General features: G+C 72.0%; 59 protein-coding genes (2 of these 59 cut by a window edge). 41 read left to right on the plus strand and 18 right to left on the minus strand.

Annotated features, from left to right (window positions below):
* Together JT1_RS00575 and JT1_RS00585 are read right to left on the minus strand one after the other, a co-directional pair.
* Positions 1–899, minus strand: partial view of an ISL3-like element ISTesp2 family transposase gene (locus JT1_RS00575; RefSeq protein ID WP_032491516.1) — the 5' portion only. 364 nt of this gene lie to the left of the window's left edge; 899 of the gene's 1,263 nt are visible here — the first part of the coding sequence; its start codon is at positions 897–899; its stop codon lies off the left edge, out of view.
* A 346-nt stretch (positions 900–1,245) separates the two neighbouring features.
* Positions 1,246–1,833 (minus strand): flavin reductase family protein, encoded by a 588-nt coding sequence (locus tag JT1_RS00585; RefSeq protein WP_068321403.1) that lies wholly within the window; start codon positions 1,831–1,833, stop codon positions 1,246–1,248.
* Positions 1,834–1,910: 77 nt separating this feature from the next.
* Between JT1_RS00585 and JT1_RS00590 the strand changes: the two genes are divergently transcribed.
* The 3 genes from JT1_RS00590 (at position 1,911) to JT1_RS00600 (ending at position 5,559) form a co-directional block, all read left to right on the plus strand.
* Positions 1,911–2,570, plus strand: a complete 660-nt coding sequence (locus tag JT1_RS00590) for a DUF4328 domain-containing protein (protein ID WP_169701782.1) — start codon at positions 1,911–1,913, stop codon at positions 2,568–2,570.
* Positions 2,567–2,878: an antibiotic biosynthesis monooxygenase family protein gene (locus JT1_RS00595; RefSeq protein ID WP_068321409.1), complete on the plus strand. Its 312-nt coding sequence runs from the start codon at positions 2,567–2,569 to the stop codon at positions 2,876–2,878. Before JT1_RS00590 ends, JT1_RS00595 begins: the two co-directional genes overlap by 4 nt.
* Positions 2,879–3,039: 161 nt before the next feature.
* The gene (locus tag JT1_RS00600) at positions 3,040–5,559 is read left to right on the plus strand and encodes an ATP-dependent Clp protease ATP-binding subunit (protein WP_068321411.1); all 2,520 of its coding nucleotides are present in this window, start codon (positions 3,040–3,042) and stop codon (positions 5,557–5,559) included.
* A 70-nt stretch (positions 5,560–5,629) separates the two neighbouring features.
* Here JT1_RS00600 and JT1_RS00605 read toward each other — a convergent pair whose 3' ends face one another.
* The 4 genes from JT1_RS00605 to JT1_RS00620 all read right to left on the minus strand — a co-directional run bounded on the left by JT1_RS00605 (position 5,630) and on the right by JT1_RS00620 (position 7,832).
* Entirely contained in the window at positions 5,630–6,211 is a 582-nt protein-coding gene (locus JT1_RS00605; RefSeq protein ID WP_082807376.1) for a TIGR03086 family metal-binding protein, read from the minus strand.
* On the minus strand, positions 6,208–6,720 hold the full coding sequence (locus JT1_RS00610; protein WP_068321413.1) for an SRPBCC family protein: 513 nt from the start codon (positions 6,718–6,720) through the stop codon (positions 6,208–6,210). Before JT1_RS00610 ends, JT1_RS00605 begins: the two co-directional genes overlap by 4 nt.
* Positions 6,721–6,731: 11 nt before the next feature.
* The gene (locus tag JT1_RS00615; RefSeq protein ID WP_068322428.1) at positions 6,732–7,094 is read right to left on the minus strand and encodes an ArsR/SmtB family transcription factor; all 363 of its coding nucleotides are present in this window, start codon (positions 7,092–7,094) and stop codon (positions 6,732–6,734) included.
* A 75-nt stretch (positions 7,095–7,169) separates the two neighbouring features.
* The gene (locus tag JT1_RS00620) at positions 7,170–7,832 is read right to left on the minus strand and encodes a DUF305 domain-containing protein (protein ID WP_068321417.1); all 663 of its coding nucleotides are present in this window, start codon (positions 7,830–7,832) and stop codon (positions 7,170–7,172) included.
* A gap of 183 nt (positions 7,833–8,015) precedes the next feature.
* On the opposite strand from JT1_RS00620, the gene JT1_RS00625 reads away from it, so the two are divergent.
* Both JT1_RS00625 and JT1_RS00630 read left to right on the plus strand, forming a co-directional pair.
* On the plus strand, positions 8,016–9,440 hold the full coding sequence (locus JT1_RS00625; RefSeq protein WP_068321420.1) for an LVIVD repeat-containing protein: 1,425 nt from the start codon (positions 8,016–8,018) through the stop codon (positions 9,438–9,440).
* A gap of 78 nt (positions 9,441–9,518) precedes the next feature.
* Positions 9,519–10,016, plus strand: a complete 498-nt coding sequence (locus JT1_RS00630) for an amino-acid N-acetyltransferase (protein ID WP_068321423.1) — start codon at positions 9,519–9,521, stop codon at positions 10,014–10,016.
* A 1-nt stretch (position 10,017) separates the two neighbouring features.
* Here the strand turns inward: JT1_RS00630 and JT1_RS00635 are convergent, their stop codons facing one another.
* The 5 genes from JT1_RS00635 to JT1_RS00655 are packed head-to-tail and all read right to left on the minus strand — an operon-like array spanning position 10,018 to position 15,704.
* Positions 10,018–10,914, minus strand: coding sequence for an iron-sulfur binding domain-containing protein (locus JT1_RS00635; protein WP_068321425.1), 897 nt, complete (start codon positions 10,912–10,914; stop codon positions 10,018–10,020).
* A 9-nt stretch (positions 10,915–10,923) separates the two neighbouring features.
* Complete coding sequence (gene disA / locus JT1_RS00640) at positions 10,924–12,000, minus strand: DNA integrity scanning diadenylate cyclase DisA (RefSeq protein WP_068321428.1); 1,077 nt, start codon at positions 11,998–12,000, stop codon at positions 10,924–10,926.
* 10 nt (positions 12,001–12,010) lie between these two features.
* Complete coding sequence (radA, locus tag JT1_RS00645) at positions 12,011–13,408, minus strand: DNA repair protein RadA (protein ID WP_068321431.1); 1,398 nt, start codon at positions 13,406–13,408, stop codon at positions 12,011–12,013.
* Positions 13,409–13,446: 38 nt separating this feature from the next.
* Positions 13,447–14,865 carry an FAD-binding oxidoreductase gene (locus tag JT1_RS00650; protein WP_068321434.1) on the minus strand — a complete coding sequence of 473 codons (1,419 nt, stop codon included), beginning with the start codon at positions 14,863–14,865 and terminating at the stop codon, positions 13,447–13,449.
* Positions 14,866–14,867: 2 nt separating this feature from the next.
* The gene (locus JT1_RS00655) at positions 14,868–15,704 is read right to left on the minus strand and encodes a DUF3109 family protein (RefSeq protein WP_068321436.1); all 837 of its coding nucleotides are present in this window, start codon (positions 15,702–15,704) and stop codon (positions 14,868–14,870) included.
* 61 nt (positions 15,705–15,765) lie between these two features.
* Here JT1_RS00655 and JT1_RS00660 point away from each other — a divergent pair, with 61 nt between their 5' ends.
* The 10 genes from JT1_RS00660 to JT1_RS00705 all read left to right on the plus strand — a co-directional run bounded on the left by JT1_RS00660 (position 15,766) and on the right by JT1_RS00705 (position 23,481).
* The gene (locus JT1_RS00660; RefSeq protein ID WP_068321439.1) at positions 15,766–16,692 is read left to right on the plus strand and encodes a Ppx/GppA family phosphatase; all 927 of its coding nucleotides are present in this window, start codon (positions 15,766–15,768) and stop codon (positions 16,690–16,692) included.
* Positions 16,693–16,719: 27 nt separating this feature from the next.
* Positions 16,720–17,550: a sugar phosphate isomerase/epimerase family protein gene (locus tag JT1_RS00665; RefSeq protein ID WP_068321443.1), complete on the plus strand. Its 831-nt coding sequence runs from the start codon at positions 16,720–16,722 to the stop codon at positions 17,548–17,550.
* Entirely contained in the window at positions 17,550–18,137 is a 588-nt protein-coding gene (locus JT1_RS00670) for a TetR/AcrR family transcriptional regulator (protein WP_068321446.1), read from the plus strand. Before JT1_RS00665 ends, JT1_RS00670 begins: the two co-directional genes overlap by 1 nt.
* A gap of 144 nt (positions 18,138–18,281) precedes the next feature.
* On the plus strand, positions 18,282–19,004 hold the full coding sequence (locus JT1_RS00675; protein WP_068321449.1) for an ABC transporter ATP-binding protein: 723 nt from the start codon (positions 18,282–18,284) through the stop codon (positions 19,002–19,004).
* Positions 19,001–19,735: an ABC transporter permease gene (locus tag JT1_RS00680; RefSeq protein WP_068321452.1), complete on the plus strand. Its 735-nt coding sequence runs from the start codon at positions 19,001–19,003 to the stop codon at positions 19,733–19,735. The genes JT1_RS00675 and JT1_RS00680 overlap by 4 nt, the downstream gene beginning before the upstream one ends.
* A gap of 27 nt (positions 19,736–19,762) precedes the next feature.
* The gene (locus JT1_RS00685) at positions 19,763–20,686 is read left to right on the plus strand and encodes a diacylglycerol/lipid kinase family protein (protein ID WP_218005542.1); all 924 of its coding nucleotides are present in this window, start codon (positions 19,763–19,765) and stop codon (positions 20,684–20,686) included.
* Positions 20,683–21,627: a proline dehydrogenase family protein gene (locus JT1_RS00690; RefSeq protein WP_068321455.1), complete on the plus strand. Its 945-nt coding sequence runs from the start codon at positions 20,683–20,685 to the stop codon at positions 21,625–21,627. Before JT1_RS00685 ends, JT1_RS00690 begins: the two co-directional genes overlap by 4 nt.
* A gap of 20 nt (positions 21,628–21,647) precedes the next feature.
* A complete protein-coding gene (proC, locus tag JT1_RS00695; RefSeq protein WP_068321459.1) occupies positions 21,648–22,427 on the plus strand; it encodes a pyrroline-5-carboxylate reductase in 780 nt (259 codons plus the stop codon).
* On the plus strand, positions 22,406–22,912 hold the full coding sequence (locus JT1_RS00700) for a GNAT family N-acetyltransferase (RefSeq protein WP_068321462.1): 507 nt from the start codon (positions 22,406–22,408) through the stop codon (positions 22,910–22,912). Before proC ends, JT1_RS00700 begins: the two co-directional genes overlap by 22 nt.
* Before the next feature lie 53 nt (positions 22,913–22,965).
* Complete coding sequence (locus JT1_RS00705) at positions 22,966–23,481, plus strand: GNAT family N-acetyltransferase (RefSeq protein WP_068321465.1); 516 nt, start codon at positions 22,966–22,968, stop codon at positions 23,479–23,481.
* Between the two features lie 4 nt (positions 23,482–23,485).
* On the opposite strand, the gene JT1_RS00710 is transcribed toward JT1_RS00705, so the two are convergent.
* Entirely contained in the window at positions 23,486–24,250 is a 765-nt protein-coding gene (locus tag JT1_RS00710) for an IclR family transcriptional regulator (RefSeq protein ID WP_068321468.1), read from the minus strand.
* A 160-nt stretch (positions 24,251–24,410) separates the two neighbouring features.
* Between JT1_RS00710 and JT1_RS00715 the strand changes: the two genes are divergently transcribed.
* Both JT1_RS00715 and JT1_RS00720 read left to right on the plus strand, forming a co-directional pair.
* Positions 24,411–25,202: a 1,6-dihydroxycyclohexa-2,4-diene-1-carboxylate dehydrogenase gene (locus JT1_RS00715; protein WP_068321471.1), complete on the plus strand. Its 792-nt coding sequence runs from the start codon at positions 24,411–24,413 to the stop codon at positions 25,200–25,202.
* A 65-nt stretch (positions 25,203–25,267) separates the two neighbouring features.
* Positions 25,268–26,305: a 2-keto-3-deoxygluconate permease gene (locus JT1_RS00720; RefSeq protein ID WP_068321474.1), complete on the plus strand. Its 1,038-nt coding sequence runs from the start codon at positions 25,268–25,270 to the stop codon at positions 26,303–26,305.
* Positions 26,306–26,402: 97 nt separating this feature from the next.
* Here JT1_RS00720 and JT1_RS00725 read toward each other — a convergent pair whose 3' ends face one another.
* Positions 26,403–27,071 (minus strand): potassium channel family protein, encoded by a 669-nt coding sequence (locus JT1_RS00725; RefSeq protein WP_255218216.1) that lies wholly within the window; start codon positions 27,069–27,071, stop codon positions 26,403–26,405.
* A gap of 63 nt (positions 27,072–27,134) precedes the next feature.
* Here JT1_RS00725 and JT1_RS00730 point away from each other — a divergent pair, with 63 nt between their 5' ends.
* From JT1_RS00730 to hemL, 13 genes are all read left to right on the plus strand, one after another.
* The gene (locus tag JT1_RS00730; RefSeq protein WP_068321480.1) at positions 27,135–28,325 is read left to right on the plus strand and encodes an acetoin utilization protein AcuC; all 1,191 of its coding nucleotides are present in this window, start codon (positions 27,135–27,137) and stop codon (positions 28,323–28,325) included.
* A gap of 167 nt (positions 28,326–28,492) precedes the next feature.
* Positions 28,493–28,690, plus strand: a complete 198-nt coding sequence (locus tag JT1_RS00735) for a helix-turn-helix domain-containing protein (RefSeq protein WP_068322435.1) — start codon at positions 28,493–28,495, stop codon at positions 28,688–28,690.
* 159 nt (positions 28,691–28,849) lie between these two features.
* The gene (locus JT1_RS17650) at positions 28,850–28,948 is read left to right on the plus strand and encodes a 30S ribosomal protein bS22 (protein WP_003792170.1); all 99 of its coding nucleotides are present in this window, start codon (positions 28,850–28,852) and stop codon (positions 28,946–28,948) included.
* A gap of 176 nt (positions 28,949–29,124) precedes the next feature.
* Positions 29,125–30,177 carry an NAD-dependent epimerase/dehydratase family protein gene (locus JT1_RS00740; RefSeq protein ID WP_169701783.1) on the plus strand — a complete coding sequence of 351 codons (1,053 nt, stop codon included), beginning with the start codon at positions 29,125–29,127 and terminating at the stop codon, positions 30,175–30,177.
* Positions 30,177–31,622, plus strand: coding sequence for a lysophospholipid acyltransferase family protein (locus tag JT1_RS17655; protein WP_082807379.1), 1,446 nt, complete (start codon positions 30,177–30,179; stop codon positions 31,620–31,622). Before JT1_RS00740 ends, JT1_RS17655 begins: the two co-directional genes overlap by 1 nt.
* 8 nt (positions 31,623–31,630) lie before the next feature.
* Complete coding sequence (locus tag JT1_RS00750) at positions 31,631–31,879, plus strand: glutaredoxin family protein (protein ID WP_068321483.1); 249 nt, start codon at positions 31,631–31,633, stop codon at positions 31,877–31,879.
* A gap of 131 nt (positions 31,880–32,010) precedes the next feature.
* Positions 32,011–32,694, plus strand: a complete 684-nt coding sequence (locus JT1_RS00755) for a redox-sensing transcriptional repressor Rex (RefSeq protein ID WP_068321486.1) — start codon at positions 32,011–32,013, stop codon at positions 32,692–32,694.
* Entirely contained in the window at positions 32,691–33,965 is a 1,275-nt protein-coding gene (locus JT1_RS00760) for a glutamyl-tRNA reductase (protein WP_068321489.1), read from the plus strand. The genes JT1_RS00755 and JT1_RS00760 overlap by 4 nt, the downstream gene beginning before the upstream one ends.
* A complete protein-coding gene (hemC, locus tag JT1_RS00765) occupies positions 33,962–34,921 on the plus strand; it encodes a hydroxymethylbilane synthase (RefSeq protein WP_068321492.1) in 960 nt (319 codons plus the stop codon). Before JT1_RS00760 ends, hemC begins: the two co-directional genes overlap by 4 nt.
* Positions 34,918–36,561: a bifunctional uroporphyrinogen-III C-methyltransferase/uroporphyrinogen-III synthase gene (locus tag JT1_RS00770; RefSeq protein ID WP_068321495.1), complete on the plus strand. Its 1,644-nt coding sequence runs from the start codon at positions 34,918–34,920 to the stop codon at positions 36,559–36,561. The genes hemC and JT1_RS00770 overlap by 4 nt, the downstream gene beginning before the upstream one ends.
* A gap of 2 nt (positions 36,562–36,563) precedes the next feature.
* Positions 36,564–37,562, plus strand: a complete 999-nt coding sequence (gene hemB / locus JT1_RS00775) for a porphobilinogen synthase (RefSeq protein WP_068321498.1) — start codon at positions 36,564–36,566, stop codon at positions 37,560–37,562.
* Positions 37,559–38,038, plus strand: coding sequence for a MarR family winged helix-turn-helix transcriptional regulator (locus JT1_RS00780; RefSeq protein ID WP_068321501.1), 480 nt, complete (start codon positions 37,559–37,561; stop codon positions 38,036–38,038). Before hemB ends, JT1_RS00780 begins: the two co-directional genes overlap by 4 nt.
* 76 nt (positions 38,039–38,114) lie before the next feature.
* Positions 38,115–39,446 carry a glutamate-1-semialdehyde 2,1-aminomutase gene (hemL, locus tag JT1_RS00785; RefSeq protein ID WP_068321505.1) on the plus strand — a complete coding sequence of 444 codons (1,332 nt, stop codon included), beginning with the start codon at positions 38,115–38,117 and terminating at the stop codon, positions 39,444–39,446.
* A gap of 18 nt (positions 39,447–39,464) precedes the next feature.
* Here the strand turns inward: hemL and JT1_RS00790 are convergent, their stop codons facing one another.
* Positions 39,465–40,157 (minus strand): spermine/spermidine synthase domain-containing protein, encoded by a 693-nt coding sequence (locus JT1_RS00790; RefSeq protein ID WP_068321508.1) that lies wholly within the window; start codon positions 40,155–40,157, stop codon positions 39,465–39,467.
* 141 nt (positions 40,158–40,298) lie between these two features.
* Here JT1_RS00790 and JT1_RS00795 point away from each other — a divergent pair, with 141 nt between their 5' ends.
* The 4 genes from JT1_RS00795 to JT1_RS00810 are packed head-to-tail and all read left to right on the plus strand — an operon-like array spanning position 40,299 to position 44,698.
* A complete protein-coding gene (locus JT1_RS00795; RefSeq protein ID WP_068321510.1) occupies positions 40,299–41,012 on the plus strand; it encodes a succinate dehydrogenase cytochrome b subunit in 714 nt (237 codons plus the stop codon).
* 17 nt (positions 41,013–41,029) lie between these two features.
* Entirely contained in the window at positions 41,030–43,018 is a 1,989-nt protein-coding gene (locus JT1_RS00800) for a fumarate reductase/succinate dehydrogenase flavoprotein subunit (protein WP_068321513.1), read from the plus strand.
* Between the two features lie 2 nt (positions 43,019–43,020).
* Positions 43,021–43,764 (plus strand): succinate dehydrogenase/fumarate reductase iron-sulfur subunit, encoded by a 744-nt coding sequence (locus tag JT1_RS00805; protein WP_068321515.1) that lies wholly within the window; start codon positions 43,021–43,023, stop codon positions 43,762–43,764.
* A 31-nt stretch (positions 43,765–43,795) separates the two neighbouring features.
* Positions 43,796–44,698, plus strand: a complete 903-nt coding sequence (locus JT1_RS00810; protein WP_068321518.1) for a hypothetical protein — start codon at positions 43,796–43,798, stop codon at positions 44,696–44,698.
* Here the strand turns inward: JT1_RS00810 and JT1_RS00815 are convergent.
* Both JT1_RS00815 and JT1_RS00820 read right to left on the minus strand, forming a co-directional pair.
* Positions 44,689–45,465, minus strand: coding sequence for a CPBP family intramembrane glutamic endopeptidase (locus JT1_RS00815; protein WP_068321521.1), 777 nt, complete (start codon positions 45,463–45,465; stop codon positions 44,689–44,691). The genes JT1_RS00810 and JT1_RS00815 overlap by 10 nt on opposite strands.
* Positions 45,466–45,500: 35 nt before the next feature.
* Positions 45,501–46,094, minus strand: coding sequence for a DUF4126 domain-containing protein (locus JT1_RS00820; protein ID WP_068321524.1), 594 nt, complete (start codon positions 46,092–46,094; stop codon positions 45,501–45,503).
* A gap of 96 nt (positions 46,095–46,190) precedes the next feature.
* On the opposite strand from JT1_RS00820, the gene metG reads away from it, so the two are divergent.
* From metG to JT1_RS00850, 6 genes are all read left to right on the plus strand, one after another.
* Positions 46,191–47,987 carry a methionine--tRNA ligase gene (gene metG / locus JT1_RS00825; protein ID WP_082807381.1) on the plus strand — a complete coding sequence of 599 codons (1,797 nt, stop codon included), beginning with the start codon at positions 46,191–46,193 and terminating at the stop codon, positions 47,985–47,987.
* A complete protein-coding gene (locus JT1_RS00830) occupies positions 47,987–48,865 on the plus strand; it encodes a TatD family hydrolase (RefSeq protein WP_068321530.1) in 879 nt (292 codons plus the stop codon). Before metG ends, JT1_RS00830 begins: the two co-directional genes overlap by 1 nt.
* A 279-nt stretch (positions 48,866–49,144) precedes the next feature.
* Positions 49,145–50,377, plus strand: coding sequence for a resuscitation-promoting factor (locus JT1_RS19065; RefSeq protein ID WP_281178002.1), 1,233 nt, complete (start codon positions 49,145–49,147; stop codon positions 50,375–50,377).
* A gap of 108 nt (positions 50,378–50,485) precedes the next feature.
* Positions 50,486–51,382 carry a 16S rRNA (adenine(1518)-N(6)/adenine(1519)-N(6))-dimethyltransferase RsmA gene (gene rsmA / locus JT1_RS00840; RefSeq protein ID WP_068321533.1) on the plus strand — a complete coding sequence of 299 codons (897 nt, stop codon included), beginning with the start codon at positions 50,486–50,488 and terminating at the stop codon, positions 51,380–51,382.
* Positions 51,379–52,317, plus strand: coding sequence for a 4-(cytidine 5'-diphospho)-2-C-methyl-D-erythritol kinase (locus JT1_RS00845; RefSeq protein ID WP_068321536.1), 939 nt, complete (start codon positions 51,379–51,381; stop codon positions 52,315–52,317). Before rsmA ends, JT1_RS00845 begins: the two co-directional genes overlap by 4 nt.
* On the plus strand, positions 52,317–54,140 hold the full coding sequence (locus JT1_RS00850) for an ABC-F family ATP-binding cassette domain-containing protein (protein WP_068321539.1): 1,824 nt from the start codon (positions 52,317–52,319) through the stop codon (positions 54,138–54,140). The genes JT1_RS00845 and JT1_RS00850 overlap by 1 nt, the downstream gene beginning before the upstream one ends.
* 1 nt (position 54,141) lies before the next feature.
* Here the strand turns inward: JT1_RS00850 and JT1_RS00855 are convergent, their stop codons facing one another.
* A complete protein-coding gene (locus JT1_RS00855; RefSeq protein ID WP_068321542.1) occupies positions 54,142–54,648 on the minus strand; it encodes a MarR family winged helix-turn-helix transcriptional regulator in 507 nt (168 codons plus the stop codon).
* 91 nt (positions 54,649–54,739) lie between these two features.
* Between JT1_RS00855 and JT1_RS00860 the strand changes: the two genes are divergently transcribed.
* Positions 54,740–55,540 (plus strand): methyltransferase domain-containing protein, encoded by an 801-nt coding sequence (locus JT1_RS00860; RefSeq protein ID WP_068321545.1) that lies wholly within the window; start codon positions 54,740–54,742, stop codon positions 55,538–55,540.
* Here the strand turns inward: JT1_RS00860 and JT1_RS00865 are convergent, their stop codons facing one another.
* On the minus strand, positions 55,541–55,732 hold the 3' portion of the coding sequence (locus JT1_RS00865; RefSeq protein ID WP_082807382.1) for a TetR/AcrR family transcriptional regulator. The gene runs 459 nt beyond the window's last position; 192 of the gene's 651 nt are visible here — the last part of the coding sequence; its start codon lies off the right edge, out of view; it ends in the stop codon at positions 55,541–55,543.

Consider the following 55,732-nt stretch of genomic DNA (forward strand, 5'->3'; position numbering starts at 1 on the left):
TTGGCCTGCTGCCGGGTGGTGAGGTTCTCGGGGTTCTTCCACAGCGCGTACCGGGCGTGCTTGAGCGCCTTGGCGTGCCCGCTGGCCCGCCCGGCCCGGCGCTGCCGGACGGCGCCGCGGGCTTCGTTCCACGCCTGGCGACGGACCTCGTCCAGGGCGTCGGTGGCCCACTTGACGATGTGGAACGGATCGGCGCAGCGCACCGCGTTCGGGCACCGCTGGGCGACCACGGCGGCGATCCAGTCCGCCCCGTCGGCGCTGACGTGGGTGATCGCGGCGCACCGGTCGGGCCCGAGGGCCTCGAAGAACCTCGCCAGGGTGGGCTTGTCCCGGCCCGGGGCGGCCCAGACGAGCCGGCCGGTGTCGTGGTCGACCACGATCGTGAGGTAGCGGTGGCCCTTCTTGTAGGAGATCTCATCGATGCCGATCCGTCGCAGGCCGGCGAACCGGTCGCCGAGGGCCTCCACGTCGGTCCAGACCCGGGTGATGATCGCCCCGACGGTGCGCCAGGCGATGCGCATCAGCTCGGTGACCGCGGACTTGGAGCACTGCGTGGCCAGCCAGGCCACCTGCTCGTCGAAGACCAGGGTGTGGCCGGCCCCGTGCCTGGCCCACGGGACGGCGGCCACCGTGGGGCCGTGCTGGCGGCAGGCCACCCGCGGGGCGTCGGCCTCGAGGTAGACCTGCACCGTGCCCAGATCCAGGGCCCGCCACCGCCGCCGACCCTCGCCACGGTCGTACCCGGGCGACCTGCGCCCGCACCGTCCGCACCGGCCACGCACCCGAGCCCGGGGACGGACATGAGCCACCAGCAGCTGGTCGTCCTCATCGAACTCGATGTCCTCCACGACCGTCTTCTCGACGCCCAGCAAGGACCGCCATAGGCTTGCGTTCCGCACGCCGTTCTCCGCTCTTCAGGTAACTGACCTCAACAGCCAGAAACCTAGGCAGAGAGCGGCGTGCCCTCGTCAACGGCTCGCCAGAACACCCACGGAAGCGTCAGGAGAGCCTGATTTGCGCCCCTGAGCGCTGAAGTGAAGCAGCAGCCGGCGGTGGCGGTGCTCGAAGAAGAGGGGGAGCAGCCGGGCCGCGAAGTGGTGGACCAGCGGTAGCCGCGGCTCGAAGCCGACGGCGTCGGTGAGCTGAGTGCCGGGGGGAGGCCCGTCCGCGCTCGCGACCCGTTGCCAGACCGCAGCCCGCGAGGCGGGGACCCGACACCACGTTGCGAACTCCCGGACGGCCACGTCAGGGGCGCTCGGGCCGTCTCATGCGGACGACCTCGGGCGAGAGGCCCCACGCGTCATCGCCGAGGCGGGACATCGGGCGCAGCAGCTCGATGTCCGGGCGTCCGGCGACGAGCGCGTCGTCGGCGACGGTGATCGTGCGGACGTCCCCGAGGACGAGGTGGCTGTTGCCGAGCTTGATGCTCGAGTGGAGCGTGCACTCGATGGAGACCGGGGAGTCCGCGACGCGGGGGACCGGGACGCTCTCGCTCGGTTCGAGCCGCACGCCGAGTGCCTCCGCCTCGTCCACGGTCGGGTCGAAGGGGGCGCTGCTCGCGTTGGCCACGTCGCGCAGGTCCTCGGTGACCAGGTTGACGACGAAGTGCCCGGTCGCGAGGACATTGCGCAGGGTGTCCTTGCGGCCGACGGAGACGAAGCTGATGACCGGCGGGCGCGCACAGGCGACGTTGAAGAAGGAGTGCGGTGCGAGGTTGCCGACCCCGTCGGTCCCGACGCTCGTGATCCACGCGATCGGCCGGGGCACCACGACGGAGGTGAGCAAGGCGTAGGCGTTGGTGTCCGGGTCGGTGGTGTCGAAGACCGTGCGCATGAGCGCCAGCCTAGGTTGTCCACAGGTGGCCGGTCATCGCCGCGCGGCGCGACGTGCGGCTGCCTACCTTCGACGGCATGAGCACCCAACACGCACCCGTGCACCCCGCTGCGCAGCAACTCGCGCCGTCCGTACCGACCGGCCTCGCCACCGTGACGCAGGTCCTCACCGTCGCCCTGGCGGTGCTCATGCTCGTCCGAGCCGCGGCCATGGTGGTCGCAGGAGGAGACCAGCAGGCGTGGGTCGGTGACCAGCCGTCGGCCGCGGTCACGGCCGTCGGCGCCCTGACGAGCCTGACCATGCTGGTCCAGCTGCTCGCCGGGGGCCTCGGCTGCGTCTGGCTGTACCTGCACGTCACCACCGCCCGTGCGCTCAACCCCGACGGCTGGCACGACCGCGCTCCCTGCTGGGCATTCCTGGGGTGGGTGGCCCCGATCGTCTCGCTGTGGTTCCCCTACCAGGTGGTCCGCGACGGGGCGGCGAGCGTCGGGGCGCCCACCCGCGTCGTCGGATGGTGGTGGGCGACGTGGCTCACCCTCCAGGTCGTCGTCGCCGGTGAGGCGGTCGCGGCCCTCCTCGTGGTCGACGACGCCACGCCCTTCATGGTCGCGACCATGGTCACCGCCCTGGGCACGGCGGTCAGCGGTGCGCTGTGGGTCCGCGTCGTCCGATCGATGACCGACGCTGCGACCCGGTGTGCGGTCGCCCGCGTCCCCACCCCTACGGTCGTGCCATGAGCATCGTCAAGATCAACGCCATCAGCGTCCCCGAGCAGGCCCGCGAGGAGCTCGAGCGCCGCTTCGCAGCGCGGCAGGGCACCGTCGACCGGGCGCCCGGGTTCGAGGGCTTCCAGCTCCTGCGACCGACCGAAGGGGGCGACCGCTACTTCGTCGTCACCCGCTGGGCCGACGAGGACTCCTTCGCGGCGTGGCGCGACGGCGACGCCCGCGCCGCGCACTCCGGGGAGGCGAAGCAGCCGGTGGCCACCGGCGCGGAGCTGCTCGGCTTCGACGTCGTCCTCGACGTCCCGGCTCCCGGAGCCTGAGGAGCGCGATCCGCTGAGAGCGAACACGCGGCACCTCCCTTCGCCGCATGGAACAGGGGTGGGGATGCCTGCGTTGTGCCCCGTGAAGCGCCACGCCCCGGGCTCAGGGGGCGGCGGCGGATAGCATCGAGGTCTGAGCACCACGTGAAGGGGAAGATCCCATGTTCGAACGGTTCACCGACCGGGCCCGCCGGGTCGTCGTCCTCGCCCAGGAGGAGGCACGCCTCCTCAACCACAACTACATCGGCACCGAGCACATCCTGCTCGGCCTGATCCACGAGGGCGAAGGGGTCGCCAGCAAGGCCCTCGAGTCCCTCGGCGTCTCCCTCGACGCCGTGCGGGAGCAGGTCCAGGACATCATCGGTCCCGGCCAGCAGGCGCCCTCGGGGCACATCCCCTTCACCCCGCGCGCCAAGAAGGTCCTCGAGCTCTCGCTGCGCGAGGCCCTCCAGCTCGGCCACAACTACATCGGCACGGAGCACATCCTGCTCGGCCTCATCCGTGAGGGCGAAGGGGTGGCCGCGCAGGTCCTCGTCAAGCTCGGCGCGGACCTCGGTCGCGTGCGCCAGACGGTCATCCAGCTCATCTCCGGCTACCAGGGCGGCAAGGAGGGGCAGGGCGCGGGCGTCGGCGCCGGCGCCGGTCCCGCCGAGGGGCAGCCGGCCGGCTCCCTCGTGCTCGACCAGTTCGGTCGCAACCTGACCCAGGCAGCCCGCGAGGGACAGCTCGACCCGGTCATCGGGCGCGAGCAGGAGATCGAGCGCGTCATGCAGGTGCTCTCGCGACGCACCAAGAACAACCCGGTCCTGATCGGTGAGCCCGGCGTCGGCAAGTCGGCCGTCGTCGAGGGCCTCGCCCAGGACATCGTCGACGACAACGTGCCCGAGCCGCTGCGCGACAAGCAGCTGTACACGCTCGACCTCGGCTCGCTCGTCGCCGGCAGCCGCTACCGCGGTGACTTCGAGGAGCGCCTGAAGAAGGTGCTCAAGGAGATCAAGACCCGCGGCGACATCATCCTCTTCATCGACGAGATCCACACCCTCGTGGGTGCGGGTGCCGCCGAGGGCGCGATCGACGCCGCGAGCATCCTCAAGCCGATGCTCGCGCGCGGTGAGCTGCAGACCATCGGCGCGACGACGCTCGAGGAGTACCGCAAGCACATCGAGAAGGACTCGGCGCTCGAGCGTCGCTTCCAGCCGATCCAGGTCGCCGAGCCCTCGCTGGCCCACGCCATCGAGATGCTCAAGGGCCTGCGGGACCGCTACGAGGCCCACCACAAGGTCACCATCACCGACGCGGCGATCGTCGCGGCCGTCACGATGGCCGACCGGTACGTCAACGACCGCTTCCTCCCGGACAAGGCGATCGACCTCATCGACGAGGCCGGCGCGCGCCTGCGCATCCGTCGGATGACCGCGCCGCCGGAGCTGAAGGAGTTCGACGAGAAGATCGCCAAGGTCCGCCTCGAGAAGGAGTCGGCCATCGACGGCCAGGACTTCGAGAAGGCGGCCGGTCTGCGCGACGACGAGAAGAACCTGCTCAACGAGAAGGCCAAGCGCGAGGCGGAGTGGAAGGCCGGAGACATGGACATCGTCGCCGAGGTCGACGAGGAGCTGATCGCCGAGGTGCTCGCCGCCTCGACCGGCATCCCCGTCTTCAAGCTCTCCGAGGAGGAGTCGACCCGACTGCTCAACATGGAAGCCGAGCTGCACAAGCGCGTCGTGGGCAACGACGACGCGATCAAGGCGCTCTCGCAGGCCATCCGTCGCACCCGCGCCGGCCTGAAGGACCCGCGTCGTCCGGGCGGCTCGTTCATCTTCGCCGGTCCGACCGGTGTCGGTAAGACCGAGCTGGCCAAGGCCCTCGCGGAGTTCCTCTTCGGTGACGAGGACAGCCTCATCACGCTCGACATGTCCGAGTACTCCGAGAAGCACACGGTCAGCCGTCTCTTCGGCTCGCCCCCCGGCTACGTCGGCTACGACGAGGGTGGCCAGCTGACGGAGAAGGTGCGCCGCAAGCCCTTCTCGGTGGTCCTCTTCGACGAGGTCGAGAAGGCCCACCCGGAGATCTTCAACTCGCTGCTGCAGGTGCTCGAGGACGGCCGCCTCACCGACTCCCAGGGTCGGATGGTCGACTTCAAGAACACGGTCATCATCATGACGACCAACCTCGGCACCCGGGACATCTCCAAGGGCTCGCTGGGCTTCACCTCGGGCAACGACCAGCGGTCCAGCTACGAACGGATGAAGGCCAAGGTCACCGACGAGCTGAAGAACCACTTCCGCCCGGAGTTCCTCAACCGCGTGGACGACACCATCGTCTTCCCGCAGCTGAGCCCGGAGGAGATCGTCCAGATCGTCGACCTGGAGCTGGCCAAGCTCGACAAGCGGCTCAAGGACAAGGACATGGGCCTGGAGCTCACGACCGAGGCCAAGGAGCTGCTCGCCAAGCGCGGCTACGACCCGGTGCTCGGCGCCCGTCCGCTCAAGCGCACGATCCAGCGCGAGATCGAGGACGTGCTCTCGGAGAAGATCCTCTTCGGCGAGCTGGTCTCCGGCGACATCGTCGCGGTCGGCGTCGAGGGCGAGGGCAAGGAAGCCGTCTTCACCTTCACCGGTGCCCACAAGCCGGGCGAGCTCGACGTCCCCCTCGTGCAGGCGGGCGACGGCTCCGGCGACTGAGCCACGATGACGAGGGGAGGGCCCCGCCAGCTGGCGGGGCCCTCCCTTCGTCGTGCCCGGTCGCACGTCCTCAGGCCGGAGGTGACCACCTGGGGTCGCGGCCGATGAAGGCGAAGAAGCGCTCCTGCACCGTGGCGTCCGGCGGGAGCGGCTGAGCCTGCCCGAACTGCCCGGACCCTCGGATCATCTCCGCCTGCGCGGACATCCCCGCGAGCGCGCCGGCGATGAAGTCCTCGTCGAGCCGGTCGTCCTGCCTCGTGGCCCGGGCGAGGTCCCAGGTGTGGAAGACGACGTCACTGGTGAAGAGCTGGTCGAGCATCACCGGCAGCGCCAGCTCCCCGATGCGCTCGTGGGAGAAGGTGATCGACGCGCTCCGCGGGTCTGCCAGGAGCTCGCGGACCTGGGCGTCGGTCCGAGACCACGCGCCGACCGGGTCCTCGTCCGCCGAGGGCACCGGGTCGAGGACGACCGGGCTCCCCGACGACACGAGCGCCGGCAGCCATGTCGTGAGGTGCCCGACGACGTCGCGGGCCCGCCACTCGACGACCGGGGTGGGGGCGTCCCAGTCACGGGTGCCGGCCACCCGCTCGGAGAAGGTGCCCGCCGCGGACCGGTAGCGGTCCGCGACGGACATGCTGGTCAGCGAGGTCACGCGACCTCTCCGGCCTCGAGCAGGCGGTCGAGCGCGGCGTAGCCCTCGTGGACGCCGAGCTCCATGCCGGAGGCGAGCATCATCTCGCGGGCCTCGAAGGTGGCGACGAGCGAGTGGCCGTGCAGACGCGTCCAGCCGTCGCCGAGGTCCTCGAAGGTCATCGTCTCGAGCGAGACCCCCTCCGGGAACCCCTCGAAGGTGAAGGTCTGGACGATCCGCTCGGGGGAGACCTCGTGGAAGCTGCCGTGGAAGCCGTACTCCTCGTCCCCGCGGGTGTTGAGGAAGCGGTAGCTGCCGCCGGTGCGGGCGTCCCAGTGGTCGATGACGGTGCCCACGGAGTCGGGGCCGACCCACCTCGCGAAGACCGCGGGGTCGGTGTGGGCCGTCACGAGCTGCGCCGGGGTGGCCCGGAAGTCCCGCGTGATGCGGATGACGGGGACCTCGGGGTCGGCCTCGATGGTGGCGGTGGTGATGTGGTCGGTCGTGGTGTGATCGGTGGTCTGGTCCATGGTCCTGCTCCTCAGGTGTCGTGCGGGCCGGCCTGCGTGCCGGACGAAGGGAGGTCCGCCAGGACCTCCTCGAGGCGGGCCATGCGTGCCTCGGCCCGTCGTCGGTGGCGCTCGATCCAGTCGGTCATCAGGCCGAGGGCCCCTCGCTCGAGGTGGACCGGGCGTCGTTGGGCCTCCCTGCGCCGGGTGACGAGCCCGGCGTCCTCCAGCACCTTCAGGTGCTTGCTCACGGCCTGGAGGCTGACGTCGTAGGGGGCGGCGAGGTCGGAGACGGTGGCGTCCCCGACGGTGAGCCGGGCGACGATGTCGCGTCGGGTCGGGTCGGCGAGCGCCGCGAAGGCCTTGGACAGCTGGTCCTGCGTCGGGTCCGGCACGACGGTCACCTCTAATCAACCAATTGGTTGAATACAAGGTTAGGCCTGTCGGCCGACGGACGTCAAGGGTGCCTCTCAGAGGCGGGTGCGCATGGCCTTCATCTGGTCGATCTGCTTGCTCTGGGTGACCGAGATGTCATCGCCGAGCTCGCTGGTCCGCTCGTCGGCCCCCTTCTCCCCCAAGGTCGTGCACATCGACAGGGCGCCCTGGTGGTGCTTGATCATCAGGTCGAGGTACAGGCGGTCGGCGGCGGCCCCCTTCGCCTCGCCGAGCTCGTCGAGCTGTGCCTGCGTCGCCATCCCCGGCATGTCCGCGTGCTGGCCGTGACCGGTGTGGGCGCCCGGGTTGGTCGCCTGGATCGGCACCTTCTCGCCCCAGGCCCGCAGCGTGGTCGCCATGCCCTTCATCTCCGGCTTCTGCTCCGCCTTGATGCGCTCGGCCATCTTCTTCACCCGTGCGTCCTGCAGGTCGCCGCCCACCAGCTCGCTCATGACGACCGCCTGCGCGTGGTGGACGACCATGTCCTGCAGGAACTCCACGTCCGCCGCGTTGTGGCCCGACGTGGGCGTCGCCACCGCCGACGTGCCGGAGAGCGAGGCGTTGGGCTCACCGGGGGTGCCCGGCTGGAGCACCGGCGCGTCCGGGGAGGTGGCCGTGCCCTGCGGTGACCCGTCCGAGGCGCACGCTCCCAGTCCCAGGGTGGCCACGAGGACGAAGGGGGCGAGGCGGCGGATCATCTGCCCGACGGTATCCCTCTTCGTCCGTGCTCGACGGGCGAACGGGTGACGACGCGGCGAGCTGACCAAGACCTGACCAACTCCGGGCAGTGACCGGGGTCACCAGGTCCCCGTGGCGCGGGAGGCTGGGCGGATCCCGCGCGGGGCACACCCGTCCCCGCCGGAAGCCACCTGGGAGGACACATGCGTAGACCCACACTGGCCCTGGCCGCGATCGCGGCGATGGCCATCTCCGGCGCCGGTATCGGCACGGCGAGCGCCTCCGGACCGGGCGACCGGATCGGCGTCTCGGGCACCGACCTGCAGACGGACGAGATCGGCCGCAGCGCCAACCTCAAGCACCTCGCCAACCTGGCTCCTTCGGGCGCGCTGGCCGAGGGCATCGGCACCGACATGGCCTTCCAGGACGACAAGGCCTTCGTCGGCAACTACGACGGGTTCTCGATCATCGACGTGAAGAACCCGCGCACGCCGCGCACCATCGTCCAGGTCAGGTGCCCCGGCAGCCAGAACGACATCTCCGTCTCCGGCGACCTGCTCTACCTCTCGACCGACTCCTCGCGCAGCGACGACTCGTGCGCCTCCACCCCGCAGTCGGCGACCGTCAAGGAGAGCTGGGAAGGCATCAAGATCTTCGACATCTCCGACCTGGAGAACCCGAAGTACATCCAGTCCGTCGAGACCGCCTGCGGTTCGCACACCCACACGCTCGTCCCGGGCAGGGGCGCCGACAAGGGCACCGACTACCTCTACGTCTCGAGCTACTCGCCCCGGGCGCAGTACCCGGACTGCCAGACCCCCCACGACCTGATCTCGATCGTCAAGGTCGACACGGCCGACCCGACCGCGTCCGAGGTCATCGCCACGCCCAACCTCTTCCCGGACGGCGGCAACCCCGGCGGTCCCGGCCCGACCCCGATCGCGGGTCGCTCGGCGACGACCGGCTGCCACGACATCACGGCCCTGCCGCACCAGGACCTCGCGGCCGGCGCCTGCATGGGTGACGGCATCATCATGGACATCTCCGACCCGGCAGCGCCGGAGGTCATCGAGCGGGTGCGGGACGACGAGAACTTCGCCTTCTGGCACTCGGCGACCTTCAACGCCGACGCGACCAAGGTCGTCTTCACCGACGAGCTCGGTGGCGGTGGCGCCGCGACCTGCGACGCCGAGACCGGACCAAACCGCGGGGCCAACGCGATCTACGACCTGTCCTCCGACCACGAGCTCACCTTCCGCTCGTACTACAAGATCCCGCGGCACCAGACGTCGACGGAGAACTGCGTCGCGCACAACGGCTCGGTCATCCCGGTCGCGGGCCGCGACCTCATGGTCCAGTCCTGGTACCAGGGCGGCGTCAGCGTGTGGGACTTCACCGACTCGGACAGCCCGCGCGAGCTGGGCTACTTCGAGCGCGGTCCGCTGCCCGCGGACGAGGGCATCGGTGGCACGTGGTCGTCGTACTACTACAACGGCCACATCTACTCGTCGGACATCGCGCGGGGCTTCGACACGCTGAAGTTCCACGACCCGGCGGTCAAGCGAGCGGACACGATCCGCATGGGCGAGCTCAACGTCCAGTCGCAGCCGGAGTACCAGGTGCGCTGACCCCCTTCGCACCGCACGACCCCAGCAGCACCCCCGACCTGCGCCCTCGCCTCCCCGGCGGGGGCGTAGGTTTGTCCGGTGACCGTCACCATCCGCCGCGCGCGCACGAGCGACGTGCGCGAGATCCGTGCCCTCGTCACGCCGCTCGCCGAGCGCCGGGTCCTCGTCAGCAAGGACACCGTGGCCTACTTCGAGGCACTGCAGGAGTTCCGCGTCGCGGAGGTCGACGGCCGCGTCGTCGGGTGCGGCGCCCTGCACGTCATGTGGGAGGACCTCGCGGAGATCCGCACCCTCGCCGTCGCGGACGACGTGCTCGGTCGTGGCGTGGGCGGTCGCCTCCTCGAGGCGCTCGCCGAGGAGGCCGTCGAGCTCGGCGTCCGACGCCTGTTCTGCCTGACCTTCGAGGTCGACTTCTTCACCCGCCACGGCTTCACCGAGATCGAGGGCCAGGCCGTCGACCCGGACGTCTACGTCGAGCTGCTGCGCTCCTACGACGAAGGCGTCGCCGAGTTCCTCGACCTCGAGCGGGTCAAGCCCAACACCCTCGGCAACACCCGGATGCTCCGCCAGCTCTGAGCTAGCGGGGCAGGGCGAAGCCGCCCTCGACCGGCTCGATGAGACCGTCGTCGACGAGGCCGGCGAGGCAGCGCTCGACCTTGGCCGGGTCCTGCGGCCAGGCCGCGTCGAGATCGGAGCGGCGAAGGGGGTCGGCCGACTCCCGCAGCAGCTGCACGACCCGTCCGCGCACCTGGCGGTCCGTCCCGTGCCAGGCCTGCCCGCGTCGCGGCGGCCCCGCGTGCTCGGGGCGGCCGTCGAGCTGCCACGCGCACAGGTGCGCGACGGGGCACTCCTCGCAGCGCGGCGCCCGCGCGGTGCACACGAGCGCGCCGAGCTCCATCGACGCGGCATTCCAGGCGTTGGCGTCGTCACGGTCCGCGGGCATCGACGCCTCGGCGAGGCGCATCTCGGCGGCGGTGAGCGCCGGGGCCGGGTACTGGGTGCCGCTCACCGTGCGGGCGAGCACCCGCCGGACGTTGGTGTCGACGACCGTGCGCGGGTCGCCGAAGGCGAAGGACGCCACGGCCGCGGCCGTGTACGGCCCGACGCCCGGCAGCGCCAGGAGGTCCTCGTGGTCGCGGGGGACCTCCCCTTCGTGCTGCTCGACCATGACGCGCGCCGACTCCCACAGCCGCAGCGCGCGCCGCGGGTAGCCGAGCCGGTCCCACATGCGCACCGCCTCGCCGGGGGAGTCCGCGGCGAGGTCGGCGGGGGTGGGCCAGCGCTCGAGCCACCGCTCCCACACCGGCTGCACCCGGGCGACGGGGGTCTGCTGCGACATCACCTCGGAGAGGTAGACCCCCCACGCCGAGCAACCGGGGTCACGCCACGGCAGGTCGCGCCCCACGCGCTCGAACCACGCGAGGACCGGCGCGTGGAGCTGAGCGCTCGCGGCCGGGGACGAGGCAGCACTCACCCCTGCATCTCAGACGTAGCGCTCGAGGATCGAGGACTCGGCCAGGCGCGACAGCCCCTCGCGCACGGTGCGGGCGCGCAGCTCGCCGACGCCGTCGACGGTCATCAGGTCGTCGATGCCGGCGGCGAGCAGGCGCTGCAGCGAGCCGAACTGCCCGACGAGACGCTCGACGATCGCGCCCGGCAGGCGCGGGATCTTGCCGAGGATGCGCAGGCCGCGCGGGCTCACCGAGGCGTCGAGGGACTCGCCGACGATGGGGAACCCGAGGGACTTGGCGACGTGCCCGAGGTCGAGCAGCTCGGTGGCGTCCAGGGCCGAGAGGTTGTCGAGGACGCTCTGGCTCGAGGCGACCGGCCCCTCGGGGTCGAGGTAGTCGAGGATCACCGCGTGCAGGTCGTCGTCGAGACCGGCGGTCAGCTCCTCGAGCTGGAGCGTGAGCAGGCGCCCGTCGACGCCAAGCTCGAGCACGTACTCGGCGATCTCGGCGTGGATGCGGCGGACCATCTCGAGCCGCTGCAGGACGACGGCCACGTCGCGCACGGTGACGAGGTCCTCGATCTCCAGGGCGGAGAGCGACCCGGTCACCTCGTTGAGCCGGTTGGTGTAGCGCTCGAGGGTCTGCATGGCCTGGTTGGCCTGGGAGACGAGCTCGGGCGTGGTCCGCAGCACGTGGCGGCGGCCGTCGACGTAGAGCGCGATGATGTGCATCGACTGGCTGACCGAGACGACGGGGTAGCCGGTCTGTCGCGCGACCCGCTCGGCGGTGCGGTGGCGGGTGCCGCTCTCGAGCGTCTCGATGCTCGGGTCGGGCACGAGCTGGACGGCGGCCTTGATGATCCGCGAGACCGAGCCGTCGACGACGACGGCGCCGTCCATCTTGGCCAGCTCGCGCAGGCGGGTCGCGGAGAACTCGATGTTGATGTCGAACCCGCCGGTGCTCAGCGACTCGACGAGCTTGTCGTGGCCGAGCACCACGAGGGCCCCGGTGTTGCCCCGCAGGATGCGCTCGAGCCCGTCGCGCAGCACCGTGCCCGGCGCGACCGCGGCGAGGGTCGTCCGGAAGAGTTCGTCGTCGGGCTCTGGCACGAGGGTGAGTCTAGGTGGTGGAGCGCAGGTGACGGCCCGGCGGCGGGCGGCGACGTCGCATCTGCGCGATCGCCGAGGCCACGTCGGGCACCTCGACGACGTCCATGCCGCTCGGGGCGGCCGCGTCCGCGAGCACCCCCTTCGGCACGAGCGCCGTGCGGAAGCCCAGCCGCGCGGCCTCGGTGAGCCGCCGGGAGACCCCGACGGCCGGCCGCACCTCGCCGCTCAGGCCCACCTCGCCGAGGGCGAGGAGGTCGTGGGGGACCGGCTCGTCCAGGACGGCGCTCGCGATCGCGACGGCAACCGCGAGGTCGCTGGACGGCTCGGTGATCTTCACACCGCCGACCGTCGAGACGTAGGTGTCCTGGTTGCCGATCGGGGCGCCGGCGCGCTTGTCCAGGACGGCGATGACCATGGACAGGCGCCCGCTGTCGAGACCGACGTTGGCCCGTCGCGGCGTGGGGATCGCCGACGGCGCGACGAGCGCCTGGACCTCGACGACGAGCGGTCGCCTCCCTTCGAGCGTCACGGTGGCGCACGTGCCCGGGACGTTGATGTGGCGGCTGGAGAGGAAGAGGCCGCTCGGGTCGCTCAGGCCGACGATGCCCACGTCGGAGAGGTCGAAGCACCCGACCTCGTCGGTCGGCCCGAAACGGTTCTTGACCGCGCGCACCATGCGCAGGCGCGTGTGGCGGTCGCCGTCGAAGGCGACGACGACGTCGACGAGGTGCTCGAGGACGCGCGGGCCGGCGATCGACCCGTCCTTGGTCACGTGGCCGACGAGGAGCATCGCGAACCCGCCGCTCTTGGCGGCCTTGATGAGCGCACCGGCGACCTCGCGGACCTGGCCGACATTGCCCGGGGCGCCGTCGACCTCGCTCGAGGCGACGGTCTGCACCGAGTCGACGACGACGAGGTCGGGCTTCACCTGGGCGATCTGGGCGAGGACGCTCGCGAGGTCGGTCTCGGCCGCGAGGTAGAGGCCGTCGGTCACGGCGTCGATGCGCTCGGCCCGGCCCCGCACCTGGGCGGCCGACTCCTCCCCGGAGACGTAGAGCACCCGCGAGGCCTCACCGACGCGGGCAGCCACGTCCAGGAGCAGCGTCGACTTGCCGATGCCGGGCTCGCCGGCGACGAGGACGACCGACCCGGGCACGAGCCCGCCGCCGAGGACCCGGTCGAACTCCGGGACCCCCGTGCTGCGATGGGTCGCCTGCGCGCCGTCGACCTCACGGATCGGGACGGCCGGTCGCTCGACGAAGGGAGCCGCGGTGGTCCGGGCGGTGACCCCGCCGATCTCCTCGATGGTGCCCCAGGCCTGGCACTCGCCGCAGCGGCCGACCCACTTGACGCTCGTCCAGCCGCACTCGCTGCAGCGGTAGCTCGGTCCGCCCTTCTTCGTCGCCATGGGTCAGAACCTACGTGGCGGGTCCGACAGCCTCGCGCTCACAGCGCGTCGAGCATCTTGCCCGGGTTGAGGATCCCCAGCGGGTCGAGCGCCGCCTTGACCGCGCGGTGCACCCGCCGGCTGCCCTCGTCGAGCTCGCGCGCCAGCCACTGCCGCTTGAGGTAGCCGACACCGTGCTCGCCGGTGATCGTGCCGCCGAGCGCGAGCCCGACCTCCATGATCCGGTCGAAGGCGGCGTCGGCGCGCGCCACGTCCGCGGGGTCGGAGGCGTCGAAGAAGATCGACGGGTGGGTGTTGCCGTCACCCGCGTGCGCGACGACGGCGATCGTCAGACCGGACTCGGCGGCGATCTCGTCGAGCCGGTCGTAGAACTCGGGCAGCCGGTGCCGCGGCAGGCAGACGTCGTCGAGCAGCTGCCCGCCGCCGTGGGTCTGGGCGTGGTGCTCGTACGCGGGCTGCGCCATGCGGCGGGCGGCGACGAGCGCCGCGCTGTCCGTGGGGTCCTCGGAGAGGACGACGTCGATCGCCTCGTGCGCCTCGGCGAAGCCGGCGAAGGCCTCCACCTCCGCCCGGGCCGCGTCCGGGCTGCCGCTCCCGTCGGACTGCACGAGCAGCATCGCCCCGGCCCCGTCGTCGAGCCCGACGTCGCGGTAGGCGTTGATCATCCGCAGCGTCGTGCGGTCCATCGACTCCACGAGGGAGGGCTGGGCGCCCGAGGCCATGAGGTCCGCAACGGTCGCCGCGGCGTGCCGCACGTCCGCGAAGGTCGCCACCGCAGTGAGCGCTTCCGGCAGCACCGGCACGAGGCGCAGCGTGACCTCGACGACCACGCCGAGCGTCCCCTCCGACCCGACGAAGAGACCGCGCAGGTCGAGCCCGGCAACCCCCTTCGTCGTCGTCGTGCCGATCGTCGTCAGGGTGCCGTCCGCGAGCACGACCCTCAGCTGCCGCACGTAGTCACGGGTCACCCCGTACTTGACGCAGCACAGGCCACCGGCGTCGGTCGCGACGTTGCCGCCGATCGACGAGATCGCGACCGACCCCGGGTCCGGCGGGTAGGACAGTCCGTGGGGGGCGAGCGCGTCCTTGAGGTCCTGGTTGATGATCCCCGGCTCCACGGTGACCGTGCGCTCGGAGGTGTCGACGTCGAGCACCCGCGTCATCCGCTCGAGCGAGAGCAGCAGGCAGCCGGGCACGGCGTTGGCGCCGCCGGACAGGCCCGTGCGTGCGCCCTGCGGCACGACCGGCACACGGTGGCGGGTCGCGAAGCGCATCGTCTCCTGCACGTCCGACACCGTCCGGGCCCGGACGAGCGCGACGGCGCCCTCGCCGGGGCACCACAGGGCCTGGTCCCGCGAGTGCCCGGCGACCACGTCCGGGTCGGTGGCGAGGACCCCCTCCCCGAGCAGCGGGCCGAGCTCGGCCCGCACGGTGTCGGCCGTGACGAAGGGGGACATGGTCAGGCCTCTCGAGCGGCGAGCGTGGCGGGGTGGACGAGGAGCGGCAGCAGCGCCCGGCCGGAGGGCGAAGGGCGGGACCTCCCCTTCGTCGTCGTGGCCGCCTCGACGAGGGCGAGGTGGGCCTCGCAGCGGGCGGCGAGCTCGTCGTAGCCCTCCTGGCCCATGAGCTCGACGAGCCCGGGACCCTCGGTGACGTAGACGGGGTCGGCGGCGACGTGCGCGTCGGGGCTGCCCGAGCAGTACCAGTCGAGATCGTGCCCGCCGGGCCCCCACCCGCGGCGGTCGTACTCGCCGATGCTGACCTCGAGGTAGCTGCTCTGGTCCGGCAGCTCGACGGTGCGGTAGGTGCGGCGGATCGGCAGCTGCCAGCACACGTCGGGCTTGACCGTGTGCGGCTCGACCCCGGTGAGCACCGCGTGCTGGTGGAGGGCGCAGCCGGCGCCGGCGGGGAAGCCCGGGCGGTTCAGGAAGATGCAGGCGCCGTCGACGACCTTGGTCTTGAGGTCGCCGTCCTCCTTCTCCGTCCACGCGGACCTGCGGGTGGAGCCGGGGTGCAGCTCCCACTCGTCCTCGCCGAGCTCGTCGACGACCGCCTTGACGCGCGCGACGTCGTCCTTGTCAGTGAAGTGCGCGCCGAGGACGCAGCAGCCGAAGTCCGGCTTGTCCGCGTCGATGCCGTGGCAGCCGGAGCCGAAGACGCACGTCCACCTCGACGTGAGCCAGGTCAGGTCGCAGCGGAAGCGCTGGCCGTCGTCCGCCGGGTCCTCGAACTCGACCCACGTGCGGGCCACCTGCAGGCCGGTCTCGCCCGCGTGCTGCGGGGTCTCGTCACTCACGCCCGCCAGCCTATGTCGCTGCCCGTGCGGCCGGACGACGGCGTGCGTCTACTGTTGCCCCGTGCGCCTTGGTGTCATCGACGTCGGTTCCAACACCGTCCACCTGCTGATCGTGGACGCCCACCACGGTGCGGCGCCCATCCCGGCGACCTCCCACAAGATCCTGCTGCGGCTCTCCGAGCACGTCGACGACGAGGGCTGCATCGACGAGACCGGCGCCCGTGACCTCGCGCGCTTCGTCGCCGAGTGCCTCGAGGTCGCGGAGAACCAGGGCGCCGAGGAGATCCTCGCCTTCGCCACGAGCGCGGTCCGCGAGGCCCCCAACGGCGAGCAGGTGCTCGCCCGGGTCCGCGCGGAGACCGGGGTCGACCTGCGCGTCCTGAGCGGTGAGGACGAGGCGCGGCTGACCTTCCTCGCCGCCCGCCGCTGGGCCGGCTGGTCCGCGGGCAAGCTGCTCGTCATCGACATCGGCGGCGGCTCGCTCGAGCTGACCCTCGGCGACGACGAGGACCCCGACATCGCCAAGTCCCTGATGCTCGGCGCCGGCCGGGTGACCCGCGAGCTGCTCGCCGGCGACCCCCCGACGGCGAGGGAGATCAAGGAGGCGCGGCGCCACGTGCGGGCCACGCTCGCCAAGGAGATCCGGCCCTACGCCAAGGCGAGTGCCCCCGACACGGTGCTCGGCACGAGCAAGACGATGCGCTCGCTCGCGCGCGTGGCCGGCGCCGCGCCGAGCGCCGACGGTCCCTACGTCCCCCGGCGGCTGCGGCTGGCCGATGTCACCTCGACCATCGCGCGGATCACCCCGATGACCGCCCACGAGCGGGTCGAGCTGCCCGGGGTGTCCTCCTCGCGCGCCCACCAGCTGCTCGCCGGTGGCATCGTCGCCGAGGCCGCGATGGACCTCCTCGGGGTGCAGGAGCTGAAGATCTGCCCGTGGGCGCTGCGCGAGGGCGTGCTCCTGCGCTACCTCGACCTCATGAGCTGATCCCGGCCGGGGTCTACGCTCGTATCCATGCCTGCTCTGCGCCACGTCCCCGTGGCCCTGTCCTCGGCCTCGGTGTACCCCGAGGGGGCGGCGGCGGCCTTCGAGATCGCGGCGACCCTCGGCTACGACGGCGTCGAGATCATGGTGTGGACCGACCCGATCTCCCAGAACTCCCGTGCCCTGCGCGCCCTCGCCGACCACCACGGCCTCGACATCGTCTCGATCCACGCACCGACGCTGCTGCTCACCCAGCGCGTCCTCGGACCGGACCCGTGGGGCAAGGTCGACGGGTCGATCGAGCTCGCGCACGAGGTGGGCGCGCCGACGGTCGTGCTCCACCCGCCCTTCCGCTGGCAGAAGGAGTACGCCCGCACCTTCGCCGACGGCGTCGCGGAGCGCGAGCACGACAGCGGCATCGTCCTGGCGGTGGAGAACATGTTCCCCTGGGCGGCCCGCGGCCGGCAGGTGCAGGCCTACCTGCCGCACTGGGACCCGGTGGCCCAGCCCTACGACCACGTGACGATCGACCTGTCGCACACCGCGACGGCCGGCAGCGACGCGATGCAGATGGTCACCGACCTCGGCAGCCGGCTCTCGCACGTCCACCTCGCCGACGGGCTGCCCACGACGCACAAGGACGACCACCTCGTCCCGGGCCGGGGGTCCCAGCCGTGTGCCGAGGTCCTCGCCCATGTCGCCGGGAGCGACTTCGCCGGGTCGGTGGTGCTGGAGGTCGGCACCCGCAAGCGGCCGCGCGAGCGCGAGGCCGACCTGCGCGAGTCGTTGGACTTCGCGCGTCGTCATCTCGGCCAGGCAGGCGACGAACCGGTCGCGGACGTCGACGACCCGGCGTCCTGATGGCACGCGGCCGGCGCCCCGGCGAGCGCGACACCCGGGCCGACATCCTCGTCGCGGCGCGCGGTCTCTTCGCGACGAAGGGGTTCGACGGCACCTCCGTGCGCGCCGTGGCCCGTGAGGCGGAGGTCGACCCGGCACTCGTCCACCACTACTTCGCCGGCAAGGCCAGCCTCTTCGCCGAGGTCGTCGGGGTCCCGCCGGGCTTCGAGGACGAGATCGTCGCCGCGGTCGAGGGCCCGCGCGAGGGCGCGGGGGAACGCATCGTGCGCACCTTCCTCGCGGTCTGGGACAGCCCCCAGGGGCGGGCGCGCTTCCAGGCGATGATCGGCGCGGTCGCGACTCACGAGGGAGCGGCCCGGTTGCTGCAGGACTTCGTCGTGCGCACCGTCTTCGTCCGCATCGCTGCCCACTTCGCCGACGGCGAGGAGGTCGACGAGCTCGCGGTCGCCGCCGTCGGTGCGCAGATGGTCGGCCTCGGGATGCTGCGCTACGTCGTCCGGCTGCCGGCGATGGTCGAGGCCGACCCGGAGGACCTCGTCGCCGCCGTCGGCCCCGCCGTCCAGCGCCTCCTCGCACCCCCGACCTGAGTCCGCATTCCCCTAGGGCAATGCACCCTCGGGCGACCGCTCGTCTGCATTGCCCTAGGGGAATGCGGGGTCCGGGGGCCGTTCGGCGCAGAGCGGGGCGAAGGGGGTTGCTCCGCACTCGCGACGAGGTCCAGAATTCATCACATGGTGAATTCAGCGATCGAGATCACCGACCTCCGGGTCACGCGGGGCGGCCGCCTCGTCATCCCCGGCCTCGACCTGCACGTCCCCGAGGGGCAGGTCGTCGGGCTCCTCGGACCGAGCGGTGGCGGCAAGTCCACGGTCATGCGCGCGGTCGTCGGCGTCCAGCAGGTCGACTCGGGGCGCATCGAGGTCCTCGGGCTGCCGGCCGGGCACCGCGACCTGCGCCACCGGGTCGGTTACGTCACCCAGGCGCCGAGCATCTACGGCGACCTGACCGTGCGCGAGAACGTCGCGCACTTCGGCGCCCTCCTCGGCGTCCCGGACCTCGGCCGGGCGTGCGCCGCGGTGATCGAGCGGGTCGACCTCGGCCCCCACGCGGACTCGCGCGCCGACACGTTCTCCGGCGGAGAGCTCAGCCGCGCCAGCCTCGCCGCGGCGCTCGTGGGGACCCCCGACGTGCTCGTCCTCGACGAGCCGACCGTCGGCCTCGACCCGGTCCTGCGCCGTGACCTGTGGGACCTCTTCCGCCGCCTCGCCGCCGACGGCGTCACCCTGCTCGTGTCGAGCCACGTCATGGACGAGGCCTCCCGCTGCGACCGCCTCGTCCTGCTGCGCGAAGGGGAGGTCCTCGCCGACGACACCCCGCGTCACCTCCTCGAGCTGACCGGTGCCGCCGACACGGAGGGCGCCTTCCTCGCCCTCGTGGAGGCGGACGCGGCATGAACCCCCGGCGCACCCTCCTCACCGCCGCCCGGGTGCTGCGGCAGGTGGCCCGGGACCACCGCACGCTCGCCCTGCTCCTCGCCATGCCGGTCGTGCTCATGGGTCTGCTCGCCTGGATCTACGTCGACGGACCGCTCTTCGAGCGGGTCGGACCCGCGCTCCTGACGGTCTTCCCCTTCGTCATCATGTTCGTCGTCACCAGCGTCGCGACCCTGCGGGAGCGCACGAGCGGGACCCTCGAGCGGCTCCTCACCACGCCGCTCGGCAAGGGCGACCTCGTCGTGGGCTACGCGCTGGCCTTCGGGCTGCTCGCCGTCGTGCAGGGTGTCGTCGTCACGTCCGTCTCGGTGTGGCTGTACGGGCTCGACACCACGGCCTCGTCGGCCTGGCTCGTCCTCGTCGTCGTCGGCAGCGGGGTGCTCGGCACCTCCCTCGGGCTGCTGGCCTCGGCCTTCGCGCGGACCGAGTTCCAGGCGGTGCAGCTCATGCCGGCCACGGTGCTGCCGCAGTTCCTCCTGTGCGGCCTGCTCGTGCCGCGCGACCGCCTGCCCCGGCCCCTCGAGCTGCTCTCCGACGTGCTGCCCCTGTCCCATGTCGTCGACGCCGCGTCGTCGGTCGCCCGTCAGGCCGCCCCGTTCGACGACCTCGTCGTCCCGCTGCTCGTCATCGGGGTGTGGATCGTCGTCGCGCTGGTGCTCGGCAGTCTCACCCTGCGCCGACGGACACCATGAGCCGCCCCTGACCGTAGGCTGGCGATCGTGAGACGCCTGCTCTTCATCGCCAATGCCGCAGCGGGGACCTCGGACCGCGAGCGCCGCGACGCCGCGCTCGAGGTGCTGCGCGAGGAGGCGGACGTGCGGGTGGTCGAGACCGAGTCCGTCGAGGACCTCGTCGACGCCCTCGCCGAGCGCGACGGCCGCGAGGTGGTCATCGCCGGCGGCGACGGCTCGCTCAACGCCTTCAACACCGCCCTCTGCCGCCTCGGCGACCTCGGGGAGGACCCGCCGACCGTCGGCCTGCTGCCGATGGGGACGGGCAACGACTTCGCCCGCACGGTCGAGCTGCCCAACGACCCGGCGCTCGCCGCCCGGGTCGTGCTGGACCAGCCCGCCCGCCCCGTCGACGTCCTCGTCGACGACGAAGGGATGCTCGTCGCCAACGCCGTGCACATCGGCGTGGGGGAGGAGGCCGGACGCATCGCTGCCCCGTGGAAGGAGCGTCTCGGCAAGGTGCACCTCGGTGTCCTCGGCTACGTGGTCGGGGGGATCGCCGCCGGGTTCGGCCAGCAGGGACGCCACCTCGAGGTCGTCGTCGACGGGGAGACCGTCGGTGACCCGTCCCGGCGGGTGCTGCAGGTCGCGGTGACCATCGGCCAGAGCGTCGGCGGTGGGACCCGCATCGCCCCCGACGCACGCCCGGGGGACGGGGCGGCCGAGGTCGTCATCTCCTACGCCGTCGCCCCCCTCAAGCGGCTGCGCTACGCCTTGCACCTCAGCAGCGGGACGCACACCCGCCTCGACGACGTCGTCAACGTGCGGGCGCGCGAGACGGTGACCGTGACCGGCGTCAACCACCAGGTCGCCGCCAACTCCGACGGCGAGCACCTCGGCCCCGCCCGGTCGCGCACGTGGCGCATCGTCCCCGACGCCTACCGCCTGCACACCCCGGAGGAGACCGAGTGATCTCCTGGCACCCCGACCGGGTGCGTACCCGGGTCCTCGACACCCTGCTGTCCGAGGGGCACCGGGACCGGGTCGCCGGCTCGCGGCTCATCGACTCCGCCCGTGACCGGTTCGTCGCGGGGGAGGGCGTCGACGACGCCGTGGGGGTCGCGTCGTGGTTGCGCCGCACCAACCGCATGGCTGCGCTCCACCCGCTCCTGCCGGCGGCCACCGACCCGGCGGGGGTCGAGGCGACCGTCGCCGAGGCGGTCACGGCGATCGAGCAGATGGCGCCGGCGACCTCCGGCGGCGACTACCGCTCCGAGCTGTACCTCGCACCCGAGCAGCTGGGCCTCGCGCTCGACGCCGGCCGTGCCGCCGCCGCCCTCGCCCGCATCTGCGCCGTCGGCGACGACCGCAAGGTCGACATCACGCTGCGGTCCGGCCCGCACGACGTCGTCGACGACCTGCTCGAGCTCGTCGCCGCCATCCGCCCGGCCCACCCGCGCCTCACCACCTCGCTCGTCGCGCGCCGGCACCGCTCCGAGCGCGACGCGGCGACGCTCGCGACCGCCGGGGCCCGGGTCCGCCTCGTGCGCGGTGGCGCCGGCGAGCCCCGCGCCGTCGCGTGGCAGGACCAGCACGAGGTCAACCTCGCGTTCGCCCGGTGCCTCGCCACGCTGCTCGGCAGCGGTGTGCCGACCGTCGTGGCCACCCACGAGCCGGTACTGCTCGACCTGGCCGACGGACTCGCCGACCAGTCCGGCCGGGGCCCTGAGGGGCTGGAGTACCAGTTCTTCCTCGGCGCCGACCCCGACCTGCAGCTGCGCACCGCCGACGCCGGGCACCGCGTGCGCGTGCTCGTGCCCTACGGTCCGATGTGGATGGAGTACCTGCACGACCTCGCGCGCCGGCCCTACGGCCTGCGCCGGCTCGTCGAGACGCTCACCAACCGGACCTGACCACCGCTAGGAGTACACGGATGACAGTCGCGATCTACGGAGTCGGCGCCATGGGCGGCGCGATCCTCGAGGCCCTCGCGGGCGAAGGGGAGGTCCTCGCCGTCGAGGGTCACGCCCCCCGTGCCGAGGAGCTGCGGGTGGCGTACGCCGACCGTGGCGTCGAGGTGGTCGACGCGACGACCGCCGCCGGCCGTGCCGACGTGCACCTCGTCGTCGTCAAGCCGTACTCCGTGCCCGCGCTGCTGCAGGAGCTGGCGCCCTCCCTTCGTCCCGGCTCGATCGTGCTCAGCCTGGCCCTCGGCGTGTCGCTCGCCGACCTGGCCGCGGCCCTGCCGAGCGGCGTCGCCGCGATCCGCGGGATGCCCAACACCCCGGCCCGGGTCGGGCAGGGGATGACCGTGCTCAGCCCCGCCGACGACGTCACCGACGAGCAGCTCGAGCGGGTCCGCGAGCTGCTCGCCCCGACCGGCGGGACGCTCGTCCTGCCCGAGTCCCAGCAGGGCGTCGCGACCGCGCTCTCCGGCTCGGCGCCGGCGTACTTCTACCTCGTGGTCGAGGCGCTCGTCGACGCTGGGGTCGCGCGCGGGCTGACCCGCTCCGACGCCCTGGCTCTCGCCGCGCAGGCCGCCCGCGGGGCCGGCGCCATGCTCGTCGAGACCGGCGAGGAGGCCGCGCTGCTGCGGGCCTCGGTCACCTCGCCCGGAGGGTCGACGGCCGCCGCGCTCGCGCGGCTCGAGGCCCACGGTGTGCGGCACGCCTTCGCCGACGCGGTGGAGGCGTGCGCCGACAGGGCCGGCTGATGGTCGGTGGCTGGGCCGTGCGCCGCCTCACCCCCGACGAGTGGCAGCTGCACCGCGCCGTCCGCCTCGCGATGCTGCTCGACGAGCCGCGTGCCTACGGGAGCAGCTTCGGCCGCGAGGTCGGGTTCGACGAGGCGACGTGGCGTGAGCGGCTCGGCCACCCCGTCTTCCTCGCCGCCCGTGGGGACGGGCTGCCGCTCGGCGCGGCGACCCTGTACACCCAGCAGCCCGGGGGTGAGCCCGAGATCGTGGCGATGTGGGTCGCCGGTCACGCCCGGGGCAGCGGCGTCGCCGACGCGCTCGTCGAGGCCTGCGTCGCGGAGGCTGCGCGCCGGGGCGCCCCGCGGGTCCTGATGCACGTCATGGCGGACAACCCGCGGGCCGCGGCGATGTACGCCCGGGCCGGGTTCTCCTTCGACGGGGTGCGGGCCGAGGACGACGAGGCGTGCGAGCGGATGAGCCGCGACCTGCGGTCGACCGGGTGAACAATCCGTGACCCGGCAGGGCAATTCGGGCCCGGGGATGAGAGACTCGCGCCATGAGTGAGATCACCGTGCGCGCACTGACCGAGGACGAGTGGGCGACCTACCGCACCCTTCGGCTGGAAGCGCTGCAGGAATCTCCTGAGGCCTTCGTCGCCGACCACGCGACCGAGGCGGCCGAGCCGGAGGAGTTCTGGCGGACGCGGATGTCCCGCAGCGTCCGCCTCGTGGCAGAGGTCGACGACGAGCTGGTGGGCGTCGCGAGCCTCGGTACCGCCCACGGCGGCGACGACGCCACCGCCGGGCAGCTCTTCGGCCTCTGGGTCGCACCCGCCTGGCGGGGCAAGTCCGTCGCGGCCAACCTCGTGAGCCAGGGCGCCCGCATCGCCGAGCAGCGCGGCTTCGGCCAGCTCTTCTACTGGGTCGGCTCCGACAACGGTCGGGCCGTGGCCTTCGCGTCCAGCTTCGGGTTCCGTCCCACCGACGAGCGTCGGGCCATGCGCACCGCCTCCGATGCCGGAGGCGAGGAGGAGATCGCCCTGGTCCTCGCCCTCGGCGACGACCGCGGCTGATCCCTCACCGGAAGAGGGCGGCCGCCTCGACGAGGCCGTCGCGCACGAGCAGGAGCTCCTCGCGGGTGCCCCGGCTCACCGGCACGGTGGCGCACAGGGCGACCCTTTCCCGCCACCCCCGACCGGGCACCGGGACCGAGCAGCCGGCCAGCCCGGCCTCCGTCTGCTGGAAGTTCAGGACGTACCCCTGCTCGCGGATCGCCGGCAGCTCGGCGATGAGGGCGGACACCGAGTCGGTCGTCCACGGGGTCTCCTTGGGAAGTCGTTCGCCCGGGAACAGGGCGGCCACCTGGTCGTCCGAGTAGTCGGACAGCAGCAGCTTGCCGGCCGAGATCGCGTGCGCCGGACGGAAGTACCCCGCGGTCAGCTGGGCCCGGACCGCCCGGTCCGGCTCCTTGCCGTCGAAGAAGACGATGTGGGAGCCGACGAGTGCGCCGACGTGGACCGTCTCGCCGGTGAGCTCGACCGCCTTGTCGATGACGGGTCGGAAGCGCACCCGGTCGACGAGGTCGAGACCCCGGGGGCGCGCCAGGTCGACCAGGACCGGCCCGGGGTAGTACCCGCGGCCCCCCGGCCCGAGCATGACGATGCCGCGGTTGCGCAGGGTGTTGAGCACCCGGTACGCCGTCGAGCGCGAGCAGTCCAGGTGCTCGGCCACCTGGGTGACGTTGACGGACTGGTGGCTGCTGAACATCGTCATCACCTGCAGCCCGGAGTCCAGCGAGGACAGGTGCGGCCCGACGGGCCGCTGGATGGTGTTGTTCCGCATGGCGAACCAATCTGCCCTATTCGGCACCCGAGGGTCTCCGGTTGTTCCGCATGGGGACATTACCCAGCGGAAGTGTTGGTGCCTCGCGCCCGGTGATGGCGTACTGGTCGTCAGCCGGACCGGCTCGCCCCCTTCGCACCACCCACCCAGGAGCACACCCATGAGTCCAACCTGCCCGGATCGTTTCGCCGGCAAGGTCGTCGTCGTCACCGGATCCGCCCAGGGGATCGGTGCGCAGGTCGCCGAGCGGGCGGCTGCCGAAGGGGGGAGCGTCCTCCTCGTCGACCGCTCGCCCCTCGTCGCCGAGGTCGTCGAGCGCATCGTCGCCGCCGGCGGCACCGCCTCCTCCCTGGAGACCGACCTCGAGCAGTGGTCGGGCGCCGAGGAGCTGCTGGCGACCGCCGTCGAGCGGTACGGCCGCATCGACGTCCTCGTCAACAACGTGGGCGGGACGATCTGGACCCGGCCGTACGAGGAGTACGAGCCGGAGCACATCCAGCGGGAGATCAGCCGCTCGCTCTTCCCGACCCTCTGGTGCTGCCGCGCGGTGCTCCCGTCGATGGTCGAGCGGGGGAGCGGCGTCATCGTCAACGTCTCCTCGATCGCCACGCGCAGCATCAACCGTGTGCCCTACGCCGCGGCCAAGGGTGGCGTCAACGCGCTCACCGCCTCGCTGTCCTTCGAGGCCGCGTCGAAGGGGGTCCGCGTCGTCGCGACCGCCCCCGGCGGGACCGAGGCGCCGGCGCGCCGGGTCCCGCGCAACGACACCGAGCTCGGCGCCCGGGACGACGAGTGGTACCAGCAGATCGTCGACCAGACCGTCGACAGCACCCATGTCGGTCGCTACGGGACCCTCGCCGAGCAGGCCGCCCCGATCCTCTTCCTCGCCTCCGACGAGGCGTCCTACATCACCGGCAGCGTGCTGCCGGTCGGCGGCGGCGACCAGGGCTGACCGCCCCCACGCGTTCCTGCACCACCCCTTCCCCATCCCATCCCCAGAACAACGGAGTTCTCATCATGGACAACCTCCTGCGCGCCATCGGGCGCATCCCCGGGGCGCTGATGATCGTCCCCCTGTTCCTCGGCGCGCTCATCAACACCGTCGCCCCGGACGTGCTCGGCATCGGCTCCTTCACCACCGCCCTGTTCAAGGAGGGCGCGGCGGTCCTCATCGGTCTGTTCTTCATGTCGATCGGCTCGCAGATCAACGTCAAGGCGGCCCTGCCCTCGGTCGAGAAGGGCGTCGTCATGCTCCTCGCCAAGTACGGCGTCGCGGTCGTCTTCGGCCTCGGGGTCGCGTGGGTCATGCCCGACGGCACCCTGTGGGGTCTGCTGCCGCTGGCGATCATCGCCGGCATGTCCAACTCCAACGGCTCCCTCTACGTGGCGCTCACCAGCCAGTTCGGCAACAAGACCGACAAGGGCGCCATCTCGATCCTCTCGATCAACGACGGGCCCTTCCTCACCATGGTCGCCATGGGCGCAGCCGGCCTGGCGAGCTTCCCGATGATGGCGCTGTTCGCCGCGATCTTCCCGATGCTCCTCGGCTTCATCCTCGGCAACACCAGCCAGATCGCGCGGGACTTCCTCGCGCCGGGCGAGAAGCTCATCATCCCCTTCGCCGCCTTCGCCCTGGGCGCGGGCATCGACTTCCGGGTGCTGGCCGGTGCCGGTGCCATCGGCGTCCTGCTCGGCCTGCTGACCGTCGTCCTCTCCGGCGGCGCGGCCGTCGGCGGCCTCTACCTGTGGCACCTGCTGCGTCGCCACCCCCGGCCCACGCGCAATGTCCTCGCGGGCTTCTGCGAGGCCTCGACGGCGGGCAACGCGATCGCCACGCCGCTGGCCGTCGCGACGATCGACCCGTCGCTGGCCGGGATCCAGGCGACGGCGACCGCGCAGGTCGCGGCGGCCGTGGTCACGACCGCCTTCACGATGCCCTTCGCCGTGGCCTACCTCGCCAAGTGGCAGCGCCGCCGCGGCATCACCCCGGAGGCCGAGGAGGCGCTGTACGAGGGCACCGCTCCCGCGAGCGTCCCCGCCCCGGCCACGGCCTGAGCGAGGGACCCGCACGAGGCGTCTCGTCCCCCTTCGACGAAGGGGGACGAGGCGCCTCGCCACGTCCGCGCCCTGCAGTGCAGTGCCACGGGCGGTCTCAGGGTCGTGCGGCCATCCGCTCGATGAGGGTGGTGGGGCCGCTGACGATGATCAGGTCGCCGCTGCGGACCTTCGTCTCCGGCCGGGCGTAGGTGAAGTCCTGGCCGGGCGACTTCACGCCGACGACCGTCACCCCGTACTTGCTGCGGATCGCGGACTGCTCGAGGGTGAACCCGATCGCCTCCGCCGGCGGGGTCATCTTGACGATCGCGAAGCCGTCGTCGAACTCGATGTAGTCCATCAGGCGGCTGCCGATGAGGTGGGCCAGGCGCTTGCCCGACTCGATCTCGGGGGAGAGCACGTGGTGCACGCCGATCCGGTTGAGGATCCGGGCGTGCTCCGGGCTGACCGCCTTGGCCCACACCTTGGGGGCCTCGCCGTCGATGAGGTTGACCGCGGCGAGGACGCTCGCCTCGATCGAGGACCCGATCCCGAGGACGCTGGCGGAGAACGTGTGCGGCTTGATCTCCTCGATGGCCTGGACGGAGGTGGCGTCGCCCTGCACGATGCGTCCGACCCGCCCGAGGTAGCTCTCCGCCAACGACGGGTCGAGCTCGAGCGCCGTGACGCGGTTGCCCAGCCGGTGCAGCTCGGTGGCGACGGCACCGCCGAATCGTCCGAGGCCGATGACGAGGACGTCCTCGTTGTGCAGACGCATGCGGGGCACGCGGTCCTCCGTTTCGTCGGGGTGGTCGTGGAGAAAACCCTATATCCGGGTAGCGTCCAACCCATGAGCACGCAGGTGTGCGCCATCTGGGGCGAGGACTTCACCAGATACGACTTCGGTCCCGGGCACCCGATGGCACCGGTGCGTCTCGACCTCACGGCGCGACTGTGCCGCGAGCTCGGGGTCTTCGACGACGTCGAGGTCGTCGACGTCGACGTGGCCACCGACGAGGTGCTCGCCACCGTCCACTCGCGCGCGTACGTCGACGCGGTCCGCGCCGGCTCCGCGGACCCCGCGAGCGCCGACGGGACGTGGGGCATCGGCACCGACGACGTCCCGGCCTTCGTGGGGATGCACGAGGCGAGCGCGCGGATCGTGGCCGGCTCGGTCGAGGCAGCGCGCCGGGTGTGGGTCGGCGAGGCCGAGCACGGGGTGAACTTCACCGGGGGCATGCACCACGCGATGCGCGAGCGGGCCGCAGGGTTCTGCGTCTACAACGACATCGCTGCCGCGATCCAGTGGCTGCTCGACCAGGGCGTCGAGCGCGTGGCCTACGTCGACGTCGACGTCCACCACGGCGACGGCGTGCAGGAGATCTTCTACGACGACCCCCGGGTGCTCACGGTCTCGATCCACGAGTCGGGACGCACCCTCTTCCCCGGGACCGGATGGCCGGGCGACACGGGTGGGCCCGGGGCCGAGGGCACCGCGGTCAACGTCGCCCTCCCGCCCGGGGTGACCGACGGCCCGTGGTTGCGCGCCATCACCGCGGTGGCGGCCCCGGTCGTGCGCGCCTTCGAGCCCCAGATCCTGCTCACCCAGCACGGATGCGACACCCACCGCGAGGACCCGCTCGCGCACATGTCCCTCACGACCGACGCCCAGCGCCAGGCCGCGGTCAACCTGCACCGCCTCGCCCACGAGGTCTGCGACGGACGGTGGGTCGCCTTCGGCGGGGGCGGCTACGACCTGGTAGGGGCGGTGCCCCGCGCCTGGACCCACCTCACCGCCATCGCCGCCCACAAGCCGATCCCGGCGGACACCCCGATCCCGGAGCCCTGGCGCGCGCACGTGGAGAAGATCTCGGGGGAGCGCGGCCCGGAGCGCATGGGCGACCTGGAGCCGCAGGACCTGCCGATCTGGGTGCAGCCGTGGAGCATGGGCTACAACCCGCACAGCGGCGTGGACCGGGCGATCATGGCCGCCCGCGAGGCGGTCTTCCCGCTCCACGGTCTCGACGTCTGGTACGAGTAGGACCGATTTTCCGCCGCTTCCCGGCGTGTCGGGTGGACGGCGGGGGTGAATCTGTCCTCCAGTCTTCACAGTCGTCACATCTGCCCCTATGGTTGTCATCTGCGGGGCTCGTTGACGTCTGCCGACATGGGTCGGTGGTGCGGCCCTGCGGAGATGTCGAGGTGATCATGTCCAACGATCGACTGGGTGAGGTGCACTTCCTCACCGTGGCTGAGGTCGCGTCGATCATGCGGGTGTCGAAGATGACCGTCTACCGCATGGTCCACAACGGTGACCTGCCGGCCGTCCGCGTCGGTCGTAGCTTCCGAGTCCCCGAGGACGCGGTGCACACCTACCTCGAGACGTCGTTCATCGAGACGGCCTGAGAGCTCGGGCCCGACCCGTCCCGACTCCCCGGGCGCGAGCCTCCCGCGGGAGTCGGGTAAACTCTGCCGTCTGACTCGTACTCGGTGGGGCCTGCGCCGCAAGGCCGGCATCGCTCGAGCCACCACCGAAAGCACCGATCAACACCGAAGGACGTCCGCATGGGTTCTGTCATCAAGAAGCGTCGCAAGCGCATGGCGAAGAAGAAGCACCGCAAGCTGCTGCGCAAGACGCGCCACCAGCGTCGCAACAAGAAGTGACCCGCACGAAGGGGGCCCCGACCGGATGACCGGTGGGGCCCCCTTCGTCGTCCCCGTCGTGATCCCGATCTCTCCGCGCCCGCCAGGCGGCTGAACGGCCCCCCGCGCAGGGCCGCGTGACTAGGCTGCCCACAGTGCCCCGACCCACGGGTCCATCTCCACAGGAAGGTGTCCCGGTGCCCGAGACCGTCCTCATCGCAGGCGTCTCCCGCCACCTCGGCGGTGCCTTCGCCCGACGGCTGAGCCGCGACGAGTCCGTCGGCCGGATCATCGGCGTCGACGTGGTGCCGCCACGCCACGGCATCGGCCGCGCCGAGTTCATGCGCGCCGACATCCGCAGCCCGCTCATCAGCCGGATCATCGCGGGCAACGACGTCGACACCGTCGTGCACATGGCGGTCATCGCCACGCCGCGCGCCGGCGGTGGTCGGGCGACGCAGAAGGAGATCAACGTCATCGGCACGATGCAGCTCCTCGCGGCGTGCCAGCGGGCCGAGTCGGTGAGCAAGCTGGTCGTGAAGTCGACCGCCGGGGTCTACGGCTCGAGCCCACGTGACCCCGCGATGTTCACCGAGGACATGTCCGCCAAGCGGATGCCCAGGTCGGGCTGGGCGCGCGACAGCGTCGAGGTCGAGGGCTACGTGCGCGGCCTGTCACGACGGCGCCCGGACATCGAGATCACGACGCTGCGCTTCGCCAATGTCATCGGCCCACGCATCCGCACCGCCTTCACCGACCACTTCAGCCTCCCGGTGATCCCCATCCCGTTCGGGTACGACGCGCGCCTGCAGTTCGTCCACGAGGACGACTGCGTCGCGGCGATGGCCACGGCGGTCGGCCTCCCGGGGCTCGGCGCGGTCAACGTCGCCGGCGACGGGATCATCACCGCCAGCCAGGCCGCCAACCTCGCCGGCCGTCCCTATGCGCTCGTGCCGCGGGCCGCGACCGGCATGGTCACCGACCTGGCCAAGAAGTTCGGCCTCATCGACATCGGCTCCGACCAGCTCGACCTGCTGAGCTTCGGCCGGGGTCTGGACACCACCCGCATGCGCGAGCACCTCGGCTTCGAGCCGGCGTACACGACCCGGGCCGCCTACGAGGACTACGCCCGGGCGACGAAGGGCCGGGTCATGGACCGCCTGCCCTTCGCGCAGCCCGGCTGGTCCGCAGTCCAGGCCGCCGAGGCCGCGATGCGCGCCGTGGCGCCCACACCCGAGAGCGAGAAGTGATGGCCGACCGTACCGCCAAGAAGTCCACGGCCAGGAAGACCGCCACGAAGAAGAGTGCGACGGCTCCCGCGAAGAAGGCCGCCACGAAGAAGGCCGCCGCGAAGAAGACGACGGCGAAGAAGACGACGGCGAAGAAGACCACGGCAGCCTCCGCGCCGCGCTCCAGCGTCGCCCTCGCGGCCGACCGCGCCGGGGGCGAGCGGGCTCGTCGTCGCACCACGCCGCTGCTCACCGGTCCCTCGGCGGAGGTGCCGTCGGCCCCGGCCGCGCGCAGCACCACGCCCGCCCGGCCCAAGAAGCCCCGGCCGCCCCGCAAGCCCAACCTCACCGTCGTGCCCGGCCCGGACGGCGGGCCGCCCACCGTCCGGCGCACGACGGCGAAGCCCGCGGCCGGCCCCCGCCGACCGCCGGCCCGCAGGAGCACCTCCACCGCAGCCCGCCCGTCCGCCACGACCCCGCAGCAGCAGTCGCGGACCGCGTCGACCGGCACGCCCGACTCCGGCCAGACGATCGTGCCGGGCCTGGCGGAGCTGCTGTCGGTGCTGCTCTCCGCCGGTCAGCTCACCTCGCGCACGCTCGGCCAAGCGGCCGGCGCCGCGGCGGGTGAGGAGTGGGAGCGGCGCTTCGCCGAGACGCTGCACTTCCTCCAGCGTCGGGTCAGGGGCGACTACGCGGTCGACGACTTCGGCTTCGACGAGGACTTCACGATCCACACGGTCTTCCCCGTGCTGCGCCTGCTCAAGGACAAGTGGTTCCGCGTCGAGGTCCGGGGGATCGAGAACATCCCGGCCGACACCGGTGCGCTCCTCGTCTCCAACCACTCGGGCACCATCGCGATCGACTCGGTCATCACCCAGCTGGCGATCCACGACGCCCACCCCCAGCGCCGCTTCCTGCGGATGCTCGGCGCCGACCTCGTCTTCCAGCTGCCGGTCGTGGGCGACTTCGCCCGGAAGACGGGCGCGACCCTGGCCTCCAACGCCGACGCGGAGCGCCTGCTGCGCGGTGGTGAGCTCGTCGGCGTGTGGCCCGAGGGCTTCAAGGGCGTCGGCAAACCCTTCCGTGAGCGCTACAAGCTGCAGCGTTTCGGTCGGGGTGGCTTCGTCTCGGCGGCGATCCGCTCGGAGGTGCCGATCATCCCGTGCTCCGTCGTCGGGGCCGAGGAGGTCTACCCGATGATCGGCAACATGAAGACGGTCGCCCGCCTCGTCGGCGCCCCCTATGCCCCGATCACGCCCTTCTTCCCGCTGCTGGGCCCGCTCGGTCTGATCCCCCTGCCGAGCAAGTGGATCATCGAGTTCGGCGAGCCGATCGACACCGCCTCCCTCGGACCGGCGGCGGCGGACGACCCGATGCTCGTCTTCGAGTTGACCGACCAGGTGCGCGAGACGATCCAGCAGACCCTGTACTCGGTCCTCGTCACCCGTCGCTCGGTCTTCTTCTAGGAGCAGGTATGGATGCATTGCCCGGCGCCCGGGTCGTCATGATCGGCCGGCAGGGCTGCCACCTGTGCGAGATCGCACGGGGGGTCATCGAGGGGGTCGTCGCCGAGACCGGCGACAGCTTCGCCGAGGTCGACATCGACGCGGACCCGCGTCTGGCCCGGTACACCGAGGAGGTGCCGGTGACCTTCGTCGACGGCCGCCAGCACGACTACCACCGGGTCGACGAAGGGAGGCTGCGCGCCGCCCTTCGCCCCTGAGGGGACGCGTCCGCCCCCGCTGGTCTCGCCTGACGGCTGACTTTGTGCATTTGTTCACAAGAGCGTAATCTCGATCCTGTTCGGTCGTCAGGCGCCGCGCCCCCCGACCGGGAGAGGAGCCGAGGGCAACCGTGTCCGTCGATCAGACCGCCAAGCGGGACATCCCCGACGCAACGGTCGCGCGACTCCCCGGATACCTGCGGGCACTCGGCCAGATGACCTCCCAGGGCGTGCTGTCCGTCTCCTCCGAGGAGCTCGCCCACAGCGCCGGTGTCACCTCGGCCAAGCTGCGCAAGGACCTCAGCCACCTCGGCTCGTACGGCGTCCGCGGCGTCGGCTATGACGTGGCCCACCTGAACTACCAGATCTCCCGGGCGCTCGGCCTGACCCACGACTGGCCCGTGATCATCGTCGGGATGGGCAACCTGGGCCGCGCGCTCGCCTCCTACGGCGGGTTCGCCACCAAGGGGTTCAAGGTCGTCGCCCTGCTCGACCGCGACCCGCTCGTCGTCGGCGAGAGGCTCGACGACCTCGCGATCCAACCGATGGACGCGCTCGACGCGCTCGTCCGTCCCGGCGAGGCCTGCATCGGGGTCATCGCGACCCCCGCCGGCTCCGCCCAGGAGGTCGCCGACCTCCTCGTCGCCGCGGGGGTCAGCTCGATCCTCAACTTCGCCGCCACGGCCATCCAGGTCCCCGAGGGAGTCCACATGCGCAAGGTCGACCTGTCCACGGAGCTGCAGATCCTCGCCTTCCACGAGCAGCAGCGCTTCGGGGCCAGTCCAGAGGACTTCCTGGAAGGGGCCGCCAGATGAGTCTGCTCGCCTTCGGGCTCAACCATCGTCGGGCCCCGATCTCCGTCCTCGAGCGGGCGGCGCTCGACGAGTCCAGCCTCGCCGCGATCATCGCGGCGGCGACCGCCAGCCCCGACATCACCGAGCACCTCGTCGTCGCGACGTGCAACCGCACCGAGGTCTACGCCGAGGTCAGCGCCTTCCACGGGGCCGTGGCCGACCTCACCGAGGCGATGACGTCCTCGACGGGCATCACCCACGACGACCTCAAGGCCCACCTCGACCTGCACTACGGCGACGCCGCCGTCGCCCACGTCTTCAACGTCGCCGCCGGGCTCGACTCGATGGCGGTGGGGGAGTCGCAGATCCTCGGGCAGCTGAGGGACGCGCTCGGCCGCGGCCAGAGCGAGGGTCATGTCGGCCCGAGCCTGAACTCCCTCGTCCAGCAGGCCCTGCGCACCGGCAAGCGGGTGCACAGCGAGACCGCCATCGACGAGGTCTCCCGCTCGCTCGTCGGCGCCGGTCTCGACGCCGCCCGGGAGCACCTCGGTGACCTCGAGCAGGCGCACGTGCTCGTCGTCGGTGCCGGCGCCATGAGCGCCCTGGCGGCCACCAGCTGCGTGCGTCGCGGCGTCGCCGAGCTGACCGTCGTCAACCGCACCCACGAGCGGGGCGCGGCGCTGGCCGAGCGCCTCGGCGGGTCGGCCCGCCCCGCCCACGAGCTCGTCGACGCGCTCGCCGACGCGGACGTCGTCATCTCGTGCACCGGCTCGACCGGTCTGGCCATCACCCTGCCCGACGTCGCCGACGCGCAGGTCGCCCGCGGCGGTCGCCCGCAGGCCTTCATCGACCTCGCCCTCCCGCACGACGTGGCCCACGAGGTCGCCGACCTGCGTGGCGTCACCCGCCTCGGTCTCGCCGACCTCGGTGACCTGCTCGGCTCCGACGGCCGCCTGCCCGAGGTCGAGCAGGCGCGCGCGATCGTCGGTGACGCCGTCACCCAGCACCTCGGCAAGCGCGCGGCGAGCATCGCCGGACCCACGGTGCGTGCGCTGCGCACCGCCGCCCAGCAGGTCGTCGAGCGTGAGCTGACCCGCCTGGACCAGCGAACCCCGGACATGTCGGGGGCCGACCGTGCCGAGGTCGAGCTCGCCGTCCACCGTATCGTCGAGAAGCTCCTGCACCAGCCGACCGTGCGCGCCAAGGAGCTGGCGATCGACGGCCGCTTCGGCGAGTACGAGGACGCCCTGCGCCAGCTCTTCGACCTCCACGCCGAAGGGGGTGCCCTGTGACCGCGCTCCGCCTCGGCACGCGGCGCTCCGCGCTCGCGATGACCCAGTCCGGCCACGTCGCCGATGCCCTGCGGGCAGCCGGCCACGAGGTCGAGCTCGTCGAGGTCGTCACCGAGGGCGACACCAACCGCGCCTCGCTGGCCAGCATGGGCGGGACCGGTGTCTTCGCCAGCGCGCTCCGCGAGGCCCTGCACGCGGGTGAGATCGACCTCGCCGTGCACTCGCTCAAGGACCTGCCGGCCGTGCAGGAGCCCGGTCTCGTCGTCGCCGCGATCCCCCCGCGGGTCGACCCGCGCGACGCGCTCTGCGCCCGAGACGGACTGACCCTGGGCGAGCTCGGCGAGGGGTCGGTCGTCGGGACCGGGTCCCCGCGCCGTCGCGCCCAGCTGGCGGCCCTCGGGCTCGGGCTGGAGTTCCGCGACATCCGCGGCAACCTCGGCACCCGCCTCGACATGGTCGGTCCCGGCGAGGACCAGCTCGACGCCGTCGTGCTCGCGCACGCCGGGCTCACGCGGCTCGGCCTCACCGACCGGATCACCGAGCTGCTCGAGCCGATCCAGATGCTGCCCGCGCCCGGCCAGGGTGCCCTGGCCGTCGAGTGCCGCTCCGACGACGAGGTGGTGATCGCCTCCCTTCGCCCCCTCGACGACCCGGACACGCGCGCGGCCGTCACCGCGGAGCGCGCGATCCTCGCGGAGCTGAGCGCAGGGTGCGCCGCACCCGTCGGCGCGCTCGGCGAGGTCGTCGAGGACGTCGACGGCCCGGTCCTCTCGCTGCGGGCCGTGATCGCCGCGACCGACGGCACCGCGGACCTGCGCCGGTCGATCACCGGCCCCCTCACCGACGCGGAGGCCCTCGGCCGCCGCCTCGCCCGCACGCTGGTCGACGACGGCGCCCCCGCCATCGCCGACCTGTCAGCCACCCACCCCACCACCGCTTCGGAGCATGCCCAGTGACCCCCCAGCGCTCTGCCGCACCCGCCCACGTCGACGCCTCCCGCCGGCCGGCCCGCGTCGCCTTCGTCGGCGCCGGTCCCGGTGACGCGTCACTCATGACCGTCGCCGCCGTCGACCTGCTGGGTCGTGCTGACGCGGTCATCACCGACCAGCTGACCAACGAGGCGGTCGTCGGCTCGCTCACCTCGGGCGACGTCGAGATCGTCGATGCCAGCCACGGCGAGCACGGGCAGCAGCTGACCCACGCCTCCCGCGCCAAGCTCGTCGTCAAGACGGCCAAGGCGCACAAGGGCGGTCTCGTCGTGCGGCTCATGGACGGCGACCCCGCGACCTTCAACGGACTCGCCGAGGAGGCGCAGGCCCTCGTCAAGGCCGACATCGACTTCGACGTCGTCCCCGGCGTCTCGGCCGTGAGCGCCGTCCCGGCGTACGCCGGCATCCCGCTCACCGCGCGCTCCACCGGCGCGGTCCACGTCGTGAGCCTCACCGGGGCCAAGCGCGCGGACCTGTCCGCCTCGGTCGCCGACGACGTGACCCTGGTCCTGCTCGGCCTGCCCGACCACCTGGCCGCCGCCTTCGGCGACCTGCTCGCCGCCGGGCGCGCCGCGGACACCCCGGTCGCCGTGACCCGGGGCGGCACGACGACCGCGCAGACGACCCGGGCGACGACCCTGCAGGGGGCGGCCGACGCCGTCGCCGGGCTCGAGGTGCCCACGCTCGCGGTCGTCGGTTCGACGGTCGGGCTGCGCGACACCCTCTCGTGGTTCGAGAGCAAGCCGCTCTTCGGCTGGCGGGTGCTCATCCCGCGCACCAAGGACCAGGCCGGCCCGATGACCCGGCAGCTGCTCGGCCACGGCGCGACCAGCGAGGTCGTCCCGACGATCAGCGTCGAGCCGCCGCGCACGCCGCAGGCCGTCGAGCGCGCCGTGCGCGGGCTCGTCACCGGTCGCTACCAGTGGATCGGGTTCACCTCGGTCAACGCCGTCAAGGCCATCCGCGAGAAGTTCGAGGAGTTCGGTCTCGACGCCCGCGCGTTCTCCGGGTTGAAGATCGCCGCGGTGGGTGGGGTCACCGCCGACGCCCTGCGCGAGTGGGGCCTCGAGCCCGATCTCGTGCCCGACGGCGAGATGTCGGCCCGGGGGCTGCTCGAGGTCTGGCCGCCCTACGACGAGGTGCTCGACCCGATGGACCGGGTCTTCCTCCCGCGGGCCGACATCGCGACCGACACGCTCGTCGCCGGTCTGCAGGACATGGGTTGGCAGGTCGACGACGTCACGGCCTACCGCACGGTGCGGGCGACCCCGCCGCCGGCGCCGGTGCGCGACGCGATCAAGCAGGGCGCCTTCGACGCCGTCGTCTTCACCTCGTCCTCGACGGTGCGCAACCTCGTCGGCATCGCCGGCAAGCCGCACCCGTCGACGGTCATCGCCTGCATCGGTCCGGCCACGGTCAAGACCGCCGAGGAGGCCGGTCTGCGGGTCGACGTCATGGCGCCCGAGGCCACCGGCGAGAGCCTCGTCCAGGCCCTCGCCGACCACGGTCGCGAGCTGGCCGCCGCCGCCGTGGCCGCCGGTGAGGAGCCGACCCGCCCGAGCGCCCGCCGCAAGAAGTCGACGACCCGCCGCAAGGCGAAGGGGTGAGCGTGGGCGACGCAGCACCTCGCGGACCGGTCGTGCGACCGCGACGACTGCGGGGGAGCGTCCCCCTTCGTCGTCTCGTGGCGCAGACCCGCCTGCACCCGGCGGACCTCGTCCTGCCGGTCTTCGTGCGCGAGGGGATCCACGAGCCGGTCGAGATCTCCTCGATGCCCGGCGTCGTGCAGCACACGCTCGAGTCGCTCGTCGACGAGGCGCAGGCGTGCGTGGACGCGGGCATCGGCGGGATCATGCTCTTCGGCGTGCCGGTGGCCAAGGACGCCCGGGGCTCCGGCGCCGACGACCCGCAGGGCATCCTCAACCTGGCCACGAGGGCCGTCGTCGACGCGGTCGGGGACCGCCTCGTCGTCATGACCGACCTGTGCCTCGACGAGTTCACCGACCACGGCCACTGCGGGGTGCTCACGAGCACCCTCGACGGCCGCAGCGTCGTCGACAACGACGCGACGCTCGAGCGCTACGCCGCGATGGCGATCGCGCAGGCCGAGGCCGGCTCCCACGTGCTGGGGCTCTCCGGGATGATGGACGGCCAGGTCGCGCACGTGCGCGCCGCCCTGGACGCGGCCGGCCACACCGACACGCTCGTGCTGGCCTACGCCGCGAAGTACACCTCCGCCCTCTACGGGCCCTTCCGCGAGGCCGTCCAGTCCTCGCTGAGCGGTGACCGGGCGACGTACCAGCAGGACCCGGCCAACGCGACCGAGGCGCTGCGCGAGATCGACCTCGACCTCGCCGAGGGCGCCGACATCGTCATGGTCAAGCCGGCGCAGCCGCACCTCGACATCGTCGCGGCGGCCGCCGAGGTCTCGACCGTGCCCGTCGCGGCCTACCAGATCTCCGGCGAGTTCGCGCAGATCGTCGCTGCCGCCGAGCGCGGCTGGATCGACCGCGACGCGGCCGTCACGGAGTCGCTGCTGCACATCAAGCGGGCCGGCGCGCAGATCATCCTCACGTACTTCGCGCTCGAGGTGGCGGGGCGGCTGTGAGCGGGACGCGCTGGCTGGACGAGGACGAGCAGCAGCACTGGCGCGCGTACCTGCGCGGCGTGCGGCTGCTCGAGCGTGCCCTCGTCGACGACCTCGCGCCGCACGACATCCAGCTCACCGAGTACGAGCTGCTCTCGATGCTCTCGGAGTCGCCCGGGCAACGCATGCGCATGTCACGCCTGGCCGACGACATCATCCAGTCGCGCTCCCGCGTCACGCACACCGCCTCGCGCCTGGAGAAGCGCGGGTGGGTGGAGCGCTGCCGCTCCTCCGACGACGGCCGGGGGGTCGAGATCCTCATGACCGACGCCGGCCGGGACGCCCTGGGCGCGCTCGCCAGCGTGCACGTGGAGTCCGTGCGCCGGCACCTCGTCGATGCGCTCACGCCCGAGCAGTTCGCGGCGCTCGGTGAGGCGATGGCGGTCGTGCGCGACCGGCTCGCGCCGGGGCACCACGAGATCGGCCTCGACGACTGAACGCACCGGCGCCCGTGATGGCAGGTGGCCCTGCCCCGTGTGCCCTCGAGGACCGCGACCTTGGGAGGATGAGGGCATGACGCTCTCGACGACCCGCTCGCAGGCCCTCTTCGACCGCGCGCGCGAGGTGATCCCCGGTGGGGTCAACTCGCCGGTGCGCGCCTTCGGCGGCGTCGGCGGCGTCCCGCGGTTCATCGAGAGCGCGCAGGGCGCGACGCTCGTCGACGTCGACGGCAACCGCTATGTCGACCTCATCTGCTCGTGGGGGCCGATGATCCTCGGCCACGCGCACCCGGACGTCCTCGCGGCGGTCACCACGGCCGCAGGCAAGGGCTTCTCCTTCGGCACCCCGAGCGAGAACGAGGTGGCCCTGGCCGCCGAGATCGTCGACCGCGTCGAGCCGCTCGAGCAGGTTCGCCTGGTCTCGTCCGGGACCGAGGCGACGATGTCCGCCCTTCGCCTGGCGCGGGGCGCGACCGGGCGCTCGGTCATCGTGAAGTTCGCCGGCTGCTACCACGGGCATGTCGACGCACTGCTCGCGCAGGCGGGCTCGGGCGTCGCGACCTTCGCCCTGCCGGACTCGGCCGGCGTGCCCGCCTCCGCGGCGGGGGAGACGGTGGTCCTGCCGTACAACGACCTCGCGGCTGTCGAGGAGCTCTTCGCCGTGCGTGGCGAGGAGATCGCGGCGGTCATCACCGAGGCGGCCCCGGGCAACATGGGCGTCGTCCCGCCCGCGCCCGGGTTCACCGAGGGGCTGCGCCGGGTCACCGCCCGGCACGGCGCACTGCTCATCAGCGACGAGGTCATGACGGGCTTCCGCGCGAGCCGCTCGGGTTGGTACGGCCTCGAGACGGGTCCGCAGGGCGCGCACCCCGGCGGGTACGCGGGCGGGGCCCCGGACCTCTTCACCTTCGGCAAGGTCATGGGCGGCGGCTTCCCGGCCGCGGCCTTCGGCGGCCGCGCCGACCTCATGGCGCACCTCGCACCGGAGGGGCCGGTCTACCAGGCGGGCACGCTGTCGGGGAACCCTGTCGCGACCGCCGCCGGCCTGGCGACGCTGCGCGCCTGCACCGAGGACCTCTACCCGCGCCTGGAGACCACGGCCCGCACGATCGCCGACGCCGCGTCCGCGGCGCTGTCCGCCGAGGGCGTCGCGCACCGGGTGCAGTGGGCGGGCTCGATGTTCTCGATCTTCTTCCGCGAAGGGGAGGTCACCTCCTTCGCCGACGCGCAGGCCCAGGACACCGCGGCCTACGGCCGCTTCTTCCACGCCATGCTCGAGGCCGGCGTGCACCTCCCGCCGAGCGCCTTCGAGGTCTGGTTCGTGTCCGACGCCCTCGACGCCTCCGCCCTGGAGACGATCACGGCGGCGCTGCCGCTCGCTGCCCGGGCGGCGGCCTCCGCCTGACCGTTCGTCTGCATTGCCCTAGGGCAATGCAGAGGTCAGGTAGAGCGCGTACTCGAGGCGGCGGCCCTGGCGCTCGACCTCGAGGACGACCTCCTCGGTGGGGGCAAGGCGCTCGAGGCTCGTGAGGAGCTCCGGCTCGCGCTGGGCGGCCCAGATCGCGAGGGTCCCGCCGGGCGACACCTGCGCCAGGGCTGCGGCGAGGGCCTCGGGCCGGTACAGCCGCTCGTTGCCCTCGTGGAGGAGGAAGCTCGGTCCGTTGTCGACGTCCAGGAGGACCAGGTCCCACGGGCCGACCGGGGTGGCCTCGCCGCGCAGGACCCCGGCGACGTCCCCGGCGTGGACGCCCACGCGGGGGTGACGGGCCACGAGCCCGAGGGTGGGGGCGAGGCCGAGGCGGGCCCACTGCACGAGGTCGGCCTCGATCTCGACGACGTCGACGTGCCGCACCCGCTTGTCCTTCAGGACCTGCCAGGTGGTGAACCCGAGACCGAGGCCGGCGACCAGCACGCGCTCGGGTGCCGCCGTGCGGGACAGCGACTCCTCGGCGAGCCTGGTCTCGGTGGAGGTGTCGAGGCTGTCCACCGCGAAGGTCCCCGCGATGATCAGCTCGTGCACGACGCCCCCGTCGGGATCTGCTCGCTCGCGCAGCGCGATCTCCCCCCGGGGCGTGGTCGCCGAGACGATCGTCTCCGCGGCGGGTGAGTCGTCCATGAGGGCCTCCTCGGCGCGGTGTCCCGCGAGGTTATTGCGACGGACGTGTTGCCTATTACGGCACGGTAACCGGACCAAGGTCACATGGCGAAGGGCGGAACCGGTGGCGTGTGCCCGCTCACAAGGCGGTACCTTGACCCCGTGGCTACTACGACCCTCCCCGCGAAGAAGAAGGGGGTGGCGTCGTCCTCGATCGGGCTCAAATTGCTCATGGCAGGCACTGGCGTCATCTTCATCCTGTATGTGCTCCTGCACATGTACGGCAACCTGAAGGCCCTGGCCGGTCAGGAAGCCTTCGACGAGTACGCGCACCACCTGCGGACCTTCGGGGAGCCGATGCTCCCGTACGAGGGTCTGCTGTGGATCGTGCGCATCGTCCTGGTTCTCGCGCTCGTCGGGCACGTCTACGCCGCGCTGAAGCTCATCGGTCGCAACAACGCCGCCCGCCCGGTCAGGTACCAGGTGAAGAAGAACGTCCACTCGACGCTCGCCTCGCGCACCATGCGCTGGGGTGGCCTCGCTCTCCTGGCCTTCGTGGTCTTCCACCTGATCCAGTTCACGATCGTCAAGCCGAACCTCTACGGTGCGGCCGACGCGGCGGCCATCAAGGAGTCGCCGTACGTGATGATCAGCGCGGCGTTCGCGACGTGGTGGGTCCTGCTCATCTACGTCATCGCCATGGTCGCGCTCGGCATGCACCTCTACCACGGCGTCTACAGCGCCTCGCAGACGATGGGTCTGAACAACACCGCCAGGGCGCGTGCGCGCGCCCGGGTGATCGGAACCGTCATCGCTGCGGTGATCGTGGTCGGGTTCCTCGTCCCGCCCGTCTACATCTTCATCGACAGTCTCTGAGCAGGAGCCTCCTCACCATGACCGACACTCTCAGCGAGTACTTCTCCGAGGGCGCGCCCGTCGCGGACACCAAGGCGCCCGACGTCGACATCAACGCGATGTGGACGCAGCACCAGTTCGACTCCGCACTGGTCAACCCGTCCAACCGTCGCAAGCTCGACGTGATCATCGTCGGCACCGGCCTCGCCGGTGCCTCGGCCGCCGCCACGATGGGCGAGGCCGGCTACAACGTCAAGAGCTTCTTCTACCAGGACAGCGCCCGCCGCGCGCACTCCATCGCCGCGCAGGGTGGCATCAACGCCGCGAAGAACTACAACGACGACGGCGACTCCGTCTACCGCCTCTTCTACGACACGGTCAAGGGCGGCGACTACCGCAGCCGCGAGACCAACGTGTACCGCCTGGCCCAGGTCAGCGCCAACATCATCGACCAGTGCGTCGCCCAAGGCGTCCCCTTCGCCCGCGAGTACGGCGGTCTCCTCGACAACCGCTCCTTCGGTGGCGTCCAGGTCGCCCGGACCTTCTACGCGGCCGGCCAGACCGGTCAGCAGCTGCTCATCGGCGCCTACCAGGCCATGGAGCGCCAGGTCGCCAAGGGCACGGTCACCGAGTACAGCCGCCACGAGATGCTCGAGGTCGTCATCGTCGACGGTGTCGCCCGCGGCATCATCGCCCGCGACATGGTCACCGGCGAGATCGAGACCCACCTGGCCGACGTCGTCGTGCTCGCCACCGGCGGCTACGGCAACGTCTTCTTCCTCTCCACCAACGCGATGGGCTGCAATGTCACGGCCGCGTGGCGGGCGCACCGCAAGGGCGCCTACTTCGCCAACCCGTGCTACACGCAGATCCACCCGACGTGCATCCCGGTCTCCGGCGACCACCAGTCGAAGCTGACCCTGATGTCGGAGTCGCTGCGCAACGACGGCCGCATCTGGGTGCCCAAGCGCGCCGAGGACTGCGACAAGGACCCGCGGCAGATCCCCGAGGAGGACCGCGACTACTACCTGGAGCGGATCTACCCCGCCTTCGGCAACCTCGTGCCCCGTGACATCGCCTCGCGCCAGGCCAAGAACATGTGCGACGAGGGACGCGGCGTCGGCCCGCTCGTCGACGAGGTCGACGCGGAGGGCAACCCGCGCCAGATGCGCCGGGGCGTCTACCTGGACTTCGCCGCCGCCATCGAGCGGCTGGGCCAGGCGGCCGTCGAGGAGAAGTACGGCAACCTCTTCGACATGTACGCCCGCATCACCGGCGAGAACCCCTACGAGGTGCCAATGCGGATCTACCCCGCCGTGCACTACACGATGGGTGGCCTGTGGGTCGACTACGACCTGCAGACGTCGGTCGAGGGCCTCTTCTCGATCGGTGAGTCCAACTTCTCCGACCACGGGGCCAACCGCCTGGGCGCCTCCTCGCTCATGCAGTGCCTCGCCGACGGCTACTTCGTCCTGCCCAACACCGTCCGGGACTACCTGGCCAAGGGCTCGTTCGACAAGATCGCCGAGGACCACCCGGCCGTCGTCGAGGCGAAGACCGCGGTCACCGACCGGATCGAGAAGTTCCTCTCGATCAACGGTGAGCGCAGCGTCGACTCCTTCCACCGCGAGCTCGGCAACATCATGTGGGAGTACTGCGGCATGGAGCGCACGGACGAGGGCCTGCGCAAGGCCATCGGCCTGATCCGCGCGCTCAAGGACGAGTTCTGGACCAACGTCCGGGTGCTCGGCAGCGCGGACTCGCTCAACCAGAGCCTCGAGAAGGCCGGCCGGGTGGCCGACTTCCTGGAGCTCGGTGAGCTCATGTGCATCGACGCGCTGCACCGCCGAGAGTCCTGCGGCGGTCACTTCCGTGCCGAGTCCGTGACCGAGGACGGCGAGGCCCTGCGCCACGACGACGAGTTCGCGTACGTCGCGGCCTGGGAGTTCGGCGAGGACGCACCCGTCCTGCACAAGGAAGACCTGAACTACAAGTTCATCGAGCTGAAGCAGCGGAGCTACAAGTGAGCATGGAACTGACCCTCAAGATCTGGCGCCAGGCCGGACCCACGGCGAAGGGCGAACTCGTCACCTACCAGGTCAAGGACATCTCCCCGGACATGTCCTTCCTGGAGATGCTCGACGTCCTCAACGAGCAGCTGATCGGCGAGGGCACCGAGCCTATCGCCTTCGACAGCGACTGCCGCGAGGGTATCTGCGGCATGTGCGGCCTGATGATCTCCGGTGAGGCCCACGGCCCCGAGCGGACGACAACCTGCCAGCTGCACATGCGCTCCTTCCGCAGCGGCGAGACCATCACGATCGAGCCGTGGCGGGCCAACGCCTTCCCGGTGATCCGTGACCTCGTCGTCGACCGCAGCGCCTTCGACCGGATCATCCAGTCCGGCGGCTACGTCTCCGTCAACACCGGTGCCGCCCCCGAGGCGCACTCGGTGCCGGTGCCGAAGGAGAAGGCCGACCGCGCCTTCGACTCCGCCAAGTGCATCGGCTGCGGCGCATGCGTCGCGGCCTGCCCCAACGCCTCGGGCATGCTCTTCCTCGGCGCCAAGGTCACCCACCTGGGTGAGCTGCCGCAGGGTCAGCCCGAGCGTGGCGGCCGCGTCGTCAAGATGCTCGAGACGCACGACCTCGAGGGCTTCGGCGGGTGCACCAACATCGGCGAGTGCGCCGCTGCCTGCCCCAAGGAGATCCCGCTCGACGTCATCAGCACGCTCAACGCGGACCTGCGCACCGCAGCCCGCGGCGGCTTCTGAGCCGAACGGCCTGACGACCGGGGGGACCGTCATGACCACGCACCACCGCGCACGGCGCCGCGCCAGCATGCTGCTGGCCGGCGCCGTCGCGCTGTCCACGGCCGGCTGCTCGTTGGTCCAGGGGGAGCCGAGCGAGACCTCCTCGACCGCACACGTGCCGCTCACGACGACCTCGACCACGGAGCCGACGTCGAGCCCGTCGACGACCGCGGACCGGGACAAGCCGTCGCCGCCGCAGCCGGCTCCGGTGCTGACCGCCGTGCGCGACCGGATGGCCACCCACGCGAACGTCACGATCGACGGCACCCTGCGCGACGTCGAGCGCGACCTCGACATCACGATCCACGCCGAGGGCTCCACCGGGGGTGTCCGCTCGCGTGTCGAGGGGGGCGGGGGCATCTCGCGGACGACGCTCACGCTGGCCGACGGCGGGACCTTCGACTCCTACGCCATCGGGTGGGACCACTACCTCAAGGTCGACCAGAAATGGCTCGACGCCACCCGGGTCAGGCTCAAGAGCCCGCTGCGCAAGAACGTCGGCCGGTGGGTCAAGGTCCCCGGCAAGAAGGGCTCGCCCGTCGACGGGGTGCGCCCCTACACCTTCCTGCGGACCTTCTACGGCGACTCCCTGACCCAGTTCGACCAGCTCAAGAGCGATGTCACCGTCGAGGAGCTCGGTGGTGAGTGGACCTACCGGATCCCGCTCGCCCGGGCGGGCGACGACGGCGGTCGGGGTGTGCAGCGCACGGTGTGGGTCTCGAGCGACCCGCAGGCACCGGAGATGCTCAAGATGACCCTCGGCAGGTACCCGGACCGCACGACGCTCACCTTCTCCCGGTGGGGGCAGAGCCGCGAGGACTTCACCGCCCCTGCGGGGGCGAGGACCCTGAAGGACGCCGACCCGGCGGACCTGGGCGGCGTCGACTACAGCTGACCCAGCCAGTCGATCCTCGTGACGAGCAGGGCGTAGCCGACGAAGGCGACGACGTCGATCACCCAGTGCGCGATGAAGAGCGGCATCGTCCGGCGCACCCTGAGGTAGACGACGCCGAGCAGCAGGCCCATCGCGATGTTGCCGACGAAGCCGCCGAAGCCCTGGTAGAGGTGGTAGCTGCCGCGCACGAGCGCGCTCGCGACGACGACCACGACCGGGCTCCAGCCGGCCTCGCGCCAGCGGGTGAAGAGGTAGCCGACCATGACGACCTCCTCGAGCAGGGCGTTCTGCCCCGCGGCGAGGACCAGCACCGGCACGGTCCACCACGCCGAGGAGAGGTCGGAGGCGGCGATGGTCGTGTTGAGGCCGAGCGAGCGGGCAGCGAGGTAGAGGCCGAGCCCGGGGATGCCGATGACGGCGGCCAGGCCCAGGCCCATCGCGACGTCCCGTCCGGGCGCCCGACCGTCGAGACCGATGAGGCGGGTCGGCCGCCCGTGCTGCCGGGCGAGCAGGTGCAGCGCCAGCCCCACGGGCACGAGGGCGAGGGCGATGCCCACGAGCTGGTGGGCGAGGTCGAGCCAGGGTTGGTCGGGCGTGACCGACTGGTTCATCGCCGTCACCTGACCGGACAGTCCGCCCTGGGCACCGAGCTTGCGCACCAGCGCGAGGGCGGACCACAGCGCGGAGGCCCCGAGCGAGACGCCGAGGAGCAGGAAGGACTCGGTCAGGGCCGTCCGGCGGGGCAGGTGCTCGGGGACTGCGGCCATGGCACCAGCCTAGGTGTGCGAGCAGACCGCGCGCCCTACCAGGCAGGCCGCTCACGGCGCCGGCGCAGCCGTCGCCACAGCAGCAGCACCTGCACGAGCAGTGCCGCGAGCAGGACGAGCACGAGGACCACGAGGAGCGGCAGGAAGACCGCGATCAGCGAGATGCCGATCGATGCCCCGTCCTCGACGGTCGAGACCACCGGCGCCCCGAACCCGGCGGTGCCCGCGTTGACCACCGGACGTGACGCGGCCTTGCCCGCGTGCACGAGTCCCGAGACCACGACGCCGAGCAGGACTCCGACCCACGCGTGCTCCTGCATCCACGTGGACTCGTCGAGGGTGCTCGCCCCGGCCGTCGCGGCGCCCATGAGGCCGCCCATGCTCGGCCGGATGAAGGTCTGGACCGCGTCGTTGATGCTGTCCACCGCGGGCACCTTGTCGAGGGTCATCTCGGTGAGGAGCAGGACCGCGCCGATCCCGATGGCCCACCACGACTCCATCCACTCGAACCCCGTCGGCAGGACGAAGACGTCGCTGAAGCGGGCGAGCAGCGCGACGACGAGGAAGGGGATGTACGCGTTGAGGCCCGCAGCGGCGCTCAGGCCCATCCCGGTGAGTGCGGCGATCACGGGGGCGCCCCCCTTCGTCGGTGCGGGCGGAGCCCACGTGGTCGCAGCAGGTTAGCGCTGACGGGGCGGTGTGGCCGGGAACCTAGGATGAGCCGCATGAAGGTTCTCTCCGCTGTCGCCTGGCCGTACGCCAACGGCCCCCGCCACCTCGGTCACGTCGCCGGGATCGGGGTCCCCTCGGACGTCTTCAGCCGGTACATGCGGATGGCCGGCCACGACGTGCTCGTCGTGAGCGGCTCGGACGAGCACGGGACGCCGATCCTCGTGCAGGCCGACAAGGAGGGCATCTCGGCGCGCGAGTTCGCCGACCGCAACCACCGCATCATCGCCGAGGAGCTCGCCGACCTCGGCTGCTCGTACGACCTGTACACGCGCACGACCTCGCGCAACCACTACCGGGTCGTCCAGGACCTCTTCGAGCAGTGCCTGGCCAACGGCTACTTCGTCGAGCAGACCCAGCAGGTCGCGCTCGACCCGCGCACCGGCCGGACGCTGCCCGACCGCTACATCGAGGGCACCTGCCCGATCTGCGGCTACCAGGACGCCCGCGGCGACCAGTGCGACAACTGCGGTAACCAGCTCGAGCCGACGGACCTGCTGGACCCGCGCAGCAAGATCGACGGCGCCACCCCGCAGTTCGGCGAGACCGAGCACTTCTTCCTCGACCTGCCCGCCCTGGCCGACGCGCTGCGCGAGTACCTCGAGGGGCGCGAGGCGACCGGTACCTGGCGGCCCAATGTCATCAACTTCAGCCTGAACATCCTCGACGACATCCGGCCCCGGGCGATGACCCGTGACATCGACTGGGGCATCCCGCTGCCGGGCGAGCTCGGCGCCAAGTACCCGACCAAGCGCTTCTACGTGTGGTTCGACGCGGTCATCGGGTACCTGTCCGCGTCGATCGAGTGGGCCCGCCGCTCCGGCGACCCCGAGCGCTGGCGCGAGTGGTGGAACGACGAGCAGGCCCGCTCGTACTACTTCATGGGCAAGGACAACATCACCTTCCACAGCCAGATCTGGCCGGCGGAGCTGCTCGCGTATTCCGGCAAGGGGGCGAAGGGGGGAGAGCCCGGCCCGTACGGCGAGCTCAACCTCCCGACCGAGGTCGTGGCGAGCGAGTTCCTCACGATGGAGTCCAAGCAGTTCTCCTCCAGCCGCGGTCACGTCATCGGCCTGCGCCACGTCCTGCAGACCTACGGCCCGGACCCGTTGCGCTACTACATCTGCGCGGCCGGCCCGGAGAACCAGGACTCGGACTTCACCTGGCCCGACTTCGTCCAGCGCAACAACTCCGAGCTCGTCGCCGGCTGGGGCAACCTGGTCAACCGCACCGCCTCGATGGTCGCGAAGAGCTTCGGCGAGATCCCGCAGCCGGGCACGCTCGAGCCGGTCGACGACGCGGTCCTCGCCCGGGTGCGCGGTGCCTTCGACGAGGTGGGCGACCTGCTCTCGCGCAACCGCCAGAAGGCCGCGCTCGCGGAGGCCATGCGCGTCGTGGGCGACGTCAACAAGTACGTGACCGACACCGAGCCCTTCCGGCTCAAGGGCGAGGACGAGCGCGAGCGCCTGGCGACGGTCCTGCACACGCTCACCCAGTGCGTCAGCGACTGCAACGTGCTGCTCGCCCCCTTCGTCCCGCACGCGGCCAACCGGGTCCACGTGGTCCTCGGGGGCCAGGGCCAGCTCGTCCCGATGCCCCGGGTCGAGGACGTCGAGGACCTCGACGGCGGTCCCGGGTACCCCGTGATCACCGGCGACTACTCGACCTTCCCCGCGTGGGCGAGCGCGCCCGTCACCGTGGGCACGCCGATCGCCAAGCCCACCCCGGTCTTCGTCAAGCTCGACCCCGAGGAGGTCGTCGCCACCGAGCGCGCGGCCATGGCGGACGACTGATGGGGGACCGGGACGAGGTCGCGCGGCGGCCGGACCCCTTGCCGGTCGCGGTCGTCGACAACCACACGCACCTCGACATCCGTCGCCGGGACGTCCCCGACGCCATCGCGCCCGAAGGGGGTGACGAGCGCAGCACCGAGGACGTCGCCGGCGCGCTGGCCGCCGCCGCGTCGGTCGGGGTCGACCGGGTCGTCCAGGTCGGCTGTGACCTCGAGAGTGCGCGGTTCACCGTCGATCAGGTCGAGCGCCACCCGAGCATGCTCGGCGCAGTTGCCTTGCACCCCAACGAGATCCCCGCGCTCACCGAGGCCGGCGACCTGCAGGCGGCCTGGGACGAGATCGAGCGGCTCGCCGCGCACCCGCGGGTGCGGGCGATCGGCGAGAGCGGCCTCGACTACTTCCGCACCGGGCCGGAGGGGCACGCCGTGCAGCAGGAGTCCTTCCGCTGGCACATCGACCTGGCCAAGCGCACCGGCAAGGCCCTGCAGATCCACGACCGTGACAGCCACGACGACGTGCTGCGGGTCCTCGCGGAGGAGGGGGCGCCGGAGACGACGGTGCTGCACTGCTTCAGCGGTGACCTCGCGATGGCCCGCGAGTGCGTCGAGCGCGGCTACTACCTCTCCTTCGCCGGGACCGTGACCTTCAAGAGCGCGGCCGCCCTGCGCGAGGCGCTCGTGCACACCCCGATCGAGCAGGTGCTCGCCGAGACCGACGCGCCCTACCTCACGCCGACGCCCGAGCGCGGTCGCGCCAACGCCCCGTACCTGCTGCCGCACACGGTGCGGGTCATGGCCCGAGCCCTCGGGGTCGACGTGCCGTCGATGTGCGTGGCGATCTCGGACAACAGCGAGCGCGTGTACGGCCCCTGGGCGTGATCCCGCCGGCCCCGTGACGGAGGTCATGGTCACGGACCGCGGCCGCACCTGCAGCCCCGGATCCTCGGGAGTTCTCGCGAGCTGCGTTCCCGTCAGCGGGCGATGCCCTCCACAGGCTCCGTTACCAAAACTTGACCTGTGGGGGGCGCGTCGTGCAGGGTGGTCCGCTGTTGGCCGGAGCCGGTTTCCCCTGATCTGCCGCTGACACCGGGTCCGGCACCTCGTGGGCCCGTGTGTCCGTGGCCACCGGTGCCCGGGAAGCACAATCATCGGAGCACTGTGAGTTCACCCGCGATCCGCCGCATCACCCAGGCCGGCGTCGTCGGCGCCCTCGCCCTCGGAGTCTCGGGCGTCGTCGTCATGGACAAGTCCGTCGCCCTCTCCGTCGATGGCGACACGTCCACCGTCCACGCCTTCGGCGGCACCGTCGGTGACGTCCTGGACAAGCAGGGCATCGAGGTCGGTCCCCACGACGTCGTCACCCCCTCGGCCGAGAGCCCGGTCGACGACGGCCAGACCATCGTCGTGCGCTACGGCCGCAAGCTGACCCTGACGGTGGACGGCAAGGAGCGGGAGTACTGGACCACGGCGACGACCGTCGGCGACGCGCTCAAGCAGCTCGACATCCGGGGCGGCGAGGACGCCGTCCTGTCCGCCTCCCGCAGCCAGTCGATCGGCCGCAACGGCCTCGACCTCGACGTCAGCACTCCCAAGGACATCACGCTCCTCGTGGGCGGCAAGCGCTCCACCGAGACCGTGACCGCCACGACCGTCAAGGCCGCGCTCGCGCAGGCCGAGGTCCGCTACGACTCCAACGACCTCGTGAAGCCGGGTGCCTCGACCAGCGTCAAGGACGGCATGACGATCCGCCTCGACCGCGTCAACCGCAGGACGACGACGCGCACCCAGGCCATCCCCTTCGACACGATCATCAAGAAGGACGCCTCCCTCTACGAGGGCACGACCGAGGTCGAGCAGGAGGGCCGCGCCGGCTCCCGCAGCACGACCTACACGATCACCTACAAGAACGGTGACGTCGTCTACACCCGCAAGGGCACGAGCACGGTGACCCAGCAGCCGGTCAAGAAGGTCGTCGTCGAGGGCACCAAGGTCAAGCCGGCCCCCAAGCCAGCCCCCGAGCCGGCCCCCGAGCCCGAGCCCGCGCCGGAGCCGGCCCCCGAGCCCACCGCGCCGAAGACCACCCCGAAGACCACGGCCCCCAAGCCGCCGTCCTCGACCAACACCTCCACGAGCAGCTCCGGTCTCAACACGTCCAACGCGGCGATGTGGGACCGCATCGCGCAGTGCGAGTCGACCGGCAACTGGTCGATCAACACGGGCAACGGCTACTACGGCGGGCTGCAGTTCGACCTGCAGACCTGGCTGGGCGCCGGCGGGGGCGACTTCGCCGCCCGCCCGGACCTCGCCAGCCGCGAGCAGCAGATCACCGTGGCCAACCGCGTCTACGCCGACCGCGGCCTCCAGCCGTGGGGCTGCGCGCACGCCGCCTGACCCTCCGGGACGGTCGCTGGCGCGACCTCCTCACGGGCCCCCGTGACCTCCGGGTCGCGGGGGCCCGAGCGTGTCCCGGTCCCGTCCGGGACGACATAGAGTCCCCTCATGACGTCCGACCCAGCCGGTGCCCGCAGCGACGGGAGCGGCGTCGGCCTGCTCGGCGCCACCAAGGTGCGCGAGCTCGCCGACCGCCTCGGGGTGCGCCCGACGAAGCAGTGGGGCCAGAACTTCGTCGTCGACGCCAACACGGTGCGGCGCATCGTGCGTGCCGGTGGCGTGACGGCGCAGGACCACGTCGTGGAGATCGGCCCCGGCCTCGGGTCGCTGACCCTCGCCCTGCTTGAGTCCGCCGGGCGCGTCACTGCGGTGGAGGTCGACCCGGTGCTCGCGCAGGCCCTGCCGGGCACCGTCGCCGAGCTCGCACCCGCCGCGGCCGACCGCCTCGAGGTCGTCCACGGTGACGCGATGACGGTCACCGACCTGCCGGGCCCGCCCCCCACCGCACTCGTCGCCAACCTGCCCTACAACGTCTCCGTGCCGGTCGTGCTGCGCTTCCTCGAGCTCTTCCCGAGCATCGAGCGGGTGCTCGTCATGGTCCAGCTCGAGGTCGCCGAGCGCCTCGCCGCCGAGCCGGGCAGCAAGGTCTACGGCGTGCCGAGCGTCAAGGCCGCGTGGTGGACGCAGGTCAGCCTCGCCGGCCGCGTCTCCCGGAGCATCTTCTGGCCGGTCCCGAACGTCGACTCCGGCCTCGTGCGGCTCCAGCGGCGCGAGCCACCGGAGACGAGCGCGACCCGGGAGCAGGTCTTCCGGGTCGTCGACGCCGCCTTCGCCCAGCGTCGCAAGACCCTGCGGGCGGCCCTGCGGGGCATCGCCGGGTCGGGCGAGGTCGCGCAGGAGGCTCTCCTCGCGGCAGGGGTGGACCCGAGGACCCGGGGCGAGCAGCTCGACGTCGTCGCCTTCGCGCGGATCACCGAGGAACTCATGGCTAGGGTGACCACATGACCTCAGTGCTCGAGACGCCCGCCGCCGTCACGGTGCGCGCGCCGGCCAAGGTCAACCTCGAGCTCTTCGTCGGACCGCTGCGCGAGGACGGGTACCACGCGCTCTCGACCGTCTACCAGGCGGTGGGCGTCCACGACGAGGTCACCGCTGCGTACGCGGACGAGTGGGGCTGCTCGGTCCGCGGCCGCGACGCGGACAAGGTGCCGACCGACGAGTCCAACCTCGCGCTGCGCGCGGCCCGTGCCCTCGCCGAGCACACCGGCACCCAGGACCCCGTGCACCTGTCGATCCACAAGGAGATCCCCGTCGCAGGCGGCATGGCCGGCGGCTCGGCCGACGCCGCGGCCGCGCTCGTCGCGTGCGACGCGCTCTGGGGCACGGACCTGCCCAGGGAGGAGCTCGAGGAGGTCGCCGCCGGCATCGGGAGCGACGTCCCCTTCCTCCTCCACGGCGGCACCGCCGTCGGCTCCGGCCGCGGCGAGGTCGTCACGGCCGTCCTGGCGAAGGGGGTCTACCACTGGGTCTTCGTGCCCTCCGCCGCGAACGGCCTGTCGACCCCGCTCGTCTACTCCGCCTTCGACCAGCGCACCGCGGGCACCGAGATCCACGACCCGCAGCCGCGCAGCGAGCTGATGAGCGCGCTGCGCGCGGGTGACCCGCTCGCGCTCGCACCGGTCCTCGACAACGACCTGCAGCCCGACGCGGTGGCGCTGCAGCCGGCGATCGGCGAGGTCATCGAGGCCGCCATGGGCTTCGGCGCGCTGGCCGCGATCGTCTCGGGCTCGGGCCCGACCGTCGCGATCCTCGCCGAGTCCGCCGAGGGCGCGATCGACCTCGCCGTGGCGCTCACCGCCTCCGGCGTCGCCGGCGACGTCCTGCGCGCCACCGGCCCGGTCCAGGGCGCCCACATCCTGCCGACGGTGCGCACGCGCTGATGGCCACACCGCTCCTGGGCGCGGAGGCGCTCCACCTCGAGTACCCCACGCGCGTCGTCTTCGACTCGGTGAGCATCGGCATCGAGGAGGGCGACCGCATCGGCCTCGTCGGCCGCAACGGTGACGGCAAGTCCAGCCTGCTGGGCCTGCTCGCCGGCACGATCGAGCCGCAGTCGGGACGCGTGACGCGGCGCGGCGGTGTGCGGTTCGGCGTCCTGGGCCAGACCGACGACCTCGACCCCGCGTCGAGCGTGGGGCACTGCATCGTCGGCGACCGACCCGAGCACGAGTGGGCCGGCGACCCCGCCGTCCGCGACGTCATCGCCGGGCTGGTCTCGGACGTGCCGTGGGAGGCCCGCGTCGGCGAGCTCTCCGGTGGGCAGCGACGCCGGGTCGCGCTCGCCGCCCTCCTCGTGGGCGAGTGGGACCTCATCGCGCTCGACGAGCCGACCAACCACCTCGACGTCGAGGGCATCGCCTGGCTCGCGGACCACCTCACCCGCCGCTGGGCGAAGGGGGCCGGTGGCCTCCTCGTCATCACCCACGACCGGTGGTTCCTCGACGAGGTGTGCACCGAGACGTGGGAGGTGCACGACGGGATCGTCGAGCCCTTCGAGGGCGGTTACGCCGCCTACGTCCTCCAGCGCGTCGAGCGCGACCGGATCAACGCCGCGACCGAGCAGAAGCGGCAGAACCTCATGCGCAAGGAGCTCGCCTGGCTGCGCCGCGGCGCCCCGGCCCGCACCTCCAAGCCGAAGTTCCGCATCGACGCCGCCAACGAGCTCATCGCGGACGTGCCCCCGGTGCGCAACCCGATCGAGCTGCAGCGCATGGCCGTCGCCCGCCTCGGCAAGGACGTCATCGACCTCGAGGACGCCGGCGTCGCCTTCGGTGACCGCACGATCCTGCGCGACATCACCTGGCGCATCGCGCCGGGTGAGCGCACCGGGATCCTCGGCGCGAACGGCGTCGGCAAGTCCACGCTGCTCGCGCTCGTGTCCGGTGACCTCGCGCCGACCTCGGGTCGGGTCAAGCGCGGCAAGACCGTCCGGCTCGGGTTCCTCGACCAGCAGTTCTCCCAGCTCGCCGAGATCGGCGGGGACCGCGTCCGCGAGGTGCTCGCCCGGACGAAGACGACCTTCACCGTCGACGGCAAGGACCACACGCCCGCGCAGCTGCTCGAGCGGCTGGGCTTCGCCCGGGAGCACCTGTCGGCGCGCGTGGACGACCTCTCGGGCGGTCAGAAGAGGCGCCTGCAGCTGCTCCTGCTCCTGCTCAGCGAGCCCAACGTCATCGCCCTCGACGAGCCGACCAACGACGTCGACTCCGACATGCTCGCGGCGATGGAGGACCTGCTCGACTCCTGGCCGGGCACGCTCATCGTCATCTCCCACGACCGGTACCTCCTCGAGCGGATCACCGACCAGCAGTACGCGATCCTCGACGGGCGCCTGCGGCATGTCCCGGGCGGCGTCGACGAGTACCTGCGACTGCGCCAGGCCCAGCGGTCCACGGGCGGTCCCGCGGCGATGTCCGGTGTGCCGACGGCCACGACGAAGGGGGGAGGGGCGCCCCCTTCGTCCTCCTCGGAGGAGTCGGCGGTCGACCCGGCCGCCCAGCGCGAGGCGCGCAAGGCCATGGCACGGGTCGAGAAGCAGCTGGCCAAGGTCGCGGCACGCGAGGACAGGCTGCACCACGAGATGGCCGACGCGGTGCACGACCACGCGCGGCTCGGAGAGCTCAACGCGCAGCTCGGGGAGCTCGCGGAGGAGAAGGAGCTGCTGGAGCTCGAGTGGCTCGAGGCCGCCGAGCTCTTCGGCTGAGCTACGCCTCGAAGGGTGTGAGCAGGCGCCGCAGCGCGTTGGCCAGGGCCCGGCGCTCGTCCTCGGGCATGTCGTCGAGCAGCTCGGCCTCGCGGGTGAGCAGGTCGGCCATCGCGGCGTCCACCGCTCGCTGGCCCGCCTCGGTCAGGCGGACGATGACGCCGCGGCGGTCGGTCGGTGAGGGGAGGCGCTCGACCCATCCCTTGACCGTCAGGCGGTCGATGCGGTTGGTCATCGTCCCCGAGGTCACGAGGGTCTCCTGCACGAGCCGCCCGGGGGAGAGCTGGTAGGGCTCGCCGGCGCGGCGCAGCGCAGAGAGGACGTCGAACTCCCAGCCCTCGAGCTCGTGCCGGGCGAAGGCCTGCATGCGGTCGAGGTCGAGCAGGCGGGCCAGCCGGGAGACGCGGGAGAAGACGTGGAGGGGGTCGACGTGGAGGTCGGGGCGCTCGCGACGCCAGGCCTCGACGATGGCGTCGACGTCGTCGGCGGGGTCGTGTCGGCTGCTCATCCGTCGAGAATAGCCGTCATCGTGAATCTCGACGTCAAGAGAGTGTGGTGACCTGCCAGTAGGCTCTGGGCACCGACTCGAAGGAGACAGCATGACGGTGGCGTGGGACCCGAGCAGGTACGGACAGTTCTCGAACGAGAGGGCGCGACCGTTCTTCGACCTCGTGGGGCGCGTCGACGCGGTCGACCCCGCCCTCGTCGTCGACCTCGGCTGCGGCAACGGACCCCTGACGCTCTCGCTGGCCGACCGGTGGCCCGGTGCGCGGGTCGTGGGTGTCGACAGCAGCGTGGAGATGCTCGACGCGGCCCGTGCCCTCGACACCGACGGGCGGGTCGAGTGGGTCGAGGCCGACCTGGCCGAGTGGGACATCGAGAGTCTCGGCGCCGCGCCCGACGTCATCGTGAGCAACGCTGCCCTGCAGTGGGTCCCGCGCCACCTGCCGCTCATCGAGCACTGGGTGGAGGCGCTGGCGCCCGGCGGGTGGTTCGCGCTGCAGGTCCCGGGCAACTTCGACGCACCGACGCACGCACTCATGCGCGAGACCGCCGTCGACCACCCCCGGGCGGGCGAGCTCGAGGCCGCGAGCAAGCGCTACGGCGCCGGGGACCCGTCGACCTACCTGCAGATCCTCAGCGCCCACGGCCTCGCCGTCGACGCCTGGGAGACCACGTACACGCACGTGCTCGACCCCGCGGGCGAGAGCGAGAACCCCGTGCTCGACTGGGTCTCGGGCACCGGGCTGCGCCCGATGCTGGAGGTGCTCGACGACGAGAGCGAGCGCGAGGAGTTCATCGCGGCCTACGCCGACAAGGTCGCCGCCGCCTACCCCCGCACCCCGGCGGGGGTGCTGCTGACCTTCCGTCGGGTCTTCGCGGTGGGCCGCAAGGCCTGATCAGGCCCCGGACACGCCCAGGCCGGCCGGCGCCGAGCGCAGGCCGGTCAGGCCGTTCCAGGCGAGGTTGACGACGTGCGCGGCGACGACCTCCTTGGCGGGTGACCGGGTCTCGAGCCACGACTGGCCGGTGAGCGAGACCATGCCGACGAGCATCTGCGCGTACATCGGGGCGGCCTGGGTGTCGAACCC

This window comes from Janibacter terrae NBRC 107853, from assembly GCF_001591405.1.
GTDB classification, from domain to species: Bacteria; Actinomycetota; Actinomycetes; order Actinomycetales; family Dermatophilaceae; genus Janibacter; species Janibacter terrae.

Coding starts and splice junctions, on each gene's coding strand:
- JT1_RS00590 (WP_169701782.1), top strand. CDS start 1,911: ATGAGCACCCAACACGCACCCGTGCACCCCGCTGCGCAGCAACTCGCG.
- hemL (WP_068321505.1), top strand. CDS start 38,115: ATGACGCTCTCGACGACCCGCTCGCAGGCCCTCTTCGACCGCGCGCGC.
- JT1_RS17655 (WP_082807379.1), top strand. CDS start 30,177: ATGGCCGACCGTACCGCCAAGAAGTCCACGGCCAGGAAGACCGCCACG.
- JT1_RS00845 (WP_068321536.1), top strand. CDS start 51,379: ATGACCTCAGTGCTCGAGACGCCCGCCGCCGTCACGGTGCGCGCGCCG.
- JT1_RS00650 (WP_068321434.1), bottom strand. CDS start 14,865: ATGTCCCCCTTCGTCACGGCCGACACCGTGCGGGCCGAGCTCGGCCCG.
- JT1_RS00710 (WP_068321468.1), bottom strand. CDS start 24,250: ATGCGGAACAACACCATCCAGCGGCCCGTCGGGCCGCACCTGTCCTCG.
- proC (WP_068321459.1), top strand. CDS start 21,648: ATGACAGTCGCGATCTACGGAGTCGGCGCCATGGGCGGCGCGATCCTC.
- JT1_RS00790 (WP_068321508.1), bottom strand. CDS start 40,157: ATGGACGACTCACCCGCCGCGGAGACGATCGTCTCGGCGACCACGCCC.
- JT1_RS00850 (WP_068321539.1), top strand. CDS start 52,317: ATGGCCACACCGCTCCTGGGCGCGGAGGCGCTCCACCTCGAGTACCCC.
- JT1_RS00810 (WP_068321518.1), top strand. CDS start 43,796: ATGACCACGCACCACCGCGCACGGCGCCGCGCCAGCATGCTGCTGGCC.
- JT1_RS00800 (WP_068321513.1), top strand. CDS start 41,030: ATGACCGACACTCTCAGCGAGTACTTCTCCGAGGGCGCGCCCGTCGCG.
- JT1_RS00855 (WP_068321542.1), bottom strand. CDS start 54,648: ATGAGCAGCCGACACGACCCCGCCGACGACGTCGACGCCATCGTCGAG.
- JT1_RS00595 (WP_068321409.1), top strand. CDS start 2,567: ATGAGCATCGTCAAGATCAACGCCATCAGCGTCCCCGAGCAGGCCCGC.
- JT1_RS00760 (WP_068321489.1), top strand. CDS start 32,691: ATGAGTCTGCTCGCCTTCGGGCTCAACCATCGTCGGGCCCCGATCTCC.
- JT1_RS00805 (WP_068321515.1), top strand. CDS start 43,021: ATGGAACTGACCCTCAAGATCTGGCGCCAGGCCGGACCCACGGCGAAG.
- JT1_RS00830 (WP_068321530.1), top strand. CDS start 47,987: ATGGGGGACCGGGACGAGGTCGCGCGGCGGCCGGACCCCTTGCCGGTC.
- JT1_RS00600 (WP_068321411.1), top strand. CDS start 3,040: ATGTTCGAACGGTTCACCGACCGGGCCCGCCGGGTCGTCGTCCTCGCC.
- JT1_RS00715 (WP_068321471.1), top strand. CDS start 24,411: ATGAGTCCAACCTGCCCGGATCGTTTCGCCGGCAAGGTCGTCGTCGTC.
- JT1_RS00860 (WP_068321545.1), top strand. CDS start 54,740: ATGACGGTGGCGTGGGACCCGAGCAGGTACGGACAGTTCTCGAACGAG.
- radA (WP_068321431.1), bottom strand. CDS start 13,408: ATGGCGACGAAGAAGGGCGGACCGAGCTACCGCTGCAGCGAGTGCGGC.
- JT1_RS00665 (WP_068321443.1), top strand. CDS start 16,720: ATGCCTGCTCTGCGCCACGTCCCCGTGGCCCTGTCCTCGGCCTCGGTG.
- JT1_RS00705 (WP_068321465.1), top strand. CDS start 22,966: ATGAGTGAGATCACCGTGCGCGCACTGACCGAGGACGAGTGGGCGACC.
- rsmA (WP_068321533.1), top strand. CDS start 50,486: ATGACGTCCGACCCAGCCGGTGCCCGCAGCGACGGGAGCGGCGTCGGC.
- JT1_RS00815 (WP_068321521.1), bottom strand. CDS start 45,465: ATGGCCGCAGTCCCCGAGCACCTGCCCCGCCGGACGGCCCTGACCGAG.
- JT1_RS00610 (WP_068321413.1), bottom strand. CDS start 6,720: ATGGACCAGACCACCGATCACACCACGACCGACCACATCACCACCGCC.
- JT1_RS00625 (WP_068321420.1), top strand. CDS start 8,016: ATGCGTAGACCCACACTGGCCCTGGCCGCGATCGCGGCGATGGCCATC.
- JT1_RS00750 (WP_068321483.1), top strand. CDS start 31,631: ATGGATGCATTGCCCGGCGCCCGGGTCGTCATGATCGGCCGGCAGGGC.
- JT1_RS00670 (WP_068321446.1), top strand. CDS start 17,550: ATGGCACGCGGCCGGCGCCCCGGCGAGCGCGACACCCGGGCCGACATC.
- JT1_RS00735 (WP_068322435.1), top strand. CDS start 28,493: ATGTCCAACGATCGACTGGGTGAGGTGCACTTCCTCACCGTGGCTGAG.
- JT1_RS00730 (WP_068321480.1), top strand. CDS start 27,135: ATGAGCACGCAGGTGTGCGCCATCTGGGGCGAGGACTTCACCAGATAC.
- JT1_RS00585 (WP_068321403.1), bottom strand. CDS start 1,833: ATGCGCACGGTCTTCGACACCACCGACCCGGACACCAACGCCTACGCC.
- JT1_RS17650 (WP_003792170.1), top strand. CDS start 28,850: ATGGGTTCTGTCATCAAGAAGCGTCGCAAGCGCATGGCGAAGAAGAAG.
- metG (WP_082807381.1), top strand. CDS start 46,191: ATGAAGGTTCTCTCCGCTGTCGCCTGGCCGTACGCCAACGGCCCCCGC.
- JT1_RS00620 (WP_068321417.1), bottom strand. CDS start 7,832: ATGATCCGCCGCCTCGCCCCCTTCGTCCTCGTGGCCACCCTGGGACTG.
- JT1_RS00720 (WP_068321474.1), top strand. CDS start 25,268: ATGGACAACCTCCTGCGCGCCATCGGGCGCATCCCCGGGGCGCTGATG.
- JT1_RS00675 (WP_068321449.1), top strand. CDS start 18,282: ATGGTGAATTCAGCGATCGAGATCACCGACCTCCGGGTCACGCGGGGC.
- JT1_RS00680 (WP_068321452.1), top strand. CDS start 19,001: ATGAACCCCCGGCGCACCCTCCTCACCGCCGCCCGGGTGCTGCGGCAG.